Here is a 57,671-nt window from a genome sequence, read left to right as displayed (position 1 = left end):
CTCATCGTCTTTTATTACTGGTTTATCTGTCATGTATACTTGCCCGGAGTCCCAGTCATCTTTCTCTCCCAAATTTAACGGATTCTTCTCAGCGCCCATTGGTAAACGAAACCACTGGTATGCATTATTACTCCACACCAGTTCAACAGAAACTTTATCGGTTTTTCCAGCATCATACTTCCTGAGAAGGCCAAAAAACAAGTCCCCTCTCCGAAAAACGGTCATTCCATAAAAATCAGTTACATCTCCCTCTTCAGGAACCATCACCGTGCGTTCATGAGTCCAGTTCACTAGGTTATCACTTTCCTTAACGGCACTACGTCGTCGGTTTACATCCTTTAACCCTTCACCTGCATAGGCTCTTGGACGTACGAACATAAACCATCGATTACGAACTTCATCAAATACAAAATTATTTTGCGTATCACTATGGTACCATACCGCAGGGCTTTCAAAAGAGCAATTAAAATCTTTTCCATCCGCAGAATAAGAGACAAAAACACCGCCATTATCATTATGAATAGCAACAAATTTTTCTGCCGATGATTGCGGTGCTGGGTTTAACTCTACATCTATATTCTGAGTTTTATACCAACCTAATTTGATAATATTATTTTTTTTGCCAATTGTTCCTTCCAAGTCAAATAAATCGAGTATTGGCTTTTTCCACATAACTCCATCTTCTGATTCTGCATAAAGGATATTGTATGAAAAAGGGAGTTTGTTATAATAGGCATGAGAATTCCATATCGTATACCATATTTTAAATAAACTATCCTGTGTATCAAATAGTACTGTTCCACCCAATAGTGGTCCTGTACCTTCCCATGGCAAATCTTTCTCAATAACAGGATTATCCAAATACTTTTCAAATGGAACAACAAAGCGTTCAATCATCCAACGGTCTTCGATTATACGATCATCTATAACAAAGTACGGACCTTTTGCAGGAAGCATGCTAAGTTGCTTTTCTGAAATTGGCACTTCCCAAAGTTTCAAATGCTTCCAAGATTCTAATTTTTGTTCTTGACTATAGTTCTGACTAGGTATCAATAAAGAAAAAAATAATACTAGAACAGTTAATTTAGATACCTGAATATGAGGTGCTACGCCATCCTTTTTCATTTTAAACATACTTATTGTTTTTTTTTATAAATGATTCGACAAAACTCCTATAAGGATATCACTAAGGTTTTCAGAATTGAATTTTTAATGCCAAGATAAAGCCATCCCTTAATTCAAAATAACGGAATAAAATTTTAAACACCTTTTTATTCAATACTTTTTTCCTTCCAAAACTGCTCGATTTCCTCCAGACTTTTTCCTTTGGTCTCGGGTACATATCTGTAGAAGAAAATGGTCGCTATCAGACACATGAAGGCGAAGGTAAAAAAGCCGGCTCCCACACCTATCTTGTCAACATACCATGGAAACAGGAAGGCCGTCAGGAAATTGATGCCCCAGTTGGCGAAGGTGGCTATTGACATGGCACGCCCCCGGATACGGGTGGGAAATATCTCCCCTATCAGCACCCAGATTACCGCATTGATGGAAATGGCCAGGGAGGCCATATATACGCATAACATAATAACGATCCAAATGCCCGAGGTCTGTCCTGTAGAGAATAGGGCTGCTATAATTATTAAGGAAATGAAGACTGCAGACATGCCCCAAATCAATAATGGACGTCGTCCCCAGCTATCTATTTTCCATAAAGCGATGATGGTAAATATCAGGTTAATGATACCAATGGCTACTTGGAACTGTAATGCACTATCCAATTGGAACCCTGCATCTTCAAGGATGGTGGGCCCGTAATACACGATAATATTAACTCCGGTGAATTGCCCGAAGACCGAAAGCCCGACCCCTACGATCAAGGCCAATCGTAATCCCGGCTTTAGAAGTTCACTGATCTTTCCTTTTATATGCGTTACCGTCTTTGTTATTTCAGCCAATTCGTTCTTGGCCACAGTTGCACCACTAATCTTGGACAAGATGATATATCCTTTATCCGATTGTCCGTTTCTTATCAACCAACGGGGGCTTTCAGGGATAAAGAACAATAATAACAGAAACAATCCCGAGGGGATCATCTCGGAACCGAACATACCCCGCCACACCTCGGATACCATGGTCTTATGAAAAATTCCCGTTCCACCGTAGGCCTCGATATTTCCTTGTGAAAAGCCCAACAGGGACCAATTGGAAAAATAGGCCAGCAATATGCCAATGACAATAGAGAGTTGGTATAGGGCCACTAGCCTGCCCCTAATTTTGGGTGGGGCAACTTCGGAGATGTACAGCGGTGCCAGTACGGATGCCATACCGACCCCGACCCCCCCAATAAGCCTTGCTATAATCAAAAAAATAAAGTTCGGTGGTACCATTGACCCCAATGCCGAGACAAAGAACAACAATGAAGCCGCCATGAGGACCGGTTTTCTGCCATATTTATCACTTAAGACCCCAGAAATGGCGGCACCCCCTATGGCCCCAACCAATGCGGAACTGGCGAACCAGCCCACTTCCAATTTATCCAGGTTAAAAAATGTTTCCACAAATCCGAAGGTTCCTGAAATGACCGCCGTATCGAACCCGAAGAGAACACCCCCCAATGAGGCCACGAAACAGATCAACGCCAGATATCTTTTATTTCCCTTATTTATATTCAGTACCGTTGTATCCATAATTTTCTATCCGTTTTCCTTTTTTATTTCTTCCAATGTATTCCATCCAATGGATAAATTAAGAGGACCAAATAGATTAAAAATCTTAAAGACTGCTGAACTAGAAACATTTTCTATTTAACAGATTATTAAAATACTTTAAAAATATCGATTTTAACAAACCAAAATAAACTAGTTTCAATAATTAGGGCTGTGTCAACTTGGGAGATAACTTTTTTTGAGGCAATATCCCGCCCTCCTTCCATAATGAAGACCCCAATGTTTCGGTATTCAATTAGCAGGCCGGCTACCCTGTCTTGATTATATACACAGCCGCAGTGCCAAGCGCCTGGCCCGTTATGTTCGCCCTAGGCTGAATCCTAATTGACCCATGAACCCTGACATCGGATGAGTTACATCTTCCTGCCACCTATAGTTTGGACCATTTCCTAGGGACTAAAATCGATGATGGCCCTTTAAATTCCCAAAGGCTTGGGACATCCTTGTTAGGATACTTTTTCAGTATTAATCTTCATATTTTTTTAAAAGTGAAATAATCCTAGGATCTTTTACATTCTCATTTTTCAAAAAACGCGCTGTATTATTAGAAATGTAGTTGTTCTGCGACCCAAGCAATTGAGCAATTTTAATATACATTTCAACACTTAGTTGTTGTTTTGCCAATACCTCCAATGCTCTTTTAAAAACCTGACCATTAAAGACAGCTAAATTTTCCACCAATTCCATTGTAATAGCTTCCTTTAAAAGATTACAATCTTCAATTTTGTCAATGACAAGAATCTGTACATTATAATTTTCCTTTGTTAGGGCTTTCAGCAGTAACTGCTGAATTCGGTTGGAATCAAGCTGGCTTTTGTTTATGGCCTTTAGAGCTATCTCCGTAACTATATAATCATCTCCATTTATCAGTGCAAACAATTGATCGATCAGATCGGGAGTAAGTACAACATATCCGTCTATGTGTTCCAATGCCCATATTTTATCTACTTGATTGGGACTTTCCAATATTTTTATGATTAACTCGGTGGAGATTTCCTCAATAGTAAAATTTTGAACTTCCTTTTTTGTGGCACCGTGTATTATATGCCATAGACTATAGGTGGTATAAGCAGCTCCCTGAATTACGTATGGCGCCAAATTTTGTGGCGTTGCGGAAGAAATTGCGTCTATATCTCCTAGACCATGACTATTGGGTTCTATGGTTAATTGGTTATAATCCATATCGGCTAAAGGAGTACTTTCATTCGCCAATATTTGATTTAATTTTTCATACTCTTGAACTGTAAAAGGTTCGTGGTCCGTTTTACTTAAAAACTCCCCATCCAGAAGCTCGAAACCAAGATAGCGACCAGTTATATTCCAATATAGATTAATCTTTAATGGCCGACATTTATTATCAAAGCAAACGGATGAAAATATTTCTCTATAATATAAGATTGGGAAATCCTCTATTGATGTAACCTTATACAAAGAATTATTTTCGGGAATCGAATCGTTCAAATCCGCTTGAAATACACTTGTACTATGCGGTTTCAACGAAATAGTCTGTTGCTGAAAATACCTTATTCTCTCGCTATTTACTATTGTAAGCCCCAAAAATATAATAGCAATCTTTACCTTGTAGGGATTATGTGCAACCCTATTAAATAAGAATAAAACCATTCTTCTAATCTGATCGAACATATTTTTTAAGTCCTTAATGGTATAATTCCACCATGATTGCCAAGTAATTTCTTTAACTCCGCAATGGGTACGTCCTGAGGTGAAACCTTGAGGTTGTTTGCCAAAACAGCAGCAGCAGCAGCGGCCTGCCCCATACCCATAGATGAAGCTTGCACCCTAAGTGCGGAATTGGCCATCCTGTCACTGCTTACACAGCGACCTGCTACAAGAAAGTTCTTACTATTTTTAGGTATAAGTGCCCTTAACGGAATACTTGCAACGACATCTGGCTTTAAAAATTCTTGATAGATCGTTTTTCCATCTCTATGAAGATCAATAGGATAAAATGAATTCGAAATAGAGTCTTCAAAAACTTTTCCCTCTAGATAATCGTCTTTGGTAATTTTATATAGACCGTCAATCCTGTAAGTTTCCCGTATTGCTGTTTCCGTTTTTAAATCAAGGAGCCTAAGATCTTCACACCCTGGAAAAGTCCTTAATGTTCGTATTAATTTTAGTAATGTTGACCTACCTGTATTATTGGCCAAAGAATGAGATTCCGAAGTGGTAGAATCCGCCCCCTGAACATAGACATAACCATAGGGAACAAATGTATTCTCCGCACTAGTTGCTTTCTTACTAAACATCATGTTATTCCGAAGCACTCGATGGTATTGTTTTGGGATTTTCGTAAGGTCCAATGAATCGTAATCATAGCCTCCAATTTGAAAGATCAACGATCCCGGCTGAGTTTCTGTTTCCCTAAGCACATTAAAACCTGCCATAGAGGCAATTAACGCATTACCGGTACAATCAATAATCTGATTGCAGATTATTTGTGTAGAACTCCCTTTGCCAATAGTTCGCACAATCCATTGGTCATTTTTAAATTCTACACTGGTTGGGGTTTCATAATAGCGAATACCAACACCAGCATCAATACATTTTTCTTCGGCCAATAACGTATATAAAAACCCATTTACCGAAACCTGATGTTTCCAGTGGCTGCTGGGAGGAATTGAAAAATCTGGCAACTTATCGCCGTTAAGTTTTACACAGTCCGTGACAATTTCCCAGCCTATTCCTCCTACAATCTGTTTTCCCCATGCATGGAAAATACCTGGAAAGCTTACTCCACCAGTAGTGGTTGTTCCTCCAAGTTGGCTCCCGCTTTCTATTAATATTGTTTGTGCACCTGCTCTTCCGGCCTGAATTGCGGCAACGGTTCCGGCCGTACCTCCGCCAATTACTAGTATATCCGTTTTTATAGACTTCTCAGTGACCTTATAGGGTTCCTTTAGCGTTTCGGCTTTTAACATTGCAGGTGTCATGGCTCCAACCGAGGCAAGACCTAATGCTTTGAGAACTGATCTTCTTTCAACTTTTTCCATATTTTTAAATAAAAATAATTAATAATAGACTCCTCCTAATACATTCTTTTTTCGTTCAACTTGGAATGTTACTACTTCAATTCACAATTTTTAAAGGAGTCTAATAAGTCGAAATGAAATATAATTTGGCCTGTAATCTACGGAAATCTAGCCTAGTTTTAGTTCAATTTCAATAGAACGCTATGCAATTTATTAATATTCTGTTCATTCTGCCCCCATTTTTGATCAGGAAAACCAGTATATAAAAGTCCTCCATTTACTTCATACAATAGAATACCCCCTATTCTTTTGTCTTTCTCTATTTCATTAAAAAAATCGTAATTAACCCCATCCCCTTGGGTAAAATAATTATGGACCCACACACGCTTGTCCTGATCATTGGCGTACTTTTTAATACTATCTCCCATCAAAGGTCGGTAATCGCCATGATAATAATGTTTAAGGGTTACCTCATCAGCCAAATCAATTACTTTCTTCCAATCGAGCAATATCTTTGGCATAGCCCAGAACCCTAATTCATTAAAATCATCAGACAATACAGGTGCCTCATGGGCATGACGCAAATGAACCTGCATTTTTTTACCAGATGAGTGTACTACATCTGCTGCCTTTTCAAGAAACGACAAGAAATATTCCCCCCTTATTTCCATAATTTTCAATGGTTCCGCTTCTGCCTTTAGAATATCAACTCCATATTTTTCCTTGTAACGGTTTATAATCGGTTCATTGTATCCATAGTTTACGTAATCGGTTACCATTCCAGAATGATTTTGAAGTCGAAAATCAATTCCGTCAAACCCCATTTTTACAACACGTTGGACTTGATCTAACCAGTACTCCTGTACTTCAGGATAAGCTTCACATGGGGTTCCTCCCATATATTTTCGTTTTCCTTTTGCTATGCCATAAACCGGATTACTGACCCAACCGTCTCCCCAATGACCTGTTCCTTGAAATTCAAATTCAAAACCCCAATCCATGAACGACCTGGCCGCCTCTACACCTTTAACAGTGTGATTTTCCAATCCCCATTCTCTTTCTTTTAGAGATTTCCTTCCTTCCTCTTTACTTAATGGACTTCTCACATGTTGGCCTGTAGTAAGTGGTATCTCTCCGGAAGGAGTAAAAGCTCTTATCATTGAATAAGGTATAGTATATAAATCCTTATGCTGATCAAGGGTTATTGCCAAATATGGATGGTTTTCAGGTAAACTAAAATTTTTGATCGTTAATACCAGAAAACGCTTTGACGTATCTGCCAATAAAAATCCATTCGCATCTTTTACCTGACGATATTCAAATTTTGACTCTACTTCAATATTGCCTTCATATTTGTTATACTTACCATTATCCTGACTATACCAAAGCGTAATTTCAGGAATTTGAATTTCCGAATCTTTCAACCCCTTAAATTCAAAATATTTATCAGAAGAAGCCTTTTGTCTGAAAGAATCCATGCTAAAAGCAACTTCCAAAGTTTTTATAGGTTCGTTTAACCTTTTTAGTATAGCATCTTGTTCAGGCTTTCTTTTAACCCTTAATTCAGGATTGCTGGATATTAAATTATCAAAATTGATGTGTTGTCCTCCGATAGTCTCTATTTGTTTGCTGAGCGCAGCATTGGCGCCATGAGGAATTGTAAATCCTGTTCCTGACTCATATGGCTTTATAATTGCCCAGGCTTCCATACCTAACCTTTGGGCTTCATATAAATATACATAATTCGGATCTCCAAGTGCTAATATGGATTCCAAGGTATGATTTCCCGTGCCCTTACCAGGTGACATAACCGAGATAGTTGGGTCGGAGAAGGCAGAATAACCGGGTTGACACAAAATAAAGTAAACCCTTTTAAAGCCTAACTTTTTTAAAAAGACCATTTCTTCCCTAACCTCTTTGTAACCGTGAAAACCTCTTAGGTGCGGCATTATATCAACAACAGTCGCCATCATTTTACCGCCTTTTGTTGGCATTGATAGTTCCTTAATTGATGGTAGGGTGCCACTCTTGTCTATTGGGTCGTCGACTGTTTGAGCCATAACCGAACCGGTTACAATTAACAATAAGATTGTTAACGCTTTAGATATGTTCATAATCACTAAATATATTTAAAATGAAAGTAATATACTAGGACACAACTGCTCAAAGGCCATAATCAGTTTGCTACATTCTTTAATCTGATCAATAATAAGGTACTTATAAAATTGCCTTAAGCTAATGGAGAATGTTGAATAAATTTTCTTTGCCTAATAGTTTCCGGTCATTTGTAAAACTTGATATTAATATCAAAAATAAAATATCCACTCTGAAAATTTCAGAAAGCCTGAATTTAAAGAGCAGATATTTTAACTAAAAATATTTCAGATTACCTGTTCCAACCAGGATTCTGTTCCAATTTTACATCCTTATTTCTATCGATTGTACTTTGGGGTATTGGCCACAAATTGTAATCGAAAGTAAGTGTCAAAGCTACATGTGGATGCAATGCATATTCTTTGATACGATCGGTAGCAACTGTCCCACCCATTCTTAAAAGGGTATTCCATCTACTTTCCTCAACAAATAATTCTCTTGCTCTTTCATCCAAGATATAGTCGATATCAATATCGCCTGCAGTAGCCAGTACATCGCACTGGGCACGGGACCTGATAAGGTTAATGTCGTCCGCTGCATTTTGGTTTTCTCCTTTTCTATGATAAGCTTCAGCTCTAAGAAGAATAGTTTCCGGCAAACGAATTGCGTATTCATCCCGGAAAATATTGCTCCTATTTTCTCCCTGGTCCAAACCATCGTATTTATCGGTATTCAATTTATAGAAAATCGGAAAAATCCATCCACGACCTTCATTTGTAGCATCTATTACATCCTGTGGAACCTGGGTTCCAAAAAGAGGATCTGCAGGTTGGTTATAAAATATTTTACGACTAATGTTATGTTCTGCATTACGTTGGTCGCCTGCCGATATACTTTCGTCCCAGATTGCAAACTCTGTTAAAGGTGTTGGCGCATAAAACGCTACGCCCCTCCCACCTGCATCTTCTCCAACACCACCTCCTGGGTCTCCTTCACCACCAAATCCTTCAATGGCTCTGTATACCGGGGCAAAATATCTTGGATAATTTAAAACAGATTGACCATCTTCTTGAAGGAAAGCATCAAAATCTACCTGAAAAGTCCAGATGCTTTCCCTATTTCCATCGGAATAATTTATATTTCCCTTTCTAAACAAATCCCACCATACGTCGGCGCCACCAGTGACAGTGTTTTCTTCATCTATCCTCGAACCAAAACGTTCTGTCATCAATTCAAAAGTGCCTCCGTCAATTACATCAGAGGCATATTTAATGGCCTGATCATATGCCGTTGCATTCGATGACTCAATCCCTAAAGCGAGATAAAATTCAGATAAGTAATGTTGGGCAGCACCTCTGACCAGTCTACCGCCTTGTTCCGTTATTTCGGGTAGTTCATTTACAATGGCCTCCAATTCATCAATAGCGAACTGATACGTTTCTTCACGGGAACTCCTAGCATAATCAAAACGTGGTTCCTTCGCCACCTCAGTTACAATTGGCACGCCGCCAAAAAGCTCCGCCAACATTCCATGTGCGTAAGCCCGAAAAAACCGAGCTTGAGCGATTATGTACTCTTTTTTGGCCTCCGATTCAAAAGTAATATCCTCCTCATCTACTGCAAAGAGCGCTGTATTGGCGGTTGCAATTAAGTTGTAATAGAAATTATAAACATTTCTAAAATTTGAACTTTCCGCATTGATCCTACTGTAGTCACTAAAAGAATTTGAAACTCTAAACTCAGGTGCATCTAAAACATCTGTACCAATACCATGCATTTGATCATTGGTAAGTTTGAAATTTCGTAACCTGGAGTACATGGTCAAGATAACTTGGTCTAGCTGAGTCTCAGACGAAAAAATGTTATCTGTCGTATAAAACGTTTTAGGCTCTTCAGTTAAGAATTCTTCATCACTGCACCCTACAGAAGTTAATAACAACATCAATAGAGTGAAAAGTTGTATTTTTATGTTATTGATTTTCATTTGATCTATTTTTTATGTTTTAGAAACTTAGTTTTAATCCCATCGTGTAAGTTGTTGGAACAGGCGGTGTATTATCATCCGGCCTAATTCCCGCCTCGGGATCACCTCCTCCAAACCAATTGGTAAATGTAAATTGGTTATTTATACTAGTATAGAGTTCCAATGAATTTAATCCAATACTGCCTAATACCTCTCTCGGCAGTTTATAAGATAAGTTAATGTCCTGTATCTTTATAAAACCGCGAGACTGCAATCCTAAATAGCGGTTGCTATATGCATCTGCCCGTAAGTATTTCTCGCTTTTATTTTCGGGCGTCCACCAGTCATGGTCTATTTCATTGGTGGCATATCTATCCTTGAACGAATTAGACAATTCATTCTCTCTAAGATAAAAATTGTCTTTACCTCCACCAAATATTCCCGAAATCATAACATACAGGCTAAAATTTTTATACTCGAAGGTATTTGAAAGACCAAGTCTGAAATTCTCCTTCCGGTTACCTAATATTTCTCGGTCATAGTCAGCTGAGATGATACCATCGGGTACACCGTCTGGTCCACTAATATCCCTAAACATTGCGTCTCCAGGTTCAGCCCCTACATTCTCAATATATTCCGTGTCATCCTCCTGTACAACCCCTATATAATCGTAGCCGTAAATAGACTGTAGGGATTCTCCAATAAACAGGCTGTTGGCAATATCGTCATCTTCCTTTCCGTCACCATCAACATCATCACCATAGAGGCTAACAATTTTATTTCGGTTTTTCCAGTAAGTAAGGCCAGATGACCATTTAAAGTTTTCGCTTGATACATTGACGGTATTTAAGCTTATTTCGATACCCTTATTATCCACTTGTCCCAAACTTGACAAAATTGAACTAAATCCTGTCATGATCGGTATTTGACGCGAAAATATCTGATCGGATGTTTCTGAGAAATAAAAATCCAGATCAAAGAATACCCTATTATTAAACCATATGGACTGAAAACCTCCATTAAAGGCAGTGGTTGTTTCCCAACCAAGACTCGGACTTCCTAAATTGGTCTGATCAACACCATACAATATGGTTGATGGTGCATCACCAAATTCATAGCGAATGCCACCATCATTACCACTGGCCACTCGCGCCAGAGTTTGATATGGGTCGAGTCCTTGGTTACCATTTTTACCATAGGAAGCTTTAATCTTCAGGTAGTTCAATTTTTCCGATCCGCTAATAAAATCCTCTTCGGAAGCAGTCCAAGCAACCCCTAACGATTGAAAGTCGCCCCATTTTTGATCTTCTCCAAATACAGAAGCACCGTCTCTACGCATGGTCGCGGTTAAATGATATTTGTCTTTATAAGCATAACCCAGACGACCCACATAACCAACATTGGCTCTCTCCTCCACATCTAAATTTGATTTTTGAACAGCTGCTTTATGAATTCCGTCAATACCAAGTAAGGTATTCCCGTTTGAGGAATAGTCACTGCCATCTATACTTACCAGCTTGCTATATGAATAGTCCCGGGTCGCCACCAATGTTGCATCTAAATAGTGGTCTCCCAACACTTTCTTATAGTTCAAAATATGATCCATTACATAGGTATAACTGTTAGTTCGGTTGTTATACCCATTTGCCTGGGATAATCTTTTTGCCAATTCTCCCGGGGAATACCGGTCTAAATAGGGTGAAGATGTTGCTTCGCCTACATAATAATCCTCATAAACAAATCTATCTCTTATATTATTATTTGAATTAATTGAAAAATTAAACCGGTAGGTCAAACCATCAATCTGTGGAACCTTGATCAAGGCATAAGTACTTAATCTATAGAAGTTTCTATCGTCAACATCTTTTATTGACCCATCCGTTCCCCATAATGGATTTGGAATAGATTGTCCGGTAGGATATCTTTCCAATAATGTTCCGGTATTGGCTCCTGGATTAACTGGCATACCTTCATAACGGTACGGATATGCCCAGGGTTGCTGCTGATACACATTATTACCAAGTGTCGCCCTAACCCCCGAATAGTCGTTATTATTGTAAGTTCCGTCAATTCCAACTTTTAACCAATCGGTAACGTCGGCATCCAACTTTGTCCTTATGGAGACACGTTGGTAATCGTCACCGACAATGGCACCTTCATTATTGGTGTATCCACCGGAAAAATAATAGTTTATACGATTTGATTGACCAGAAACGGCAATTTGGTGATTTTGATTAAAACCATTGCGCGAAATAAGATCCATCCATTTGGTATCAACTTCCTTCTGCTCCCATAGTGTGGTTGCATAAGCGGCATCAAAAATAATTTGTTCTGGAGAATCTATAGAAGGGGTCTGTGCAATATATTTTTGTGTCCATCGCTCTCGATTCATCATGTCGAACTTATTTTGCCACGTATTTACACCAACCGATGTAGTATAGGTAATCATCGGTTTATCCGATTTTCCTTTTTTAGTGGTAATAACCACTACACCGTTGGCAGCTCGAGAACCATATACGGCCGCAGCAGACGCATCTTTTAAAACATCGATAGTTGAAATATCGTCAGTGTTAATATCCGTCATACTTCCCAGATAAATAATGCCGTCTAAAACGATTAACGGATCGTTATTTCCATTAATTGAATTCTGACCACGTACCAGAATTCCCGGTGTAGTCCCAGGTGAATTCTGCACTCCAACGTTAACACCCGAAACATTCCCCCTTAAAACCTGCAAGGCGTTAGTATTTGGTGAAAGGGCGATTGGGGAATCTTCCAACCTAACTGTACTAACAGCTCCTGAAATGTCCTTTCTCCTAGCGGTACCATACCCAACCACAACAACTTCGTCCAATTTGGCCGAATCTTCCTGTAGTACGATTTCCAATTGAGACCGCCCATTAATTACGACATCTTGAGTGGAAAATCCAATATAAGAAACAACCAATACCGCATTTTGATCCTTAACCGTTATGGAAAAATTACCATCAAAATCTGCTTGTGTTCCATTAGTGGTCCCTTTTTCAACAATACTGGCCCCTGGCAATGGATTTCCTTCGTTATCTAAAATTGTACCCGATATATTTACGGTTTGAGAAAGGTCTTCATAAACCTTCGTTTCAAATTCATAATTATCAACTGACGTTGCGTACGAGCCGGCAGAACATAGCATAAGAGCTAGTATGGACACCCTTAATGGCATCCCTTCTTTCAGGAAAATTGAAAGTAAACTAAATAATTTTTTAAATCCTGTTCTTTTCATAAAGTTGAGTTTAATTTTGTTTTTCCAAATACCATGTAAAAAAATAATTTAACATTTTTTATCATAAATTTTTCATAAAATTACCTTGATATTTTAATAACAGTATCCTGCACTGTCCTGCTTGACACCCATTACATCTTAATTTCAAATAATTAAATAATAGCCATATTCATATATTACTCTTCCTTAAAACCACAGTATCAACAGGTGCTATGTACGACGCTAGACTTTCCAAGCTTTCATGCCTGGATCTTCTGTCATTACTACAAGAAAATGAGTTTATACTTCAATACCCCATAGTTCAACATCAATAAAAGTTATCCAATATCACCTGGAGTTACCGTCTTAATATTTGCCCAAACTCCTTCTTCCAATTGTTCAATTCCTAGATTATCCAAGATATCTGTTATATAAGGTGAGCTGCCAAGATATGGGTATACATTTTTCAGCACTGATACAGGATACACTGCCGGAAGTCCTTGGTGACAAGGAATATTTTCTACACAAATGGTGTCTATTCTTGGAATAGCAAGCTTGTTGTGTGCCTTCAAAATCCTGACCGAAAAATTGGAATCAAAAAAGGAAGCCGTACTGTTTTATATAAAATGATTTTAGGATAACTTAATGTCTAAAGGAACTAGATGCAATGCCCCATTTGTTTTCTTTGTCAGGATACTACAAAGCCTCAACTAGCAATGAAAAATAGCTTGCCGACCCTGTTCAGTCATTAATTAAAATGCACCCTTATAAGAGAAAAACAAAATTAGAAAACTTCATTTTAATGCATCTTATAAGTACTTTTGAGAAAACTACATTTAAGAACCCATTATTACAATGAAAAATAGTATCCTATCGGCGCTGCTCCTACTTATTTGCCTAAGCTCCCATTCACAAGATAAAGAAGAAACTAAAAAAGACAGCTGGGATGTATCCAATCCCGCTCTATCATTTAAGAATGTCTCCATTACCTCTGACGAAGGTACTTGGATGAGTTTGGATGTAAGTCCTGATGGCACTCAAATTGTTTTTGATATGCTGGGTGACATTTACACCATGCCCATCACTGGTGGCACCGCTACTCTGATACGGGAGGGACATGCGTTTGAAGTACAACCAAGATATAGCCCTGATGGCAAGAATATAAGCTTTACCAGTGATGCTGGTGGGGGCGATAATATCTGGATTATGAATACAGATGGCACTGAAGCCAAACAAATAACCAAGGAAGATTTTAGGCTAGTCAACAATGCGGTATGGTCCGTTGATGGGAATTATATTTTTTGTAAAAAGCATTTCACCTCAACACGATCACTTGGAGCCGGTGAAATCTGGATGTACCACAAATCTGGTGGAAAGGGCATACAGCTCACCAAAAAGAAAAATGAACAACAAGATGTTGGAGAACCCTGGGCATCCCCAGATGGCAAGTTTGTATTCTATAGTGAAGATGTTTATCCAGGTGGCGCTTTTCAATATAACAAAGACCCGAACAGCCAGATATATGTCATTAATAAATATGGCCTAGAAGATGGCGAGACCGAAAGGATAACAGGTGGTCCTGGAGGTGCCATACGCCCAGTAATTTCACATGATGGCAAGGTTATGGCCTTTATAAAAAGGGTTAGAGAAAAAACTGTACTCTACCTTCATGATCTTAAATCAGGAAGGGAATGGCCTATTTACGATCAACTAAGTAAAGACCAACAAGAAACATGGGCAGTCTTTGGACCTTACACAGGATTCAATTTTACTCCTGATGATAAATTCATAATTATTTGGGCACAGGGTAAAATCAAAAAAATTGATATTAATTCTCTAAGCACTACTGACATTCCCTTTGAAGCAACCGCCAACCATAAAATAGTAAATGCCTTAAAATTTAAAAATAATGCAGCACCCGATACATTTAATGCAAAGGCAATACGCAACGCCGTAACTTCTCCCGATGGTAAAACTTTAATTTTCAATGCCACTGGTTATTTATGGAAAAGGGCACTTCCAAATGGCATGCCAGTCCGCCTTACTTCGGGAACGGATCTAGAATTTGAACCTTCTTTTTCCAAGGACGGCAAATACCTGGTTTATGTAACTTGGAACGATGAAAACATGGGTACTTTACAAAGGCTCGATTTAACTTCTCCCAAAAATAAACCAATACAGATAACCGAAGAAAAAGCCATTTATAGAGAACCTTCTTTTTCGCCTAAAGACATCAATCTGATTCTATATCGGGAAGAGGACGGAAATGGACATCAGGGCTATGTAAACACAAAAGAACCCGGGATTTATCTGCTGGATGTAAATTACACTAAAAAATCCGGAGTAAAGTCCAACAAGAAATTGGTCGTAAAAGAGGGTGAATTTCCTGCGTTCAATAAGGATGCGAGTAGGATTTACTACCAAACCGGAGGATATCTTTTTGGTGAATTGACCAAAACCCTAAAATCTGTAAATCTTGAAGGCAAAGAGCCCCGAGAATTGGTTACATCCAAATATGCCCAAAGAATTATTCCTAGTCCTGATGATAATTGGATAGCCTTTACCAATTTATACAAGGTTTATATTGCAACACTACCCATGACAGGGAACACCATTGAATTGGACGGAAAAGCCACCAATGTGCCCGTAGCTCAAGTTGCACGTGATGCCGGAATTAATTTGCATTGGTCTGCCAATAGCAAAAAACTCAATTGGACCTTAGGCGATGCCTATTTTAGTACTGCCATTAACCAAAGGTTTCTCTTTTTGGAGGGTGCACCGGATTCCATACCAAAGATGGATACCCTGGGTATAAAAATCAATCTAAGCCTTGAATCGGACAAACCAAAGGGAATTATTGCTTTTACAGGAGCTAGGATCATTACCATGAACGATGATGAAGTTTTGGAAAATGCTACCATTCTCATCAAGGATAATAAAATTACGGGCATTGGTTCCAAGAATACCGTTAGCATACCTCCCGATGCCAAAATTATTGACGTAAGCGGTAAAACAATTATGCCAGGAATAATAGATGTACATGCACATCTTGGCCATTTTAGATTTGGCCTTAGTCCACAAAAACATTGGCAATATTACACGAATCTGGCCTATGGGGTTACCACAACACATGATCCTTCTGCAAATACCGAGATGGTATTCTCGCAAGCGGAAATGGTGCGCGCTGGAAATATGGTGGGCCCTCGAATTTTTTCAACTGGGGCCATTTTATATGGAGCAGATGGGGATTTTAAAGCTACGATAAATAATTTGGAAGATGCCCGTTCGGCCATTCTTAGAACGAAAGCCTTTGGAGCTTTTTCCGTAAAAAGCTACAACCAACCCAGACGGGAGCAAAGGCAGCAGATTATCAAGGCTGCCCACGAAAATGAAATAGAGGTAGTACCCGAAGGTGGTTCCACTTTCTTCCATAATATGTCCATGATTCTGGACGGCCATACCGGAATAGAACACAATATACCAGTAGCAAATTTAAGTAAGGACGTTTTGCAATTATGGGCCGCTAGCCAGACCGGATATACCCCTACCCTGATCGTTAATTATGGCGGACTGAACGGGGAATATTACTGGTACCAAACCACCAACGTCTGGGAAGACAAAAAACTCTTAAAATATACCCCAAGAGGTATAATAGACTCCCGATCCAGGCACCGTGTTATGGCCCCCCTAGAAGAATATGAAAATGGTCATATCCTAGTTTCCAAAAATGCTAAAAAACTGGCCGACGCAGGCGTTAAAGTTAATTTGGGAGCCCATGGCCAGATCCAAGGCCTTGGGGCACATTGGGAGCTTTGGATGTTATCTCAAGGTGGCATGACCAATATGGAAGCCTTAAAAGCAGCAACTATAAATGGCGCCAATTATTTAGGGATGGATGATCAGATCGGCTCCCTAAAAGTAGGTATGCTGGCAGATTTAATTGTTTTGGACAAAAATCCACTTGAAAATATTCGAAATTCCAACACCGTTAGGTACACCATGATCAACGGTAGATTATACGATACAGAAACTATGGACGAGATTGGAAATTATAACCGACCAAGAAGCGCCTTTTATTGGGAAATGAACGACTATGCCCCTGCTTTCGACTGGCATGGGGAAACCCATACAGGATGCTCCTGTGAAATTGGCCATTAAGGTATAAAACCATTATAACACCTTGGCGATCAATAGCAATGATCACAATAATGACCAAAACCGAACAAACATAAATAAACGTCATCCTAATCGGCACTTATATATGGCTGAGAATATCCTATGCCATCCTCTGATTTATGAAAGAAATATTTCAAGCCTTTTTATCCTGACTTTCGGAAACAAAAAAGGACACCATAATTGTTAAAAAATAGAAATATGAATATTTCAAGACTAATACCTGTTCCCTTTATCTGTCTATTAATGAATAACTGTTCATACAAAGTTAAAAATTACAATGCGCAAATTGAAGCAGTCTTAAAGGATTCCATATTGGCAAGGGCAAATGAATTTTTGAAATTAACTCCCGTAACAATAACATCTTACACTTCTTCTAGAAGTTCCGGCGGAATCCATGACTTTTTTTCAGAAGGGGATTATTGGTGGCCAGATACACTAAATCTTGATGGACCTTATATACAAAGAGATGGACTTAGCAATCCCAATAATTTCACAGAACACCGCGAGGCCTTATTAGGTTTAAGCGAAATTGTTGGGAATCTTACCTCGGCTTATATTATAACAAAAGATACTATATACGGCAATGCAGCGATAAAACATTGCAAATCATGGTTTATAGTTGACAGTACCAAAATGAATCCACACTTTTTATATGCCCAAGCCATTAAAGGCAGACATACAGGAAGAGGCATTGGAATTATAGACGGAATACATTTTATGGAAGTGGTTCAATCTTTATCTGTTTTGGAGAAAGAGGGACTAATCGACGAAAACAGCAAGATCGAATTTAAAAAGTGGTTTTCAGATTTTGTTGTATGGTTAACAACCCACAAGTATGGTAAAGATGAAATGAAGCATCCCAATAACCATGGAACCTGTTGGAATATGCAGGTAGCTTTGTATGCCGATTATACAAATAATGATAGTATCCTCGCTTTCTGTAGGGATAATTTTAAAAATATCATTCTACCAAATCAAATGGCATTAGATGGTAGTTTTCCTCTCGAGCTTAAAAGAACAAAACCATACGGATATTCTCTTTTTAACCTTGATGCTATGGTAATGAATTGCTTAATCCTGTCTGACCAAGCGTCCAATTTATGGAAATATTCAACTCCCGATGGGAAATCTATATCCCTTGCTCTAGAATATATGGCGCCTTATATAGAAAATAAAAGTACATGGTTTAAAGAACCTGATGTAATGTATTGGGAAAATTGGCCGGTTGCCCATCCCTCTTCCTTATTTGGGGCTATCATTTTTGATCGACCTGACCTTTTTGAACTTTGGAAAATAAATGAACACACACCAGAAGTTTTTGAGGTGAAAAGAAATTTACCTGTTAGAAATCCCTTGATCTGGCTTAATCGGCTGGAAGCAGGGAAATAAGACCATGAACCAACACTTATTAAAAGCATGCAACAGTCCAATTTTCATGATTATAGTCTCCTCAAGATTTAGCGAGCGAAGCTGTGCAACTTTCCACATTCTCCCCCCGACAGTGTGTTGCAAGTATTAACTAGTTAATTTGAGAATGACTAAATACCGTTCGGAAGGCATTTATAAAAGGACAAGCCGCCCAGTGTAATTAGACTATAGTAAAAAAGTGTTGGGCCCATTTCTTAATAAAAGAGACCGTTTTTAAAATAAACAACTAACAACATACTAATAGGGTCAATTATTCCCGCCAAATATTTAGGCAGCAAATTGACCCAAAGTCCTGTATCCTAGCCTACATACCCGACTTAACAGGGGCAGTAGTGGTCGTCATATCCCGAACACACACATATTTTCCGTCGCGTTTCTCAAAATAAGACATATAATTTCCATTCTCCAATTGTTTACCAGAAGCATCAAATTCGATCCAACTACCAATCTCAACTGCATTATCTCCTTGCGCAAAAAGGTCAACAACTTTATAAACGTTATAATTTCCAGTTGTATCCTTCGCAATATTCTTGGCAATATTTTCCCTGATCGCCCGCTTGCCTGAAATAGGTTGCCTGTTACGACTGTAACTCATGGCATCGTCACTGTAATAAGCGGCCACACCATCGGCATCCTTTGCTTTTTCGGCGGCCGCATAGGCATCTTCCATAGCTTGAATTTCGACTTTAATTTGGTCCATATCAAGGCTTACTTTTTTTTCAGGGGTTGAACAAGCTGAAAAAATTAAAACGGTAAAGGCCATAAATCCCAATAATCCAATATTCTTTCGCATAATAATTATGTTTTGGTTTGTATATCAAGATACAACTAAACTAGGGGAATAAGGCTATTATTTGCCTTTACATCATTAATGGGCTTGAACCCAACCGAGAATACTTTTTATACAGCATTTACTATAGGATTAATTAAGCCTATTGATGCAAGCCAATATTGCCCATTTTACCAAAATTGTGGCATCATTTGTTTTGGAAAAGCATTTCATTATCTTAGAAGCTAAACTTGTTAGCATGCCAACCTACCACCTCAACATCAATGGCCTCCAAAAAAAGGTACAAACAGAAGCAGATACCCCTTTACTTTATGTTTTAAGGGATTATTTGGAACTGAACGGACCTAAGTTTGGGTGTGGTCTGTCGCAATGTGGGAGCTGTACAGTGCTAATAAATGGCAGCGCTGTAACCAGTTGTATGCTGGCAATATCGTCTATTGGAACTTCTAAAATCATCACTTTGGAGGGACTTGCAAGTGACTCCGGAAAACTGCATGCTGTTCAGGAAGCATTTGTAAAGGAGCAAGCTGCCCAATGTGGTTATTGTCTAAATGGAATGGTAATGGCCGCTGTTAGCCTGCTGAACAAAAACCCCAATCCAAATGAAATGGAAATCAAAAATACCCTGCAAGGTAACCTTTGCCGTTGCGGAAGCCATACTAGGATAATCCGTGCCATTAAAACCGCAGCCAATAGTCTCTAAACCAACACACCCTATGACCACATTGCCACTTCAATCCAGAAGAAAATTCATAAAGAATATGGGTTATATAAGTATAGGATTTTCACTTTTTGGAGCCTGCATTGGTGAGGAAGACCCTACCATAGCTTCCCGTGTTACTTATAACGGAAAACTTCCCGGCAGTATAGGACGTGCCAACGCCGTGAACGCCTGGTTGGAAATATTGGAAGATGGAAGTATTAGGGTTTTATCTGGAAAAGTAGAATTGGGACAGGGAATACGCACCGCCATCCAGCAAGTTGCCGCAGAAGAACTGGATATGGATTTGGACAAGGTTCATGTTCAACTTGCAGAGACCGGGCTCACCCCTAACGAAGGTTATACGGGCGCCAGTGCTTCCATTCAAAACAGTGCCATGTCCGTGCGTTATGCAGCCGCCACAGCAAGGCAGGAATTACTTAAACTGGCAAGCAAAAAACTGAATACTCCCGTTGATCAACTACTATTATTCAATGGTATAGTTAAATCGAAACAGGACAATAAATCCCTCACTTTTGCTGCAATCTTAGATGGTGAACAAATAGAGAAAGAAGTGAGCATTCCGGTCCCCATTAAAAATAAAACCGAACATCGTTATGTTGGAAAAGTTATACCTAGGGCCGATATAGCGGAAATGGTTCGCGGGAAAGCGGGATATATTCAGGATTTGCGTTTCCCCGATATGGTGCACGCCAGGGTCCTTCGCCCCAAGGGGTATGAATCCAAGCTTATCGCCTTAGATGAAACTGGTTTAAAATCGGAAGTACCAGGTATCATAAAAACAGTAGTAAAAGGAAGTTTTGTGGGGATAATTGCCGAAAGAGAACATCAGGCAATTAAAGCAGAACAATACCTTAAAAAGCATTCAGAATGGACAGCTTCCGTACCCTTTCCTGAGCCAGAAAATCTGTTTACGTATATCAAAGAGATTGCCGACGAATCCGAAACGGTAAGGAATGAAGGCAATATTGAGGAAGCTTTTAAAGGTGTGGAAACCATTAAGGCAAGTTATACCAAACCCTATTTAAAACACGCTTCTTTAGGTCCGGCATGTGGATTAGCCATGTTTGATGGGGAAGTATTGCACATCTGGTCCCATAGTCAGGGGATATATCCTTTGAGGGAAGCATTGGCGACCATGCTGACAATGGACGCTGATAAAATACACATCATGTCGGTTCCGGGAGCAGGTTGTTTTGGTCATAGTACAGCTGATGATGCTGCCGCAGATGCCGCACTTTTGGCATTGGAATATCCCAAAAAACACCTGCGCGTACAATGGTCCAGACAAGATGAACATTCTTGGGACCCTTATGGTCCTGCTATGATCACCGAATTGGAGGCGAGCCTTGATGAAAAAAATAAAATAAATTCATGGAAGGGCGAGGTGTGGACGGACTCCCATAGTACTCGCCCAAATAAGGATGCTGGGACGGTATTGGCAGCGCGATATTTGGAAACGCCCTTCGAAATGAAGTCGAGAGGGTATTTGGGAGGCGGACATAGAAACGCTGATCCTTACTACAACATTCCCAATATGAAGCTGAATGCCCATTACTACAAGGGACCCTTCCGAGTCTCCTCTTTACGTAGCTTGGGATCCTTTACCAATATCTTTGCCGTAGAATCTTTTATGGATATTTTGGCTGAGAAAGCGGGACAAGACCCCTTGGATTTCCGTCTAAATCATTTGGAGGACGAAAGGGCCATTGCAGTTATCCAGAAAGTGAAAGAAATAACCACTACTCAAAATACAGGAGATAATCAAGGTATTGGCTATGCCTTTATGAGGTACAAGAATACGGACGCCTATATCGCCGTTGCCGCTAAGGTTGCCGTGGACACTATTAACGGGGATATAAAGCTCATTAAAATGTGGGCGGCGGTAGATGTAGGCGAGGTAATTAATATGGATGGGATAACCAATCAAATTGAAGGAGGACTGATCCAGGCGGCCAGCTGGACACTGAAGGAGCAAGTAACTTTCAATCCTCGGGAAGTCACCAGCACAGATTGGCTGAAATACCCCATTCTACGTTTTTCAGAAATACCTGAAGTGGAGGTCGCCATTATCAATCGCCCGGAAGAGGATGCCAAGGGTGTGGGAGAAGTCCCTATACCTCCAACCGCTGCGGCAATTGCCAATGCCATCTATAAGGCTTGCGGAAAACGGGTGCATGATCTGCCGATTACACCAGAGAAGGTTTTGAATGCATAAACCTTAGATTCGTATATTCCCATAACACAATAAAAAAATAAGATACAGAGGTCAGATTGCGACCTAATATTATTCCAAAATACATAAATTGGAACGATGTTGAAATAATTTCCTTATCGGGAGAGAACTCCTTTTGAGCACAATAGCTAAGGGCTCCCCTCTTGGAACGAAGAGGGGAATGAATTGCCCTGCCCTTAGGTAGGGGAAAGAAAGGGGAGATTGAAATCCCGGGCTGCGTAAGAATCATTCCCCCTATGTTTCTTGGAATCTACCATCCCCAAGGCCTGCGCTTTCAATCCCTTCCGTCTCCTCCGTAATTGGCGGAGAATCCACCTTCCCTTATCCATGGGAAGGAGCTTTTATTTTTTACGTCTTAGGGAGGCTTTACATTTATTTTAAAATGTGCAAATCTGGTTGAGGTTGAAATAAATACGGCAATGGTAGATGTGAGAAATCACCTAGGCAGCAGCACCAAGCCTTTATGTGCGACTTTTCTCCCGAAAGCTTTCGGGACGTTGTAAAAAAACAACTCATTTCGAAGTGACCTCCTCAGTCATTTCGACCGGAGGGAGAAATCACACAAGTAGCGCAACCAAAACATGAATTGCGTACACAAATTCTCGAAACCCGAAAAGTAAATAGCCTTCGCCAAAACCCAACTTGTGCGACTTCTCTCCCGATAGGTATCGGGAGTCCCGAAAAAGGGACTCTGTCGAAGTGACTCCCACCTTTTATCTCTATTGAAAAATCAAAATAATAAACTTAGGATTCATTATCCTATACCAATTAAAAAATCTGATTGTTCTGGGTTTCCTCTTTAGGCTTATCAGAAGAAATAAAATACTTCTTCTTTTCCCTCGCCACCTTATAAAAATTTGACAAAAAAAGCGGGTATATACCCGCTTTTTTTTAACACCTCTTAATCAGATAGTTTAATACTTCTTGGATTGCTCAATGTACTTATCATCCAGTTCCTTGGAATCCTTATATTTTGTCCGCAGTTGGGTAAGTTTTTCCTTTAGCTCCTTAACGACCTCGGCATAGTCTGGATCATCATATACATTGTTCATTTCCTTGGGATCTTTTTTACGGTCATATAATTCCCATTCATCCACATCATAATAAAAATGGGCCAGTTTGTATTCCTTGGTAACAATCCCGTAGTGACGTTTTACCATATGCACACTGGGATATTCATAATAATGGTAATAAACGGCCTCCCTGTTCCATTTGTCATTTTGACCTTTTAACAATGGCATGAGACTTTCCCCTTGCATATCAGCAGGAGCCTCTATTTGTGCCGCCTCCAAAAACGTCTGGGCAAAATCAAGGTTCTGTACCATTTCCTCCTCAGTGGTTCCCGGCTTAATTTCATTGGGCCAACGGATCAACAATGGCGTTTTAAACGATTCATCATAAATAAAACGCTTGTCGAACCAACCATGTTCCCCTAAGTAAAACCCTTGGTCCGAAGTATAAACTACTATGGTATTTTCGGCCAGGCCGTTGTCATCCAAATAATCCAGCACCCGTCCTACATTGTCATCCACAGAAGAGATACTGCCCAAATAATCCTGCATATACCGCTGGTATTTCCAGATCATTTTTTCCTCGTCGGTCATGGAAGGCCATTTTTCCATAAAATCCTGGTTAATAGCATCAATAATAGGCTTGTATTCTTGACGTTGTTCTTCATTTCCACGATTGAATTCGTTGTAAACATCTGCCTGTGAACCTTTAACAAATGGCTCCACGCCCCCCATAGCTTCCAAGGTTTCTGGCCAAATCTTGCTATCATGGCTATACTGCATATGGTACAACAAATTCATCTCGGCCGTTTTGGCCGCAGTGCCCCTATTCTTATAATCGTCGAAAAGGGTCTCTGGCAAGGGAAAGGTTTTTTGGGTATACTCCTTAAATTTATCTGCTCTTGGCCACCAAGGTCTATGGGGCGCCTTATGCAGGTACATTAAAAGAAACGGTTTATTGGGGTCCCGTTTTTTATCCAACCATTCAAGGCTCATGTCCGTAATAATATCGGTAACATATCCAGTAATAGTGGTATCTCCTTTTTGGGTGATGAAATCCGGATTAATATAATGGCCCTGTCCTGGCAAGATCATAAATTCGTCCACTCCCTTGGGATTGTTTCCAAAATGCAACTTCCCGAACATGGCAGTTTGGTAACCCGCCTTTTGAAACAGTTGCGGAAAGGTAACTTGAGTAGTATCAAATGGATTGTGATTATCTATTTTTCCATTAATGTGGGTATGCTTCCCGGTAAGTATCGTTGCCCTGGACGGTGCACAGATAGAATTGGTAACACTAGCATTTCTAAACAGAATTCCCTCCTTTGCCAATCGATCTATGTTTGGGGTTTTGATCAAATGGTCACTATAGGCACTAATAGCCTGATAAGCATGATCATCGGACATGATGAAGAGGATGTTGGGTTTTTGGGGCTTCTTATCCTCTTTCTCAGCACAACTGTGCAATGACAAAAAGCTAAGTGTAACAAGGGAAAATAATTGTAGTACTTTCATATGGTTGGTTTGTATTGATAAAACTCTTCCTAAAGAGAATCACTAAATATAAATGGTTTAGGGACAAACATCAAATATTTTTGCCTTATGTTCTTCTTGATAATCTGAAAGGCAAAATATTTATACCATACCCCAAAATAGGAAAAGCCCTAATAAGCGAATGTTGCAATTGCATGAGTCCCTTAAGCAAGGGTATACAACAGCTTTATCATTCTTTTTTCGCTACCCATTTTATGCCTTCTATTAGATGTTGTCGTCCAAAATCCGTATCTAACGAGCGGATGTCATGACCCAATTCTGTATAGAAAAACCTTCCTCCTCCCCAAATCCTAGTCCACGCTATAGGATGGTCTTTCCCCATTGCTACGCCTCCTCTGGTCTTAAAATATTCTCTAACTGGTTCGTATGTCGATTCGTCCACCCTGAGTAAAACCTGTACACCCGGCAAACCAGTAACAACCTTGGTGTGGTTGGTCCAATCTGCCTCGTACCAAAACTCTTTACCCATTCCCTTAACGGCAGGATGATCCATGGCCTTGGAATCAACCACCAATTTGGCCTTAAGAAACTCAGAATCACTATTGAAATCACAACCTCCCAATTCCATTATCCAGGGCCAGTTTTCCTGATGCACCAACAATGCATGTAAACCAACAATGGCGCCCCCAGCTTTATACCATTCTTCAATGGCATTCCGCTGGTTTTCATTGAAAACTTTATCGAGTACATTTGCATTGTTGAACAGCAAGACATCATAATAACTCAATTTTTCCTTCGATATATCATCCCCAGTTTCACTTACATCTATCTGCATATTGTGTTCGGCACCTAGTCGCACAATCCATCCGTTTACAATGGGGATGTCTGGATGGCGGAACCAACCTGTACCGGAAAAGAGCAAAACCTTCAATGTAGCTCCATTCCCCATGGCATTGCGCTCATGCATTTTCTTTTGATGATCAACATCAAGATGCTCTTGCGCAATTAATGGCAAGGTTGATAAAAAGATTAACGATAAAAAGATGGTTACAACAATTTGGTTTTTTTCGCTTTTCATAATTGGTAATTCCTAATTCCTTCTAGTTAAGCATATTTACTTAACCTCTGTTTCAATAAAAATAAGGGTTTTAAGGCTATAATTAAGAGTCAAAACTTTCTAGATGTTAGCTCGACCTAAGAATTAGGTTTTTATAACCTGAAAAATACATAATACTTAACACCATAAAATGTTAATATCCAATATATTATGTTTAAATTTCTAAAGATAAAGGTACATCTTTCTAGGGCCATAAACATAATAAAATACCCATGGGATATAGAAGATTCGCTATATTGGGAACTTTAATAACACACATATTTCAAAAATAGCCTGCCATAAACCCTAAACTCCAATGTTTAAAAATAAACCTAGAAATATTTTTAATGTCATCGCAATCCTTATTTGCACCATTATTGTTATTAGTTGCCAAACTAAACAGAAAGTCGAGCTGCCCCCAAATATTGTTTGGATCACCTCCGAGGACAATTCCAAGCACTACCAAAAACTTTTTGATGACAATGGCATTCCTACCCCGAACATAGAATCACTAGCAACTGAAGGATTGATATTTAATCGCGCATTTTCCAATGCCCCCGTCTGCAGTGTTGCCCGGTCGGCCATAATATCTGGTTGCTACGGACCTCGTATCGGGGCCCAATTTCATAGAAAGATGGCTGCTGTTCCCATGCCCGATTCTCTCAAAATGTTTCCTACTTACTTAAGAGAGGCTGGTTATTACACCACCAACAATAGCAAAGAGGATTATAATATAATCAAAAGTGAAGGTGTTTGGGATGCATCTTCAAAAAAGGCAAGCTGGAAAAACAGGGCTGAAAATCAACCCTTTTTCCATGTTTTTAACATTGGGGTTTCCCATGAATCCAGCATGCACTTTACTGCACAGGGTATGGACACCACCGTTACTGAAACAGATATAAACTCCTTCGAAATTCAACCCAATCATCCCAACACAGACTTATTTAAATACACCAATGCCCTCTACCGTGATAAAATTAGGGAGATGGACCGTCAGGTGGGTGAAATCATTATTGAACTAAAGAATGATGGTCGCTTGGATGACACCTTCATTTTTTACTTCGGGGATCATGGTGGTGTATTGCCAGGGAGCAAAGGATATCTTTATGAAACCGGACTCCATGTGCCTATGGTGGTCCATATTCCAAAAAAATATAGACATCTGGTAAAAAATGAGATCGGTAGTACCATAAACGGTTTTGTAAGCTTTATAGATTTGGCACCAACAGTATTAAATCTTGCTGGCATTAGTATTCCCAAGGAAATAGACGGAACCGCTTTTTTAGGCAAGGATATAGAGCGTGAAGAATTAAATTCCCGTGATGAGACTTATAGTTATGCCGATAGATTTGATGAAAAATTTGATATGGTAAGGGCTGTCCGAAAAGGAAAGTACAAATACATTAGAAGCTATCAGCCCTTTAATTATGATGGATTAATGAACAACTATCGTTACAAGCAATTGGCCTACAAAGAGTGGCAGTCCTTATACGCCGATGGTAAACTCAACGAGCTACAATCCGCCTTTTTTAATAAACGGGCCCCGGAAATGCTTTTTGATGTTGATGCCGACCCCTATGAAACAAAGAACTTGGCAGATGACCCAGCGTATACTACTACCCTATTTAATATGCGAGAAAAACTCGTTACATGGGTAAAAGAAATGCCCGATCTATCTTTCTATCCCGAACACTTCCTGATCGAGAAAGCGTTCACAAATCCGGTGCATTTTGGGAATAATCACAAAGAGGACATTCAAAAATATATCGCTATTACCGATTTAAACCTATTGACTTTTGAGGATGCCAAGAAGTCCCTTACCACTGCCCTTAATTCTTCCGATACATGGGAACGATACTGGGCAATTATCGCCTGTAGTACTTTTGGGCAACAAGCCAGTGCAATGGAGTCTCAAATTAGGGAAATGGCCTCTCAGGACAAAGAGCTAATAAATAGGGTACGCGCAGCTGAATTTCTAGGAATTATAAAAACAACAGACCCTTCAGCAGTAATGACAAATTCCTTGTACGAGTCTGAAAAACCAAGTGAGGCTTTGCTCATTTTAAACTCGATCGTACTTATGGAGTCGGCCACCTACAATTATCAATTTGATATTCAGTTAGATAAAATATCTAAAACCGTAGTAGAAGATTCAGAAGTGAAGCTTAGATTGGAATACCTTAAAATATTATAAACACATGCATGCGGAACGGTATTCCCGCAATTCAATAATAAAAACTAACAACAAAATTCAGATTTTTCTAGTACCAACCTTGCATAAGGTCCTTCGAGATAAAAGGTAACCAGATGCAGGGGAAAATACGGGAACCATCAATTTATGCCTTCAATGATTTCCATTCTAGACCCAACCAAACTTACGTTTTAAACGAAGGAATACAATTGCCATAATTATACCATTGAATAAAGGGTTCAGATGGCACCTCCAAGATCAATTAAAACATTTGTACTATTACTGCTATCCTCTACCATCTGTTGGGTTACATTGGTTTTCCACAAATACAATCTTCTCAACGAATCAATATCCAATAACAATTTTAAACCCTTGCCGGAGATCTCCGTATCATAAAGATTAATCACTTCCAAATGCCTATATTTTTGTAATTGTTCGATGGCATTGTCAGTGATTGAATTTGAATGTAAATCAATTTTAGTCAAATTGTTTAATTCGGGTAACTTGCCCATCATTTCATCTGTTAATCCACAATTGGATAGGTTCAAAAATGTAATGTTATCGCCTATTTGCTTCAATAGACTAATTTGTTCCTCACCTATTGCCACCCCGTCGTAACTTACATCCAGCAAGAAATTATCTTCTCCCAACCTATTGACTGAAAATCCATTTTCGATCAACACATCTACTTTTTGTTGCTCAACATCCTCAACTACAATCGTTTCTATATAGGGCTTGGGATTAAAGTCCAAACTATAATCCCGGATCATTAGTTGCAATAATTCCGGTGTCATATTTACATGGTCGAACACCGCTAAACTATCTGCTCCAATATTTATCCAATATTCAAGAATTTTTATTTCACTATAGCTTAATGGCTTCCCCTTTGGAGGCATAAATTTTTTATTGTTCAAGGGTAAGCTAATGCGCTTAAATAGTTCACTTTCCTCTAAAACGCTTTGTACAATTGGATATCCACTTTCTGCCTTAGCGAATAAGTCTTTATACCCCATAAGATTAAGATCTCCTTTTTGTTTATCATTATTATGGCACGATGTACATTTTTGTTCCAACATAGGTTCAATAACATCCCTGTAAATTACAATCGAATCTTGATTCTTCTGTTGGATTCCTTTTTTTGAACTCTCTATTTCAAATCCGGCCATATTCTTTATGGCATCAGGGGCATAGGTAAGAAGGTATTCTTCCCCATGGGTAAGCACTCCGCCTTGATGCCCGGTAAGACCAACAAGAATTATAAATATTGAGGATACTATGATAGATTGTTTGCGATTATACTTCCGTATTTTTATTTTAAGGACTAAGATCAAAGCTGAAAATACGGCCACTCCTATCCCCAGCCACTTGTGTTGATTAAGTGTTTCTACATTGTATTCTCCTCCTTGGGACAGTAGCAGTCCTGTGGCAATAGTAATAAGACTGGACACAATAACTGCTATAAGAGCGTATTGAACAATACGGTTGTAGATTTGCTTATCATTCTTAAACAGACCAATACTTTCAATAATTACGGCCAATACAATAAACCCAATGGGCAAGTGTACCACTAAAGGGTGAAATCTCCCCAGAAATAATTCAATATCCATATGTACTACTGCTATGTTAAAATATCTTTGACCACGTGGCCACTTACATCTGTAAGTCTAAAATCTCTCCCTTGAAAATGATATGTAAGTCTTTCATGATCCAAACCTAATTGGTTAAGAATTGTTGCTTGTACGTCATGAACATGAACCTTACCTTTTATTGCCGAATAGCCTATCTCATCCGTTTCGCCAAAAGTAAATCCTTTTTTAATTCCTCCTCCGGCCATCCACATTGTAAAGGCCTCTCCATGATGGTCCCGCCCATAGAAACCTTTCCCTGATCTTGCCTCCATCATAGGAGTTCTGCCAAACTCTCCTCCCCAAACTATTAGGGTTTCCTCTAAAAGCCCTCTTTGTTTTAAATCGGTAATAAGTGCTGTCATACTCTGATCAATACGACTACATTTCGAATTTAAACCAACATCTACACCATTGCCAGCTCCAACCCCATGTGTATCCCAACCGTCATCATAAAGCTGAACAAAACGTACTCCATTTTCCACTAACCTTCTTGCCAAAAGACAATTATTCGCAAAGGAACCCTCTCCTGGCGTTACTCCATATAGCTTTTTAATATATTCCGGTTCATCATCTATACTCATAACACCCGGCACCGAAGTTTGCATTTTAAACGCTAACTCATATTGAGACATTCTCGTTAGAATTTCGGGATCATGGGATTCTTGATATTCCAATTCATTTATTCTATTTATGGCATCTACAGATTGCTTTCTCAAAACTCCATCTACGCCTTTCGGGTTTTGTAAATTCCTAACTGCAGGACCTTTGGATTGGCATTGGACTCCTTGGTAAACGGTAGGTAAAAATCCACTTCCCCAAAGGCGTTTTCCTCCGGAAACTACCCCTCCTGAAAGCAAAACAATAAAGCCCGGCAAGTTTTCATTGGACGAACCCAGCCCATAAGTTGCCCAACTTCCTAATGAAGGTCGCCCTTGCCTGGGTGATCCCGTTTGCATTAAGAACTGTGCGGGTGCGTGGTTAAATTCTTCCGTGGAAACTGCCTTCAGAAAACTAACTTCATCAACTACGCTGGCAAATTTTGGCAAATAATTGGATATCCAAGTGCGAGATTCTCCGTACTGTTTAAAACTGGCTTGCGAGCCCAACATTTTAGGAGTTCCCCTTATAAAGGCAAAGCGCTTGCCTTCCAATAAGGAAGGGGGACAATCTTGTCCATTCAAGGTATTCAGCACCGGTTTATAATCAAAAAGTTCTAATTGCGAAGGTCCACCTGCCATGTGCAAATAAATCACATGCTTAACTTTAGGCAAAAAATGTGGGATTCCCCCACCCGCGTTAAGTGCGGGCGAATTGTTGGCAAACAAATCCCCGCCTAACATAGAACCTAGTGTTAAGGCCCCCATACCCGAAATGCAATTCTTTATAAAATGCCTACGGGTATTATATTCACTTTCGCGATAATGTGCCTCGTTTAAAATATTCATGCTAAATTATATTATCCTTTTACAATAAATTCATCCAGATTTAGGAATACATTGGCCACCATAGTCAATGCCGCCATCTTAGGTTTATTTTTTCCTGAATACTCTAACGCTACCTCAGGAAACTCAGAACTATCCATATTGTTTACATAATGCAATAGGGCATTATCATAAAACTGTGTCAATTGCATCAATTTTTCCTCGTTAATGGTTTTGCCCATCACTTTAAAATAGCCAAATTTTATTTGATTCTCCAGCTGATTATCCGCTTCAAACATCTGTTTTGCCAATAATTGTGATGCTTCAAAGAAGGTTTTATCATTAAGCAAACTAAGGGCCTGTAAGGGTGTATTCGTCAACACCCTACTTGAAACACAACTAGACCTATCCGGGCTATCGAATACGATCATATTCATAGGTGGGTTCACCCGTTTCCAAAAGGTATACAACGAACGCCTATACATGGCATCATCTCCCTTAAGAACATAATCCGGAAGGGTATTCCACCCACCCGCAATTTCTACATCCGTGTTAATAACACTAGGGCCACCGATCGTTTTATTGAGCAAGCCGCTCACCATCAAAATTTCATCGCGAATCTGCTCAGCAGAAAGACGTGTACGGGACCCTCTGGAAAGCCATATATTATTGGGGTCCATTTCTATTATCTCGGTATTTGCAATCGAGGATTGTTGATAGGTCGCCGAAAGAACTAATTCCCGTAACAAAGGTTTTATCTTCCACTTGTATTCTTTCATTAATTTTACTGCCATCCAATCCAACAACTCCGGATGACTTGGGTTTTTCCCCTGTGAACCAAATTCCTCCATAGATTCCACTAAACCCCTTCCAAAGATTTGCTCCCAAAAACGATTTACCACCACCCGCGCGGAAAGCGGGTTTTTATCACTTACCATCCACTTGGCAAATTCCAACCTATTGCTCGGCTCCTTGTTATCACCCAAACTATAAATATCTGGAATTCCCATACGTACTTCTTCTCCTAAATTTAGCCAACTGCCGCGATCAAAAACAAAAGTCTTACGAGCTTTATCTTTTTGCAATTCTTGGATTATGGGAGTACTTGTAGTTGGGATTTGGGCAAGTTCCTCCAGTTTTTGCTTGAATTCCTTATCATGTTTCTCCATAAGAGGTTCTTTCTCATAATAGAAAATCTTATCCAAATAGAAAAGATGTGCCACATAACTCTCGCCTTTATGGAACTGCAGAAAAACATCGTGTTCACCCGTAATCTCCGGAATATTGACGCTAAACTCCTTTATTTTCAATCCGTTTTCTACACGTTTGGAATCTTCCGTACTGGAAATGCGTACTTGACCAATATTTCTTCCATTAAGTGAATCCAAATGAATGGAAATATCACCTGCATATTTCAGAGAAGCTGATACCAAAAAGCCCATTTTATTGACTTTTCTTAAATCAACATTATTATAGCTGGCCCATGAACTATCCTGAATCTGCCACAAAAAATTTAAACCTCCATCCAATTCTATAAACGGACTAGTTTGATCAAATGCTTCCGCCTCTATGAACCGATATCCCATATGCGCTAGCAACGTCTCTTTTTGATCGTACAAAAAACGAGATTTTGCCACCTGTCCATCACTAGGGACCAATTGACCATTAATATATTTCAAAAGGGCATCTACCTCTTTTTTATTCTCCTTTGAATAGGTGAAAAGTTTAGGTTTTTCAAAATAAGAATCGTCATCGGCTGCATTATTAAAGAAAGCCATAGATTCATAAAATTCCCTATGCCTAAAAGGGTCATATGGGTGACTATGGCATTGAACGCAAGCCATTGTAGTGCCTTGCCATACTTCGTAGGTCGTTGAGACCCTATCCACAACAGAGGCCACTCTAAATTCTTCATTATCCGTACCACCTTCATCATTGGCAAGGGTATTTCTGTGAAATGCCGTAGCAATCAATTGTTCCTCCGTTGGTTCTGGAAGCATATCCCCTGCCAATTGTTCAATTGAAAATTGATCAAAGGGCATATCGCTATTAAAGGCCGCAATTACCCAATCCCGAAATTTCCAAATTTCCCGATTGGTATCCTTTTCAAACCCTTTGGAATCAGCATATCTAGCCAAATCTAACCACATACTGGCCCATCTTTCCCCGAAATGGGGAGATCCCAATAATTTATCTACCAATTTTTCGTAAGCATCAGGAGAATTATCTTCTAAAAAGGCTTTAGCCTCTTCCATGGTCGGCGGAAGACCCGTCAGATCCAAATAAAGTCTTCTCAACAAGGTATTTCTATCTGCCCTTTTTGAAGGAGATAGTCCCTTTTTATTCAATTTGGAAAACACAAATTGATCTATTGAATTCTTGGCCCAGCCACTATCGATCACTACAGGTGGTACGATGCTTTCTTTAGGAGGAATATATGCCCAGTGTTTTTCCCATTTCGCCCCTTGATCGATCCACTTAGCTAAGATCTCTATTTCCTCCGGTGAGAGTTGTGGAGATTCAAATGGCATCCTAACCTCCGGGTCTTTGGACACCAATCTTCTATATAGTTCACTTTTTTCATGGTTCCCCCGCACAATGGCAGGTTTACCGGATTGTGTTTCACTAAAGGCATCCTCTTCAAATAACAAACTAAACTCTCCATTAGCCTTAACCCCTCCGTGACATCTTAAACATTTACTATTTAAGATTGGGCGAACATCGCGATTAAAGCTTATTTCATTATTTGATGAGTCAGCGCAAGACCCCATAAAAAGGATAGTCAAAATCCATGTAAGCCTATATATACTGCTTATGCAAACAGATTTTGCCATTTTTAAAATATATTTATATGTCAATTTCCTACTCTTTTACTGCCTCCCCGTTTATATTTAATTAAAATTCTGTTCAGCTCACAAGGAGTAAAACCCTAACCGCTGAGTTAATCCTTTAAGCTGTATTTCTTATTGTTTATAACCAAAACAATAAGAATCCACATTAATTTAATATTTACAAAATATTTATAAATATACATGAAAAAGTTAAAGGCATTAATTCTTTAAATATCATTGCCTTTTATGAAAAAATAATATGAATTTTCTTTAAAATAACAAACCACGGGGCATTAGAAGTTGGAAATCATTAGATTAAAAATCTGTACGCCAAAATCACTAAAAACCGTTTTACTACGGCTTGTATTACTTATTTTTAATATGCCCGAAACCGGATTCGATCAAATCTGCCTCAGCCAAGGCATAGTGTCGTACATTTAAAAATTGATGCTCAAGGTTTTCTAATAGTCCTGAATGCAGCCAAAGGGCAACTTAATGTGGTCATATACAACGGATTTTGTGTGTGCCCGGAAGGATGAATACATTCAAAAGGGGCCCCGTAGTCAATCCCTTTCCTAAAATCGTTCTGACGTAGATCCTCTATGAATTCCTTCGCCAATTTCTGGGCCAGGTTAAAATTGGTCTTGGCAATGGCATAGCACACCCATCCTGTTGGCGTTCCCCAATAGGCTCCATTCTGATAGGTATTTTTTTTGGCCAATGAGAATTCCCAGGCCGTGGATTCGTTAAAGTCGTCTGTAGTTAATATATGTCTAATATTCCCTTTGTACGCTAGGTAACCTTTTTCATAAGCAATGGACAAGAACCGACTTGTCCTTTCGGTATCCTCCTTGCTTAAAATATCGTAATAAATCGCTAAGGCCGTGGACCAAACGTCTGCCTGACCTCCTTTTCCGTTTGATGCTCTTAGCATGCCTCTTTCATCCATAAACAAGGTTGGTATTGCCACTTTAATCTTATCGGCAATTGACCTGTATTTATCCGCTTTGGTCTTAATTTTCAATTTTTCAAACAATTCAGCAAGCTCCAAAGCTGCCCTGAATTTTAATATGGATGGAAAACTAAGATCTCCCGTAATAGTCATTACATCCCTAAAACCGAAGTCGATACCTCTAAAATGGTCTGTAGTAGTTACGATATGATTATCCAACCTGGAAGGAGGCACGTTAAAAGCAATTTCTAGGCGGTCTATTAGCCTTGCTCCATTTATTTCCTGATTCAAAATGGATACTTCGGCCGTATTCTTTATATAATAATGGGCCATATGAACAAACAGGAACTGATCCCCATAGGGAGGCGTCCTACCAAATTGTGGAGTTCCCTGTTCCTCGAAGCTATAGGTCCCCGGAAAGTATATTGGGAGACTGTCATCCATACGAATGTGATCTGCTATAGCCCCAAAAGGGATTAGGGCTCCATTTTTGGTAATCCATGTTTTATCGGCCTGTGTTGAAGCCGTTAGTATTAACATGTTCCTTTGCTCGTCCGCGGTTATAAACCCAGATTCCAAAGACATGGCGTAATCACGTATCCAAAAAGCAGGATAACTCCCCCTCCCCCCTGGTTTTACCAATACCATGCCTGTATTGTTGGTACCCATTTTGTCCGCCACCTTTTGACCAGGGTAAATACGAGAGCTATCAATTATTGTTTCCGTAAGTGTTTGCAGGAATTGAAAATCCTTACCACTTAAAATAGGGCTCTCTTGAGTAGATGCAGATTGCCCATAACCAGATACCGCAATGGCAATAGAGAACAAGGTTAATATCGATTTCTTCATATAATTCATTATGGGTTTCAAATTAAGTATACTGCCTCTATGATATATAGAGGCACTTCTAAAATACAATTTTATATTTGACAAAGTCCCAAACCTAAAAGACTGGTTTAAATCACCAAACATAGGCCGATTAAAACTTAATACAGCTGTATAAGAATGAGTAGAATTGTTAATTTTAACCAAGTTCTTTTGACGGTCAAAAAATATTAGCGAGAAATTGCTGTAACTAATTCACAACTATAGCAACCAATAACAAAAGAAAGATCTAAAATATCCCCTTAATCAATAAAAGAAACAACTATGCAAACAATATTGGGCTCTGGTGGGGCATTTGGCATTGAACTGGCCAAGGCTTTAAAAGATTATACTACCGACATCAGATTGGTAAGTAGAAATCCGCAAAAGATAAATGATACGGACTCACTTCTTTCCGCTGATCTTTTGGATAGCACAAAGGTTTTTGAAGCAGTCCAAGGCTCGAGCATTGTTTATGTCTCTGTTGGATTTCCCTATAATCTTAAAGTTTGGCAGCATAACTGGCCAAAATTCATAAAAGATGTAATAGATGCCTGCATAGAATGTAAGTGCAAATTGGTGTTTTTTGACAATATATACATGTACGACCTCAATTGTTTAAATGAAATGAATGAGGAAACAACCATTAATCCCCCAAGCAAGAAAGGTGAAATTCGTTCGGAAGTAGCTGCCATGATTATGAACAAAATCAAAGAAGGGCAACTTGAAGCCTTGATCGCACGTTCTGCAGATTTTTATGGCCCAAATATTAGAAATTCGAGCATGTTGACAGAGATGGTTTTTAAACCTTTAAGTAACGGGAAAAAAGCAAATTGGCTATCCTCTGTAGATTTTAGGCATTCCTTCACCTATACACCAGATGCAGGCAGAGCAACCGCCTTGCTTGGTAATTCCGCAGAAGCGTACAATCAGGTATGGCATTTGCCAACAGCAAATAACCCCTTTACCGGTAAGGAATGGATTGGGGCCATTGCCAGAGAAATGGGTGTGAAACCTCGAATTCAGGTAGCCAATAAATTAATAGTGAAAATTATGGGCCTTTTTATTCCTATTATGAAGGAAATGCCCGAAATGATGTATCAATATGACAGGGATTATGTCTTCAATTCGGACAAATTCAATAATCATTTTGATTTTAAAACCACTCCCTATTTGGAAGGAATTAAAGCAATTGTAAAATCGGATTACAAAAAATAGTCTACTCCAAAAATTTTGAAATAGGCATTAGACCTAGCACTTTCCAGAAGATTTATGGCCATTTAAAGTTCTGGCAAGATTGCTGGTGGTACTATATTCTTAACCGGCTTTATACTCTTTAAATAACTGAAAATGGCTTTCAGGTCTTCCTCCGATAATTTGGCATATCCTTCCCAGGGCATAGGGGGCAATAACGGTCTACTATTGTCTAGACCTTTAAACTTTCCATTTTGTATGGCTTTCACAAACTGCTCCTCTGACCAAAATCCTATACCTGTATCATCAGGGGTTAAATTACCGGCAAAAGAAGTGCCCCATGGTCCTATTGCTGCGGTTCCGTTCATATTAAACAGCACGTAGCCCCCTACCGATTGGGGATCATAGTCAGGCAAAATTTCATTGGAATCATGGCCGGATAACAATCTATTGGGATCGGGCACCGGACCTCTTTCCGTCATAACTTTAGGGGAGTGACAATCGTTGCACCCTAGGGTCGCAACCAAAAATTCCCCTCGTTCTATACGGTCGTCGGAGCTTGACAGATCTTCTTTTGTTACTTCCTTTTGTTTTGGTGAGCCACATGCACTTATCATTAAACTGGTGACGGCAAGCGCGAAAAATGTTTTTTTCATAAACTTTTAATTTAGATTTTATTTTATGGATATGAGAATATTTAGTTTATAATCTGATGCCCATAAAGTCATGGGACAGAGATTAAAATATACTTGACAAAGGAAGACAGAAAGTGCGAAGACGACAATCACATAAGTATGTGAAAATTATAAGGTATAGACCACAAGGCAATTAAAAGTGTACCATCTTTTAACATATGGCCGAAGTATTGAAAGGCAAAAGCCCTAAAATTAATTTGTTATCTTTCAATACTAATCCAAAATCAATAACTATGAGCCCAAGAAAAACCTTCCTCCAAGGCAATTTCAACGGACTGCAGCACCTTGGACTACCTGTTTCCAACTTAAAGGCTTCTTTGAAATTTTACGAATCCCTAGGCTTTAAGAGAGTCTTGGATTCCCATGTAGATGTTCCTGAAGAAAACGATACCATACTCGTGGCTATGATGGAGCAAAAAGGCGTAATTATTGAACTATACCAGGTTACCAAAAACGACCTATTGGAATTAAAATCCCGTAAAGATGGCCATGTGGACCATATAGCCTTCGATGTGGCCGATGTTGAAAAAGCATTTAACGAACTTAAGGCAGCTGGTTTCACCATAATAGAGGAACAACCTATATTCTTGAATTTCTGGGAAAAGGGCTGTAAATATTTTGCCGTCAGGGGGCCAGATGGAGAAAAATTGGAATTTAACCAGATTCTCTGAAGCTGTTAAATTCTTGGTCTCTCACCAATGGTAAAAAGGTCCAGATAAAATATTTGTTAGATTATGAGTATTGACACAAATAAGAAGTTTGTCTAACCGATTTAACCTTAAAAGAAGTGTTGGCCCCAACTTTAAAGGAAGCACCTGCCTTGAAGGATTTCCATTCAGTTTCCCCGGGCAACAGCGCAATTAATTCCCCCTCTATAACATTCATGGTTTCCTTGGCAGTAGTCCCAAATTCATACTCACCAGGTTCCATTACCCCCAGGGTCGACTTCCCAGTTGCCGAGGTGTAACCAAGGGATTTTACGTTTCCATCAAAATATTCGTTACTCGAGATCATAAATTTTCTTTTATAGGATAGCTGGCAAATATAAAGAAAGGAAGTTCAAGATAACGAGCCCTATAACTATTTTACGTTCATGGAGATTATATATTCCTAAACAATAGCCTTAATATTATAAACTAGAAAGCTGTGGAATAAGGGTTCATTTATCTGCCCTTATTCCTGACGGTATACAAGGTAGCATAATAATAATTTGTGATCCTCCGCCTGCAATGGGTTTCATTAAAATATGACCTTGGTGCAAACCAACTATCTTTTTACAATAAGCCAGCCCTAAACCCCTACCACTTTCAACGTGAAATTTCTGTAACAATCCAAAAACTTTACCCTGGGCATTATTGGGAAATCCCTTAGAATTGTCCTTGATCCGAATCTGGATAAAGTCCGTATACCGGTAGGCATCTTCTACAGATTTATAATAATTATCCATAATCAGTTCCGATGAAATTTCAATGTACAACTGTTTATCCAGATTTCGGAACCGATATGCGTTGGCCAACAATTCCCTCATCACTCTAGTCAACCTAGGTATATCACCACGGACTTCTTGTACCCTCAATTGACTTAAATCTGGCAGAATTTCAGGGATACCTAGTCTTGCCAAGGCGGCTTTGATCATTTCCTCCAAGTTACCCACGGTGAAGTCATTCATCCTATTTTCCAAAGAATGAAAGCGTTGTAACCGCATCAATAAGTCCCGAGAATATTCCGATAAGTCTCGAAGTTTTTTGAGATAGGATGTAAACTCTACTCCTACACCCTCCTCCTTCTCTTTTTTACCTTCAAGAAGACCTGCAAACAAGTGTATTTTTCGCAAGGGTTCCTGCATGTCATGGGAAAGCACTTTATTAAATTCAACATGCTCCTGATTAATTCGTTTTAGTTCACGTAATTGGTGCTCCAATAATTGCTCATTTCTTTCCAAATCTGCCTTCATTTTCAACAGAAGTGCATTCTCTCCAAGTGCCTTTTCTGCCGCTTGCTTAGCCTCCAGAATTCCTTTTTCATACTTATTGCGCTTGGCCATTTGAAGTCCAACAGCCTGTACGGTAGATATTTCCGTTTTGCCGGAAAGGGACATATTCATGAGAACCGGATATTCCTTGCCAGATTTAGAACATAAGGATAAAAACATTTCATCTACTTTACCCTGCATCATTAACATAGGCAGGAAATGGGTCTTATAAAAAATCCGGCTTCCACCAGTTAGCAGGTCTTCAAACCGCAATCGGCCTATTACTTCCAAGTCTTCATATTCCAAATGACCCAGCATCAATTGGTTTATATCGGTAAGACAGCCGTCTACCGAAAAAGAAAACATATAACAGGGAGGATTAATATTCACTGATTCTTAGCTTCAAATGTTTAATTAGGTATGATTATCTTCAGTCTGTAAATATCGCTGAATGCATTTAATTGTTTCTTCCGGATGACTCATATGTGGACAATGTCCAGTAGCGTTCAAATGGTATATCACACTATTTCTTAATTCTTGGTGTACATATGTCCCTACTTTTTCATTGGCAATATCATCTTCCAAACATTGAAGAATGAGGCTTGGAACTTTTACCTTGGAAAGATCCTCTCTGTTGTCTGAAAAAAAAGTGACCCTAGCAAAATTACTTGTAATCTCCTTGTCCATGGAACAGAAACTTTCTTCAAGTTCATGCACAAGTTCTGGCCTTTCTGCGTTCTTCATGACCACCGGCGCCAGAAAGCTGGCCCAGCCAACATAATTATTTTCCATGACCTCCATAAGACTATATAGGTCCTTTTCTTCAAAGCCTCCAAAATAGCCCGGCTTATTAATATAACATGGGGATGGACATACTAGAATTAATGATCGGAATAATTCCCGTTGTTGAATGGAAGCTAGAATGCCTATCATTGAACTTACGGAATGCCCTACAAAAATTACGTTTTCGAGGTTTAGAGCATCACATATTTCAAGAACATCTTGGGCATAACCGTAAAGTGAACCGTAACGATCCTCACTATATTGCCCCGTAACAGATTTACCGCAGCCAACATAATCGAACAAAACCAATTTATAATTTGCAATAAAAGCCGGAGTAATAAATCTCCACATTACCTGGTCGCATCCAAAACCGTGCGCAAACATAATAACTTGGGTTCCGTCCCCAATTACATTTACATTATTCCTTTTTAAAACATCCATGCACAATCTTTTTCCTAAAGATAGAAGAAAAGAGCAATTTTGATTATTATAACCATTATAAAGAGTTCACATATGTAGAAAAATATGTCATACCTAAAGATATATTGCCAACACACATAAAATATTCGTCCTAGTTTAAAAAATTATAGTAGGTTAGATAGACTACAGGCATCGATAAAAGTAGCTGCTTTTTAGGCTGATGTCACATTTTTCCTTAGAACTGAAAGATAAAATTGCCCAAGAAAACTTTGTATGAAATGATGTAAATTTGATACAAGAATATATAACTCTATATCATCTTTACTTTTTCGTCACGAAAAATTTGTAGATGAATTTCTCCTTGCCAGGAGGCCTAGATACATGTCGTCATTTCGACAACAATTGATAAAAAACAAACGATAATGAGCAAAATATACTTTCCCTTATTACTATTGGCATTAATTTCATGGGAAGCAAGAACGCAAAATTTGATTGCCTCCCCTTCAGATTATTTACAGGATATCAAGATAGAACTTACCAAAAAATGGCCTAACAATAGAACAGTCAATTTAGTCTTTCATGGTCATTCTGTTCCTGCTGGTTATTTTAAGACCCCCGTCGTAAATACTTTGGACTCCTATCCATTTCAAGTACTTAAAAGAATAAAGGATCAATATCCCTTTGCAGTAGTCAACATTATTAATACTTCTATAGGCGGTGAGAATTCTGTTAGTGGCTCGGACCGGTTTGAATCGGAAGTATTAATCCATAAGCCAGATGTTCTCTTTATAGACTACGCATTGAACGATGTTGGAGTTGGACTTGAGAAGTCCTACGAGGCTTGGGGCAATATGATAGGAAAAGCTTTGGATAAGAATATTAAAATAATACTACTAACCCCTTCCCCCGACCAAAGAGTAAATATTTTGGAAGTGAACAATGTTTTAGAACAGCACAAAAATCAGATTCGACAATTAGCCAAAGAGAACGGTGTTGGACTGGTGGACAGCTACGCATTATTCAAGGAAAAAGTTATTAAGGGTGACAGCATTACAAAATTTATGTCCCAAGTGAATCATCCAAATGCGGAAGGACACAAACTTATCGCAGATGAAATCATTACTTATTTTCAATAGCCCAATAGGGATTCAGTGGAACCTTTTAAAGGAGTAAATAAAAAGAATTTATAAAATAGCGTCCTAAATAGAGTCTAAATAATTCTTCATTTACTAATAAGATTAAATTGACAAAATAATTAATTTATTAACGACATGACTGACAATCGAAACACATCCCTGGAAATAAACAAAGAACAGTTTAAGAATATCGGTTATCAGTTAGTGGATAGGATCGCGGAATTTCTGGACACCATGGATGATAAACCTGTTACCACAGGAGAATCGCCCCAAGAATTACAAAAATTATTAGGGGTCTCATCCCTACCGGACAATGGAATTCCGGCCGCTGATATAATCGCCAATGCCACTGAATTATTGATGAACCATTCCCTACTGAACGGTCACCCTAAATTTATGGGCTACATCACCTCATCACCAGCACCCATTGGAATGTTTGCCGATTTATTAGCGGCCTCGGTTAACTCCAACGTTGGCGCCAATATACTAAGCCCTGTAGCAACCGAAATTGAAAAGCAAACTGTAAAATGGTTGGCCGAATTTATCGGTGTCTCCCCTGAATATGGTGGTATATTGGTCAGTGGAGGTAATATGGCCAATTTTACTGCCTTTTTAGCCGCAAGAACTGCTAAAGCACCGAAGAATATCAAAGAAGATGGTCTAGCAAGCACTTCAAAAAAATTAATGGTCTATTGTTCAAAAACCACCCATACATGGGTTGAAAAAGCCGCTATTCTCTTTGGTCACGGTTCAAATTCTACCAGATGGATACCTACCGACAGCTTTAATAGAATGGACAACGACCTTCTGGAACAAGCCATAAAAAAGGATCTAAAAGATGGCCATCAACCGTTTATGATTGTTGGAACTGCGGGAGATGTGAGTACAGGAGTCGTAGATAACCTACAGGCTATTGCAGCCATATGCAAAACATACAATTTATGGTTCCATATAGATGGTGCATATGGTATCCCTGCCGCCTTAATTCCTGAATTAAAACAGATGTTCCAAGGAATTAAAGAGGCCGACTCCATTGCTCTTGATCCACATAAATGGTTATATAGTCCATTGGAAGCTGGCTGTACTTTAGTTAAGGACCCCAAACACCTTACTGACACCTATAGTTCGCATCCCGAATATTACAATTTCAGTAAAAACAACGACGGACTAGTTCATAATTTCTATGAATATGGGCTTCAAAATTCGCGTGGATTTAGAGCTCTTAAGGTTTGGATGGCCTTAAAGCAAATAGGAAAAAATGGTTATTTGAAAACGATAAGGGAAGATATAGAATTATCCAAATTACTTTTCCAATTAGCCGAAAATCATTCGGAATTGGAGGCTATAACCCAAAACTTGAGCATAACTACCTTAAGATATGTTCCAGAGGGTTACGGAGACAAATCGGGCAAGAATGAAGCGTATTTAAACACTTTAAATGAAGCTTTATTGGATGTATTGCAACAAGGCGGGGAGGTTTTCTTATCAAATGCTATAGTGCAACATAAATATTGTCTAAGGGGATGCATAGTTAACTTTAGGACCTCAAAAAAAGATATTGAGGAAATCATTGGGATATTGGTGAGGGAAGGAAAAAAAATGCATCAAAAGCTCGCTTCCAACTAAATAAATAAAGGGGTTCTATGGTTCGGTAGAAGCTTTGGGACAGCTATTGAAAATCAGGAACTTTGTTACAGGAAATTACAAGACTCCAAATAACTAATGAAGGCATTAAATAAACGATTGTAATCTATAGAAATGAATAACATAGACAACCACATTAACTATATTGAGTTCAAAGCTAAGGACCTCGAAAAAACTAAAAAATTCTATACCTCAGCCTTTAATTGGACCTTTACTAATTATGGCCCTACCTATATCGCTTTTTCCGGTAGTGGATTGGAAAAAGGTTAATAGTTAACGAAAAAATTCATTCTTCCATGGGTATTGCAGAACCAACGATAGGAACTAAGAAAAATAGTGGTGATTCACCTGGAGTAACGACTAAAAAATTACGATTTCAAGTACTTTGGACACGAATTATATTGACCCAACGTATTAACCTTTAGGTCACAATAAATTAAAATCTAACCTAAAATCATTTATGAAAACTTTTATTTGGCTCCCCTTAATATTACTGGCTATTCAATGCGCTGCGCAAACCAAGGTCATTCTGGATACGGACATCGATTCGGACGTAGATGATGTACAGGCTTTGGCGATGCTACATGCTTATCAAAAAATGGGCAAGGTAGACTTAATAGGAGTGATAGCGACCAGTTCAGATATTTTTTCATATCAATGTGTAGATGCCATCAACACCTTTTACGACAAATCGGATATCCCTATCGGGTTTTTAAAACAACAAAAAAATCTTGATAATTTCTCGAAATACACTAGGCAGGTAAGTGAAGAATTCCCTCATTCCATAACCACAATAGATCAAACAATCGAAGCCGCTCAACTTTACCGAAAACTCCTGTCCGAAAGTATGGACAATTCGGTTGTCATAGTAACTATTGGGCATTTGACCAGTCTCCAAAATTTGTTAAAATCTGAAGGCGATAAAATCTCATCCCTGACCGGAAAAGAATTGGTGAACAAAAAAGTAAAAAAATGGCTTTGTATGGGCGGAACATATCCTATGGGCTTAGAAGCCAATTTTTATCGTCCAGATCCTGAATCTACAGTTTACTGCCTTGCCAATTGGCAAAAAGAAGTTGTTTTTTGCGGTTGGGAACTCGGAAATCAAATTATTACCGGAGGTGAATATTTAAAGTCAAAATTAAACACTTCCAATCCCGTATACCGAAGTTATGAACTTTATAACAATTTTGCAGGTCGGCCTGCATGGGACCAAGCAGCTGTGATGCTTTTGGACAACGACACAGCTTCCCGGTTTTTTAACATCAACACCAATGGTTATGTATCCGTAAATAAAGATGGCAGTAACGAATGGCATTCAGGCAAAAGCCAAAAAGATAAAAAGCACGCCTATATTACCATCAAAAAAAATATTGCCCCCGAGTCCATCGCCAAAACAATGGATGAGCTCATTCTAGAACTGCATTCCAACTAAAAGACTATAGAAATGAGTAATATAGACAACCACATTAACTATGTAGAGTTCAAAGCAAAGGACCTCCAAAAAACTAAAAAATTTTATACCTCAGCCTTTAATTGGTCCTTTACTGATTATGGCCCTACCTATATCGCTTTTTCCGGTAGTGGATTGGAAGGGGGATTTGAAAAGACTGAAAATAATATTGTAAATGGAGCACTAGTGGTATTGTACCATAAACAACTTGATTTGATAAAAAATAAAATTGTAGAAAGTGGGGGTGAAATTTCTAAAGATATCTTTTCCTTTCCGGGCGGAAGCAGATTTCAATTTAAAGACCCTTCCGGCAATGAACTTGCTGTTTGGTCCGATCATTAAGAGTGTAGGAGCAGTAGGTATACAGACCATTTTGACTTTGGAAGTTAATGGTAAATATTGAAGTCCTAACAGAAAGAATTTTAAACTTAATATAAAGTGATATGGGTTTTTATCAGTTTAAGAAAAAACAAGAGATCAGTGCTTCGATTGAAGAGGTTTGGGCATTTATTTCCAATCCAAGCAATCTAAAAGCAATTACCCCCGATTACATGGGCTTCGATATTACCTCAAAGGACATTCCTTCAAAAATGTACGAGGGCATGATGATAAGCTACAAGGTTTCACCCATTTTCGGAATTAAAACTACCTGGGTCACTGAAATTACCCACTTAAAGGAAAATAGCTATTTTGTGGACGAACAAAGGGTTGGACCATACAAGATATGGCATCATCAACATAAGATAGAGCCGACTGAAAATGGGACATTAATGACCGATATTGTCAGCTACCAACCACCTTTGGGACTCTTGGGAAGTCTTGCCAATACTCTTATTATAAAGGGAAAGCTTAACGAAATATTCGATTATAGGACCAAGGCTTTGGATGAAATATTTTAAAGGCAAAAGATCGTAAAGACATTTGTTAACCACAGCCTATGAATAACAAATCAATCATTAAAATAAAAGATGGCAAAGTTGGAATGATCGGCTACGGAATGTTATCCTCTCTTGAAAGTGTTGAAGATGTCCTTGGAAGAAAATACCACGATGAAATATTTTGTGTGCATTTAAACGGTTTACAACGGGCCTGGAATTTTGTCGGCGCCAATAACGACCCCAATTTACCGTCCGAATATCTAAAATATGACTCCTTTTTCCTAAGAAATCAGGAAACTATCCCCTTTGAAAAATCCATATTTTTAAATATCGTGGAGAATAAAGAGGTTCAATTAAACTGTGCCTTGTATTTTGTAACCCTTGATGAATTGGAGATGTTTGATGAATTAGAGGTAGGATATAAAAGAATAGATGTCACTGATATTGTTAAAGAATACAACTTTGAAAACGGAAAAATATATGCCTACAAGGCGCTACCGGCATATGAGTTTAATCCCGAAATGGATAGTGACAAAAGTATCATCGACAAAGGTTATTTAGATCTGGTATTGGCATCCTATGATACCATGGGAAGTGAGCATAGAAAAGAATATGACCTTTCCACCATACCCCCTGACCCCTATTTAGTAGCTCCTGTAATACATAAGAAGGTTAGGGAGTAATTTGAATATCAATACTATTTGGCTTTACCAATCCTAGCTTGAACGTTCCGTATTTCTCTTTAAAAAATCAACAAATAAAAAGTGCACCGACATAATCAATAGAATTACAAATAAATATTCATTAAAAAAATTATCCTTAGAAGGAAAACTAGGAACATACAGCTTAAACGAAACCATATAAATTAATAGGCATAACCCCACTAAAACAAAGCTATACCGCCAATCCCTCAAGCAATCCAGGTACAGCCTGGGTTTCAGGAGAAGGGTCAAATCCTTTCCAAACAATTGTCCGGCCAAAGGCCATAGAAAAAAAAGGGGTAATGCAAATAACCTTGTTTCCCTAGCCAAAGTAGCTGCCATAACAATAGGGGTATTTATCACTAATGCAAGTAGAAAAGCCAAGATGTATTTTTTTTCCAAAATGGTATAGGCCTTAGGCTTTATAGACATATAAAGAAAATAAAGAGCGGGACCCAAAACCAAGAAAAAAGATACTATGGTTTCAACGGAACTGGCATAAGTTCCAAAGTTCTGAAAGTAACAACTAAGCCTATTGGCTACCACCTCGGAGGTCTCTTTCCAAATACCGGTCGCCCAAATAAATACCCCCAAATAAATACCGTATAAGGGAAGTGGCAAGAAAAGTAGCAACAATTTTTTTTTGACCATTGATGTCCACTTATTGTTGGTTTTCAAACTTAGACCAGAAAAGATAACAACCAACCCAGGCCATAGAAAAACAGTACTTTCCCTAGCTATGGTTGCCATTAAAAATAATGGAACATAATATTTCCACTTTCCCCTGATCAAAGCAAGAATACTGAGCAAAATCAAGCAATATTGAAGTGGCTCATCATAACTGAAAACTGGTGGAAAAAAAGCAAATAGTATGGAAAAGCTTAGAAAATAGGCCACAAGATTAAACATTGCCTGACCCTTTGATGCATTAAGTCTTAATGAGAGGGCATAAATCAATATTCCACTAATCCATAGCAATAATAAGTTCACAAGTACAAAAGACTCCCCCAAGGTTACCCCAAAAACACCGGACGTAGCCTCGATCAATAAAGATGTTAATGGGCGTCTGGCAAAGGGTGCAAATTCTTGGTGATATCTAATTTGGGAAGCCAGAAAAACATTGGATAGCTTTGTGTTGTTTTCATTCAACATACTATCCGATACGGGAAGCATATGAATCCCATAGATCAGTAGCACTATCAAAAAACTTATAAGATACTGCCAATAATTTTTCATATTTAACTCACCGATGGAATGCCTAAAAGTAAACAAAACATTAGTTGGTTGTTATTATCCCAAATAATTAATGCCTTATGGGAAAATTGCAATTATTTCCATAGTGTAGACTCCTTTTAAAATATAAACTTCTAAAACCTATATTTTCCTCCCATCCAAAAGATTAATTATACGTGAACCGTAGGTAGCGTTTTTTTCTGAGTGGGTAACTTGAATTATGGTGACCCCTTCATTATTCAATTGCCTAAAAAGTTCCATAATCTCCTCCCCTTGCTTAGAGTTTAGATTTCCAGTTGGTTCATCGGCCAAAATAAGTTTTGGAGAAGAAATTAACGCCCTTGCAACACCTACCAATTGTTGTTGTCCTCCACTTAACTGTGCAGGGAACAAATCTTTCTTTCCTACTATATTAAATCGGTCCAAGGTATCCGCCACAAGGGATTTACGTTCAGAGCTGCCCACTTTTTTATATAGCAAGGGCATTTCCAGATTTTCCTGAACGGTAAGGTCGTCCAACAAGTGGTAGGATTGAAAAACAAAGCCTATATATTGTTTGTACAAATTGGTACGGTGTTTTTCTTTTAGGGTATGAACAGGCTCATGCAAAAAGCTATATTCTCCCTCATCAAAATTATCCAACATGCCAATGACATTGAGCAGCGTAGATTTACCCGAACCTGATGGTCCCATAATGGAAATAAACTCCCCTTCTTCCACGCTAAGGTTAATATCCTTTAACAGGAAAACACGCTGTCCCCCTGAGTTTACCCATTTAAAAATGTTGTTAAGTTGTAGTAGCATATTGTATTCTATTTAATTCATTTATGTCCCCTAACCCTCCCGTCGAAATGCGCGGGACCGACTATCCCAAGGAGCACTAACGGATTCTTGGCAGCTTTAATTAAGAAAATCAATTTCTTCCTTTTCCATAGCCTCCATAACCGCAATCCTCAGACTGATCCCAACAACCGAACATTGATTATTCCTTTATGGTCATTCCGTCCTTAAACTTTTTAAAGGTTTGATCAATGCTGCCCCAATGGACTGATAACTAATGGTCGCCACAGCAATAATCAAAGCTATTCCGCCAGCGAAAAAGAATATTTCCCATCCAATATTAATCTTATAGGCAAAATCCTCCAACCATCGGTTCATCATATACCATCCTATGGGTATCGCTATAAGAATGGCCAAAAGAATCAACTTTAAAAAATCTAGTGTCAATAGTTTATAGATACTTTCAAAAGGAGCCCCCAAAACCAACCGAATACTAATTTCCTTTTTGCGTTGTTCCACCATAAAGGCAGAAAGGGCAAACAGTCCTAAACAAGCTACTAGAATGGCAAACAAGGCAAAACTGTTGAATATTTTCCCCATACGTTGCACATCCTCGTGCATTTGGGTGAATTTTTGATCTAAAAAGGAATATGCAAATGCTTGATTGGGAACATTTTCGTTCCAAATGGCTTCAAGGGAAGTCAAGGACTCCCTAATATTGTCTGTTTTAAGTTTTACCGAAATTGCACCCAGATCGTTGTTTGCAACCACTAGGGTAAGTGCTCCAATATCTTCCTTCAAGGATTTAAAGTGGAAGTCCTGTACCACCCCTACAATGGCCCAGTCCCTTCCATTGTTTATATGCTTTCCTACTGGATTGTCATAACCGAGATCTTGTGCCATTTTAGCATTGACAATCATCGAGTTAATGGTGTCGGAAGCAAATTCCCTGGAAAAATCCCTACCCTGCTTCACCTTTACCCCCAATGTTTTTATGTAATCATAATCCACTCGCCAAACTTGTGCAGGAATCCCACGATCTTCAATTCCTTCCCCCACCTTTTTAAAAGTATTGCCATTTCTTTTGGCACCATCTATCGGCAAATAATCACTTTTTGTTACATTTTGTACTTGAGGAAGTTCTAACAATTGTGCCTTAAAGCTTTCCGATTTATTTCCTAAGATATTGGCCCCTTCCAAAATCACTACCTGATCTTTGTCGTAACCCAGTTCTTTGTGTAGGATATAGTCCATTTGCTTGTAGATGATCAATGTCCCTATAATCAGGATTACCGATGCAGCAAATTGAAACACGACCAATCCACTCCTCAGCTTCCCGCTCTTACTGCCGACACTAAGGCTCCCCTTTAGCACATTTACGGGTCTAAAGGAAGAGAGGTAGAAGGCAGGGTACATTCCTGCCATAATTCCAATTAGCAGCGCAGAACCTACCATAAGCGGTACAAACCACCAAACCTCCCAGGGAAACAAAATCGACTTTGCCGCAATGGCATTAAAGGCAGGCAACAAGGCCCAGGCCAACAGGAGACCTAAAACAAAGGAGATAATACTGAAAAGCACGGATTCTGTAAGGAATTGCGCAACCAGATTACTTTTGAATGCCCCAACTGTTTTACGCAAACCAACTTCTTTGGCCCTATTGGCCGATTTGGCGGTAGAAAGGTTGATGAAATTGATACAAGCCAACAATAAAATAAACCCTGCAATGGCTCCAAAGAGCCATACAAACCGAATATCGCCATGCTTTAGACCATCCCCCATAGCAAGATCTGATCGTAAATGTATATCGGCGATTGGTTGCAACTTATATTCAATGGTTTTCAGTACTTGGATAAAGGCCGGGTCACGACCATAAGCCAATTGGGCAGGGATTATGTAGTTTTCCATAATGGAAAACATTTTTTTCTCCAATGCCGGAATACTAGCATTTTTATCCACAAGAACATAGGTGAAATAATTCTGATTTGTCCAGCTCATGTTGGTATCCTCTATGGGTAAAAGAAAATTAAACTGGAGATGGGAATTTTTAGGAAAATCTGGCATTACCCCCGTAATGGTATATGGTCTTGAAGTATTGTTATCCAACACAATGGTCTTACCCAATGCATCCCCATGAGGGAAGTATTTATCTGCCTTGGATTTGGAAATTACAATATTTCCCGGTTGTAATAAAGCTTCTTTGGAGTTTCCCTGTTCCAAGGAAATCTCAAGAATTTCGAGGATGTTCTGGTTGGCAAATACAAATCCATCCTCAAAATTGTTCTGGGATTCACCAGCCAATCGCAATCCTCGTTTCCCAGCGCCAAAGAGCTCGCTCATATTTATTTTCCCCGCCTTTACAATTTCTGGAAAATCAGTTTGTAGGGCATCCGCAAATGGCAATTGAAAATGAACGCTTTTTTTTAGCTCACCGTCCATTACACCTTGTAACACAACCCTATAAATACGATCCTTATTTTTGTATTTCTGGTCATAGCTGAGTTCATCGTTAATGAAAAGTGCAATCAACAGACAAGCAGCAATGCCCATGGCAAAGCCCCCAACCTTTATGAAAGTGAAGAGCTTTTCGCTTTTAATGCTTCGCCAAGCAATTTTAAGATAATTTTTATACATTACAGTCGATTTTGTCCTCCCCCTAACCCCCTCCTGGAGAGGGGGAATCGGTTCGGTTTTTGATTTATCTTTTCACGTTGTTTTCCTATGTAAGCGCTACCCTTTGTCGGAAATAGTATTGACTTTATTCGTTTCTCAATGATTCTGCTGGGTTAACCATTGCCGTTTTAAAAGATTGTGATAGGATGGACAATGCCGCAACCAGAAGGACTACCAATAGGGGTACTGCGAACATCCAAATACTAAGGTCAATTTTGAAGGCATATTTTTCCAACCATTTCTTGGTGACGAAATAGATGACCGGTAAGGCTATTGCCCCTGATAATAGGACTAGGCTCAGCAACTTTATTGGAATTATTGACAAGGCCTGTACCACTGTGGCACCCATAACTTTTCGCACACTTATCTCCTTGGTTTTTTGCATGGCCATATGCGATCCCAGACCGAACAGACCTAAGGCGGCAATAAAAATTGCCAACAATGAAAACACCAAACAAATGATTCCGAATTTCGATTCGGCCTGGTACTGCCGATTAAAGTAATCATCCATAAAAAAGGAGTTGTACAAATCGTTCGGGAAAAACTCTTTGAACTTGGACTCTATTTGACCCGTTGTTTCAGGAATATTACCACTTGCAATATTTACAGTGACAAACGAAACCCCGTAGCCCATAAGATTCATAAAAACAATAGGGTCGTACCCTTTTTGTAGTGATTGTTGATGATGGTCTTCTACCACTCCTATTATTTCGGCTGTTCTATCGATAGGACCATACTTGAATATCATCTTTTTGTTAATAGCCGCTCCAGGGTCCGAAAACCCTAATATTCTTGCTGCCGAACGATTGATCAAGACCCGATGGCCTGATGGAACCGGACCCTCTCTTGTATACAAAGAGGTAGCATCTTCCTTGACAAAATCTCTTCCTGCCAAGAGATCAATGTCGTAGGTTTTTATAAAATCTTGATCTATAATCACGAAATTTGCACTGACCCCTAACTCTATTGGTTTATGCGCCTGGCGTATGGTATTCCCTTGTATAATTGGTTTACCTGGTATTTCGTCGGACAAGGCAACACTATTGATCCTTGGGTTTTGAATCAGTTCCCGCTTAAAGGATTCTACTTTCCGCTGCGTGGTGGTATCAGCATATGTAGGTGCACCAAAAACAAGATTTTGTTCAGCATTAAAACCAAGGTCCTGGTTCTGCATGTAGGAGAATTGATTATAAACAATGTATGTTCCCGCAATAAGCGCAATTGAAATGGCAAATTGAGAAACAACCAAAGCCTTTTGAAGCGTATTCCCTTTGGTTGTTTTATGAAACTTTCCTCGAAGAACTTCAATAGGCACAAAACCTGACAATACAAAGGCTGGGTAAAGACCTGCTAAAACACCTCCTATTAAAAATATACCTAACATAGCTAACCAGACTTGCCATTCACCCCACATTCCAAAGTTTAACACCTCTATTCCTACCAATGAATTAAAGGAAGGAATCAAGAGATTGATCAATACAAATGCTATAATAACAGCAAAAAAATTAATGATAAGCGACTCAAATAGAAATTGATGTATAAGTACTGATCTAGGAGCACCAACTACTTTTTTAATCCCCACTTCTTTGGCGCGCTCCATAGATTTGGCGGTAGAGAGGTTGATAAAATTAATCATCGCAATTGCAATGATAAAACCGGCTACGATCAATAAAAAGTACAAAGTACCTTCACTGTTATTGGGAGAGATTTCTTTTAATAAGTGTGATTTTAAATGAATGTCCTTAACGGGTTGCAGTGCCATTTTTGCTTCAAATCCATGCTCGATCATTATATCCCCCAAATATTTTTTTACGAATCCCGGAAACTTAGCTTCTACGGTCTTCTGACTTGTTCCCGGCTTTAGTTTAATATAATTGTAAAATTCTGGCCATACCCAACTGTTGGCATGATCGCCATTTGGGCCGAAGATGTTATAGGAAACAATCATACCCATAGGTAAGTGCGTATTGTCCGGCCGTTCTTTAAAAACACCAGTTACCTTTAATTTAAAATTATCATTGACCTCTATCATTTTTTCAATAGGGTCTTCAGTCCCGAAAAAGCGATGGGCTATTTTCTCGCTCAGAATTACGGAGGTAGGTTCATTTAGTGCCGTTGCAACATCGCCTTGAATAAATTGTAAATCGAAAAGATTGATAATCGCATTATCAGCAAAATAAATATGATCATCATTGGCATCAGACTTTATTTCGTCACCAAGGGTATTGGTATATGAAATATTCATGGTGCCAGAAAATGCCATTGGCTTATCTGCGATACGGGTATAGCTTTCAACTTCCGGAAAATCTGATAGCATTGCGGGGCCCGTCATCGGATGATTTGTTGCTGAAGTAACAAAACCATTATCACCCAAGTTTGTAGTCAGGGTAACCCTATATAGGTTATCAACATCAGGAATAAAATTATCATAGCTTTTTTCGAAAGCAATGTATTGTGTCAACAGAATAAATGCCGTTATTCCTATGGAAAGGCCTAAGACGTTGATGCCCGTAAACAGTTTGTTCCTTAAAAAGAATCGTAAGGCAATTTTCAGATGATTTTTTAACATGATTCTCGTTTTTAGTCCTCCCCTTAGTCCCGCCTTGGGCGGGAGACCGGTTTGGTTTTTAATGTCTTTCGTATTCTTTGATCAAGAATAATTTTCACTGCTTATTGAAAATTGTCCAAGGCAAAACTGTTTACTTTTCATTGATTACTGCTCACTGTCCCAAGGTACCCCCTTCCGTCTTCTCCTGAAATGGGAAGGAACTGCTCTTTGGCAAACATTGGCACCTCCCTAACAATCAATACCAATTGCCAATTTTGTTCTTATTATTCACTGTCCACTGCTCCCAATTCATTGCTCATTGCTTATTGTTCACTGCTTACTGTTTACTACTCACTGCCAACTGTTTACTGTACACTTTTTCACTCTGTTCGTAAACTTTTGGCCGGATCTGTTCTGGCCGCCTTGATCGTCTCAAAACTTACTGTTGTAAGTGCCACCCCCAATAGCAGTATTCCTGCCAAAGCAAACAGCCACCAATTAATGGCTACATGAAAAGCAAAGCCTTGAATCCATTCGTTCATATAATACCAGGCAACAGGAACCGCAATTAAAAGGGCTAGGGCTACCAATTTTAAAAAATCTTTTGAGAGCAGATTGAACAACCCAAAAACACTTGCGCCCAATACCTTTCTTACTGCAATTTCCTTGACCCGCTGATTAGCCGTAAAAGCTGCCAGACCAAAAAGACCTAAGCAGGAAATAAAAATGGCCAAGGCTGCAAAGGTGCCGACCAACTGCTGTGTTTTTTGTTCTTCCTTATACCCATTTTCAATGGTTTCATCCAAAAAATGATAGGCAAATGGCAAGCTACTAAATTGGTGGTGTACCTTTTCCATATGGGCAATGGCCTCCTTAGTCCTCCCAGGCATGGTTTTTACATAAACAAGATCAGGTTCTGCGGGCCTGCAACGTATAATCATGGGTTGGATCGGGTTATGTAGGGAGGTAAAATGAAAATTTTTGACCACCCCAACAATTTGCCCACCTTCATCACCCCAAAAACTCAATGATTTCCCAATTACATCTTTCATCCCCATGGCCTTTACCGCTTCCTCATTGACCAAATAATTCAAAGTATCGCCAGCAAATTCAGGAGAAAAACTTCGGCCTTCCTTAATAGGAATGTTCAGCATTTCCATAAGTCCAAAGTCGGTTGTAAGTATGGTAAACCATTGTTCCCCATCATCAGGGCTCTGTCCTTCCCAAACGGGATCGGAGGTAGTACCCCAAGAATCTATAAAATTACTGCTAGCAGAACTCAGCTCCTTAATTCCTGAAAAATTTGCCAACTCGGCCTTAAAGGTCTTTGATTTCAAATACGTTTCGTGGTTCATCGGCATATAAACAATGTTCTCCTTATCCAAGCCCAGATTTCTATCCTGAATATATTGAAGTTGCAGGTAGACCACCATGGTTCCCGTAATCATAACCATGCAGAGAAAGAACTGAAATACGACCAAGCCCTTTCTTAAAAAGTTTTCGCCTCTATTGCCCTTTAATTGCTCGTTCAAAGCATGTACCCCCCCCTTGAACGATGAGAGTGAAAAAGCAGGATAAAGCCCTGAAAACAATATGGTGGCCAATGAAATAAGGGCCAAAATGCCATAGATTTGACCATCTAAAAAGTCGATCGTCAACTCCTTTTCAGTAATCGCATTGAACATAGGCATGGAAACTACCGCCAACAACACTGCGAACACTACGGAAATGCCCACTAGAACTGCCGATTCCATTAAAAACTGAACCAACAACGTTCCCCTACTTGCTCCAAGTATTTTTTTGACCCCTACTTCTTTGGAACGTTTAACCGCCAATGCCGTAGTGAGGTTTATAAAATTAAAACAGGCAATGAGTAAAGTGAAAATGGCAATAATGGCAAAGAGAATAATATCATCAATTCGACCGCCAATTACTTGACCGTTTTCAAATTTTGAATATAGGTATCTGTCATTAAAGGGTTGCAATGAAAGGGTACGCCATTTATCGTCTCCCATTTGTTCAGGAAGGTGTTGCAACTTTTGGCCCAATAGATTAAGGTTTGCCCCTTCTTCATGCAGCACGAAGGTTTTTACCCAAGTATTACCCCAGCTTTTATTGTTCATAGGCAAAAAATTGTCCACCGGTACAACTGCATCGAATTTTAAAGTGGATTGCCTTGGAATTTTTTTGAATACCCCTGTAACCAGATAGGGCTCGGAAGTTTCGGAAAGCATAAGATCTATCGTTTTTCCCAGAACTGCCCCATCAGGAAAATATATGGTGGCCATTTCTTCTGATAGCACGATACTTTTTATGTCGTTCAAGCAGGTTTTGGGTTCTCCTTCTTTCAAGGGAAAACTAAATAGTTCAAAAAATCCAGCATCGCTTCCTAATAGCTGCATTTCAATTGACTTCTCCCCAATTTTTAAGAGTCCTCCTCTTGGCCCCGTTCTTCGCACCGCTGTCTCAATCTCGGGTAGTTGTTCCATCAAAGCCTCTGCGACCGGATATCCGGTGCCGTCCCATGTGTTGATCGATCCGTCATCAGAACCAATGTTGGTCATTACCTGACTAATTTGGTTCCCCTTCGTGTGAAATGCGTCTTTATCCAATTCGTCTGAAATCCATAGGGCAATTAATAAAGTACACCAGAGCCCAATGGAAAGTCCCACAATATTGATCAGTGCAAAGGCCTTCCTTTTTGCTAGACTTCTAAACGCAATTTTGATATGGTTTACAAACATGGTTCTTGTTTATTGTTCGCACCTTAGTCCCGCCTCGGGCGGGAAACAGGTTCGATTTTTTGATTTAAATGCCTTTCGTATTCAATGCACATTGATACTTATTCTTTGTTCTACGATAATGTTCACTACTTACTACCAATTGTTTACTGTTTACAGCTCCAAATTCATTTCTAATTGCTTACTGTCAACAGTTCACTTTTTACTCCATTCTTAAACTTTTTACTGGGTTGGCTCCTGCCGCTTTATAACTTCGCAGGCTTACCGTAATCAGTGCAATTCCAAGTGTAAAGATTCCCGCCAGACCAAAGGTCCACCAACTGAGCTTGATTCTATAAGCGAAATTTTCCAACCAATTATCCATAAGGAAATAACCTATTGGACTGGCTATCAACAATGCCAATATTACCCATTGCACAAAGCTTTTGTTCAACATGACCAAAATTTCAGCTATAGAAGCCCCATTTACCTTTCGAATAGCAATTTCTTTTACCCTTCTTTGGGTGTCATATATCGCTATGGCAAACAGACCAATGGCAGATATGATCAAGGCTATTAATGAAAATAGCACCACATTGATCCCCAATTGTTTTTCTTTTTGATACATTACCGCTACCTCATCGCTTAAAAAAGAATAATCGAAAGTTTCTTTGGGATTATTTTCCTTAAACAATCCTACCAAAAAGGCCAAACCACTTTTGGCTGCACCTTCTTCAAATTCAATTAAATAAGCATCATTATTATCCTCGAAATAAAGCATCATTAATGGCTTGGTTACGGTGGACAAGTGTTCATAATTAAAATCCTTGACAACTCCTATAATTTCATAACCCTCTTCATCATTCCAGTATTTGTTCAACATTCTGGACATAGAGATATCCTGAATGTTCCAGTATTTTTTTGCGGCTTCATTTATAACTACCCTAACTCCTCTTGAACTGTCCAGTTCCCTGTCAAAAAAT

Annotated in this window: 40 protein-coding genes (2 of these 40 cut by a window edge); 14 read left to right on the top strand and 26 right to left on the bottom strand. The window is 39.1% G+C overall.

The genetic code is table 11. The annotated features are described in order from the left end of the window. The 9 genes from CWD90_RS12555 to CWD90_RS12520 form a co-directional block, all read right to left on the bottom strand. Positions 1-1,134: the 5' portion of a hypothetical protein gene (locus CWD90_RS12555; protein WP_103476417.1), read on the bottom strand. 339 nt of this gene lie to the left of the window's left edge; only the first 1,134 of its 1,473 coding nucleotides appear in the window; the start codon lies at positions 1,132-1,134; its stop codon lies off the left edge, out of view. A 137-nt stretch (positions 1,135-1,271) separates the two neighbouring features. Further along, positions 1,272-2,690 carry a sugar porter family MFS transporter gene (locus tag CWD90_RS12550; RefSeq protein WP_103476416.1) on the bottom strand — a complete coding sequence of 473 codons (1,419 nt, stop codon included), beginning with the start codon at positions 2,688-2,690 and terminating at the stop codon, positions 1,272-1,274. Between the two features lie 286 nt (positions 2,691-2,976). Then, the gene (locus CWD90_RS23710; protein WP_157941212.1) at positions 2,977-3,099 is read right to left on the bottom strand and encodes an FAD-dependent oxidoreductase; all 123 of its coding nucleotides are present in this window, start codon (positions 3,097-3,099) and stop codon (positions 2,977-2,979) included. A gap of 95 nt (positions 3,100-3,194) precedes the next feature. Next, positions 3,195-4,373, bottom strand: a complete 1,179-nt coding sequence (locus CWD90_RS12545) for a hypothetical protein (protein WP_103476415.1) — start codon at positions 4,371-4,373, stop codon at positions 3,195-3,197. Between the two features lie 5 nt (positions 4,374-4,378). Further along, positions 4,379-5,743, bottom strand: coding sequence for an FAD-dependent oxidoreductase (locus CWD90_RS12540; RefSeq protein ID WP_103476414.1), 1,365 nt, complete (start codon positions 5,741-5,743; stop codon positions 4,379-4,381). Between the two features lie 158 nt (positions 5,744-5,901). Then, positions 5,902-7,836 (bottom strand): hypothetical protein, encoded by a 1,935-nt coding sequence (locus CWD90_RS12535; protein ID WP_103476413.1) that lies wholly within the window; start codon positions 7,834-7,836, stop codon positions 5,902-5,904. A 272-nt stretch (positions 7,837-8,108) separates the two neighbouring features. Continuing rightward, the gene (locus CWD90_RS12530) at positions 8,109-9,800 is read right to left on the bottom strand and encodes a RagB/SusD family nutrient uptake outer membrane protein (RefSeq protein ID WP_192878021.1); all 1,692 of its coding nucleotides are present in this window, start codon (positions 9,798-9,800) and stop codon (positions 8,109-8,111) included. Between the two features lie 19 nt (positions 9,801-9,819). Continuing rightward, positions 9,820-13,041 carry a SusC/RagA family TonB-linked outer membrane protein gene (locus CWD90_RS12525; protein WP_103476411.1) on the bottom strand — a complete coding sequence of 1,074 codons (3,222 nt, stop codon included), beginning with the start codon at positions 13,039-13,041 and terminating at the stop codon, positions 9,820-9,822. Positions 13,042-13,358: 317 nt separating this feature from the next. Beyond that, the gene (locus CWD90_RS12520) at positions 13,359-13,592 is read right to left on the bottom strand and encodes a hypothetical protein (RefSeq protein WP_103476410.1); all 234 of its coding nucleotides are present in this window, start codon (positions 13,590-13,592) and stop codon (positions 13,359-13,361) included. Positions 13,593-13,875: 283 nt separating this feature from the next. On the opposite strand from CWD90_RS12520, the gene CWD90_RS12515 reads away from it, so the two are divergent. After that, a complete protein-coding gene (locus CWD90_RS12515; RefSeq protein WP_103476409.1) occupies positions 13,876-17,178 on the top strand; it encodes an amidohydrolase family protein in 3,303 nt (1,100 codons plus the stop codon). A 216-nt stretch (positions 17,179-17,394) separates the two neighbouring features. Continuing rightward, positions 17,395-18,585: an alginate lyase family protein gene (locus CWD90_RS12510; RefSeq protein ID WP_103476408.1), complete on the top strand. Its 1,191-nt coding sequence runs from the start codon at positions 17,395-17,397 to the stop codon at positions 18,583-18,585. 343 nt (positions 18,586-18,928) lie between these two features. Here CWD90_RS12510 and CWD90_RS12505 read toward each other — a convergent pair whose 3' ends face one another. Further along, positions 18,929-19,417 carry a YybH family protein gene (locus CWD90_RS12505; protein ID WP_103476407.1) on the bottom strand — a complete coding sequence of 163 codons (489 nt, stop codon included), beginning with the start codon at positions 19,415-19,417 and terminating at the stop codon, positions 18,929-18,931. Between the two features lie 145 nt (positions 19,418-19,562). On the opposite strand from CWD90_RS12505, the gene CWD90_RS12500 reads away from it, so the two are divergent. Both CWD90_RS12500 and CWD90_RS12495 read left to right on the top strand, forming a co-directional pair. Further along, positions 19,563-20,117 carry a (2Fe-2S)-binding protein gene (locus CWD90_RS12500; protein WP_317045728.1) on the top strand — a complete coding sequence of 185 codons (555 nt, stop codon included), beginning with the start codon at positions 19,563-19,565 and terminating at the stop codon, positions 20,115-20,117. Between the two features lie 13 nt (positions 20,118-20,130). Next, positions 20,131-22,353: a xanthine dehydrogenase family protein molybdopterin-binding subunit gene (locus CWD90_RS12495; RefSeq protein WP_103476406.1), complete on the top strand. Its 2,223-nt coding sequence runs from the start codon at positions 20,131-20,133 to the stop codon at positions 22,351-22,353. Positions 22,354-23,285: 932 nt separating this feature from the next. Here CWD90_RS12495 and CWD90_RS12490 read toward each other — a convergent pair. Further along, positions 23,286-24,896, bottom strand: a complete 1,611-nt coding sequence (locus tag CWD90_RS12490; protein WP_103476405.1) for a sulfatase/phosphatase domain-containing protein — start codon at positions 24,894-24,896, stop codon at positions 23,286-23,288. Positions 24,897-25,104: 208 nt separating this feature from the next. After that, a complete protein-coding gene (locus CWD90_RS12485) occupies positions 25,105-25,953 on the bottom strand; it encodes a ThuA domain-containing protein (RefSeq protein ID WP_103476404.1) in 849 nt (282 codons plus the stop codon). Between the two features lie 334 nt (positions 25,954-26,287). On the opposite strand from CWD90_RS12485, the gene CWD90_RS12480 reads away from it, so the two are divergent. Beyond that, entirely contained in the window at positions 26,288-28,165 is a 1,878-nt protein-coding gene (locus CWD90_RS12480) for a sulfatase family protein (RefSeq protein ID WP_103476403.1), read from the top strand. 236 nt (positions 28,166-28,401) lie between these two features. Here the strand turns inward: CWD90_RS12480 and CWD90_RS12475 are convergent, their stop codons facing one another. The 4 genes from CWD90_RS12475 to CWD90_RS12460 form a co-directional block, all read right to left on the bottom strand. Then, positions 28,402-29,769, bottom strand: a complete 1,368-nt coding sequence (locus CWD90_RS12475) for a DUF2231 domain-containing protein (protein WP_103476402.1) — start codon at positions 29,767-29,769, stop codon at positions 28,402-28,404. An 11-nt stretch (positions 29,770-29,780) separates the two neighbouring features. Beyond that, the gene (locus CWD90_RS12470) at positions 29,781-31,235 is read right to left on the bottom strand and encodes a DUF1501 domain-containing protein (RefSeq protein ID WP_103476401.1); all 1,455 of its coding nucleotides are present in this window, start codon (positions 31,233-31,235) and stop codon (positions 29,781-29,783) included. A gap of 11 nt (positions 31,236-31,246) precedes the next feature. Continuing rightward, positions 31,247-34,045: a DUF1553 domain-containing protein gene (locus tag CWD90_RS12465; protein ID WP_157941211.1), complete on the bottom strand. Its 2,799-nt coding sequence runs from the start codon at positions 34,043-34,045 to the stop codon at positions 31,247-31,249. Positions 34,046-34,493: 448 nt separating this feature from the next. Next, positions 34,494-35,843, bottom strand: a complete 1,350-nt coding sequence (locus CWD90_RS12460) for a glucosidase family protein (RefSeq protein ID WP_157941210.1) — start codon at positions 35,841-35,843, stop codon at positions 34,494-34,496. Positions 35,844-36,143: 300 nt separating this feature from the next. On the opposite strand from CWD90_RS12460, the gene CWD90_RS12455 reads away from it, so the two are divergent. Then, on the top strand, positions 36,144-37,076 hold the full coding sequence (locus tag CWD90_RS12455; RefSeq protein ID WP_103476398.1) for an NAD-dependent epimerase/dehydratase family protein: 933 nt from the start codon (positions 36,144-36,146) through the stop codon (positions 37,074-37,076). Between the two features lie 62 nt (positions 37,077-37,138). On the opposite strand, the gene CWD90_RS12450 is transcribed toward CWD90_RS12455, so the two are convergent. Next, entirely contained in the window at positions 37,139-37,708 is a 570-nt protein-coding gene (locus CWD90_RS12450; protein ID WP_103476397.1) for a c-type cytochrome, read from the bottom strand. A gap of 272 nt (positions 37,709-37,980) precedes the next feature. Here CWD90_RS12450 and CWD90_RS12445 point away from each other — a divergent pair, with 272 nt between their 5' ends. Then, entirely contained in the window at positions 37,981-38,418 is a 438-nt protein-coding gene (locus CWD90_RS12445; protein ID WP_157941209.1) for a VOC family protein, read from the top strand. Between the two features lie 61 nt (positions 38,419-38,479). On the opposite strand, the gene ppnP is transcribed toward CWD90_RS12445, so the two are convergent. From ppnP to CWD90_RS12430, 3 genes are all read right to left on the bottom strand, one after another. Beyond that, positions 38,480-38,761, bottom strand: a complete 282-nt coding sequence (ppnP, locus tag CWD90_RS12440; protein WP_103476395.1) for a pyrimidine/purine nucleoside phosphorylase — start codon at positions 38,759-38,761, stop codon at positions 38,480-38,482. A gap of 145 nt (positions 38,762-38,906) precedes the next feature. Continuing rightward, positions 38,907-40,085 carry a sensor histidine kinase gene (locus CWD90_RS12435; protein WP_103476394.1) on the bottom strand — a complete coding sequence of 393 codons (1,179 nt, stop codon included), beginning with the start codon at positions 40,083-40,085 and terminating at the stop codon, positions 38,907-38,909. Positions 40,086-40,133: 48 nt separating this feature from the next. Beyond that, complete coding sequence (locus CWD90_RS12430) at positions 40,134-40,943, bottom strand: alpha/beta fold hydrolase (protein ID WP_285901348.1); 810 nt, start codon at positions 40,941-40,943, stop codon at positions 40,134-40,136. Between the two features lie 401 nt (positions 40,944-41,344). Between CWD90_RS12430 and CWD90_RS12425 the strand changes: the two genes are divergently transcribed. From CWD90_RS12425 to CWD90_RS12400, 7 genes are all read left to right on the top strand, one after another. After that, the gene (locus CWD90_RS12425) at positions 41,345-42,058 is read left to right on the top strand and encodes an SGNH/GDSL hydrolase family protein (RefSeq protein ID WP_103476392.1); all 714 of its coding nucleotides are present in this window, start codon (positions 41,345-41,347) and stop codon (positions 42,056-42,058) included. Positions 42,059-42,193: 135 nt separating this feature from the next. Beyond that, positions 42,194-43,684, top strand: coding sequence for a pyridoxal phosphate-dependent decarboxylase family protein (locus CWD90_RS12420; protein WP_103476391.1), 1,491 nt, complete (start codon positions 42,194-42,196; stop codon positions 43,682-43,684). A gap of 132 nt (positions 43,685-43,816) precedes the next feature. After that, complete coding sequence (locus tag CWD90_RS23025; protein WP_157941208.1) at positions 43,817-43,972, top strand: VOC family protein; 156 nt, start codon at positions 43,817-43,819, stop codon at positions 43,970-43,972. A 190-nt stretch (positions 43,973-44,162) separates the two neighbouring features. After that, positions 44,163-45,137: a nucleoside hydrolase gene (locus CWD90_RS12415; RefSeq protein ID WP_103476390.1), complete on the top strand. Its 975-nt coding sequence runs from the start codon at positions 44,163-44,165 to the stop codon at positions 45,135-45,137. A gap of 12 nt (positions 45,138-45,149) precedes the next feature. Further along, entirely contained in the window at positions 45,150-45,497 is a 348-nt protein-coding gene (locus tag CWD90_RS12410) for a VOC family protein (protein ID WP_192878020.1), read from the top strand. A gap of 101 nt (positions 45,498-45,598) precedes the next feature. Further along, on the top strand, positions 45,599-46,054 hold the full coding sequence (locus CWD90_RS12405; protein ID WP_103476389.1) for an SRPBCC family protein: 456 nt from the start codon (positions 45,599-45,601) through the stop codon (positions 46,052-46,054). 38 nt (positions 46,055-46,092) lie between these two features. After that, positions 46,093-46,716 (top strand): hypothetical protein, encoded by a 624-nt coding sequence (locus tag CWD90_RS12400; RefSeq protein WP_103476388.1) that lies wholly within the window; start codon positions 46,093-46,095, stop codon positions 46,714-46,716. Between the two features lie 33 nt (positions 46,717-46,749). On the opposite strand, the gene CWD90_RS12395 is transcribed toward CWD90_RS12400, so the two are convergent. From CWD90_RS12395 to CWD90_RS12370, 6 genes are all read right to left on the bottom strand, one after another. After that, the gene (locus CWD90_RS12395) at positions 46,750-47,970 is read right to left on the bottom strand and encodes a hypothetical protein (protein WP_103476387.1); all 1,221 of its coding nucleotides are present in this window, start codon (positions 47,968-47,970) and stop codon (positions 46,750-46,752) included. 138 nt (positions 47,971-48,108) lie between these two features. Further along, complete coding sequence (locus CWD90_RS12390) at positions 48,109-48,771, bottom strand: ABC transporter ATP-binding protein (protein WP_103476386.1); 663 nt, start codon at positions 48,769-48,771, stop codon at positions 48,109-48,111. Between the two features lie 192 nt (positions 48,772-48,963). Then, entirely contained in the window at positions 48,964-51,381 is a 2,418-nt protein-coding gene (locus tag CWD90_RS12385; protein ID WP_103476385.1) for an ABC transporter permease, read from the bottom strand. A 124-nt stretch (positions 51,382-51,505) separates the two neighbouring features. Then, a complete protein-coding gene (locus tag CWD90_RS12380) occupies positions 51,506-53,989 on the bottom strand; it encodes an ABC transporter permease (protein WP_103476384.1) in 2,484 nt (827 codons plus the stop codon). Between the two features lie 359 nt (positions 53,990-54,348). Beyond that, positions 54,349-56,712, bottom strand: coding sequence for an ABC transporter permease (locus tag CWD90_RS12375; RefSeq protein WP_103476383.1), 2,364 nt, complete (start codon positions 56,710-56,712; stop codon positions 54,349-54,351). 199 nt (positions 56,713-56,911) lie between these two features. Then, a protein-coding gene (locus CWD90_RS12370; protein WP_103476382.1) for an ABC transporter permease crosses the window boundary here: on the bottom strand, positions 56,912-57,671 show its 3' portion. 1,619 nt of this gene lie beyond the right edge of the window; the window shows 760 of its 2,379 coding nt (coding positions 1,620-2,379); the start codon falls outside the window, past its right edge — the gene reads right to left on this strand; its stop codon occupies positions 56,912-56,914.

Source organism: Arenibacter catalasegens (genome assembly GCF_002909235.1).
Lineage (GTDB): Bacteria > Bacteroidota > Bacteroidia > Flavobacteriales > Flavobacteriaceae > Arenibacter > Arenibacter catalasegens.
This window is presented reverse-complemented; position numbering and strand designations above follow the sequence as displayed.

What these genes read in the sequence shown, in the direction of transcription:
- CWD90_RS12470 (WP_103476401.1), bottom strand. Translation starts at nt 31,235, where the DNA reads ATGAATATTTTAAACGAGGCACATTATCGCGAAAGTGAATATAATACC.
- CWD90_RS12535 (WP_103476413.1), bottom strand. Translation starts at nt 7,836, where the DNA reads ATGAACATATCTAAAGCGTTAACAATCTTATTGTTAATTGTAACCGGT.
- CWD90_RS12435 (WP_103476394.1), bottom strand. Translation starts at nt 40,085, where the DNA reads ATGTTTTCTTTTTCGGTAGACGGCTGTCTTACCGATATAAACCAATTG.
- CWD90_RS12475 (WP_103476402.1), bottom strand. Translation starts at nt 29,769, where the DNA reads ATGGATATTGAATTATTTCTGGGGAGATTTCACCCTTTAGTGGTACAC.
- CWD90_RS12465 (WP_157941211.1), bottom strand. Translation starts at nt 34,045, where the DNA reads ATGGCAAAATCTGTTTGCATAAGCAGTATATATAGGCTTACATGGATT.
- CWD90_RS12460 (WP_157941210.1), bottom strand. Translation starts at nt 35,843, where the DNA reads ATGAAGAAATCGATATTAACCTTGTTCTCTATTGCCATTGCGGTATCT.
- CWD90_RS12545 (WP_103476415.1), bottom strand. Translation starts at nt 4,373, where the DNA reads ATGTTCGATCAGATTAGAAGAATGGTTTTATTCTTATTTAATAGGGTT.
- CWD90_RS12395 (WP_103476387.1), bottom strand. Translation starts at nt 47,970, where the DNA reads ATGAAAAATTATTGGCAGTATCTTATAAGTTTTTTGATAGTGCTACTG.
- CWD90_RS12445 (WP_157941209.1), top strand. Translation starts at nt 37,981, where the DNA reads ATGAGCCCAAGAAAAACCTTCCTCCAAGGCAATTTCAACGGACTGCAG.
- CWD90_RS12415 (WP_103476390.1), top strand. Translation starts at nt 44,163, where the DNA reads ATGAAAACTTTTATTTGGCTCCCCTTAATATTACTGGCTATTCAATGC.
- CWD90_RS12410 (WP_192878020.1), top strand. Translation starts at nt 45,150, where the DNA reads ATGAGTAATATAGACAACCACATTAACTATGTAGAGTTCAAAGCAAAG.
- CWD90_RS12540 (WP_103476414.1), bottom strand. Translation starts at nt 5,743, where the DNA reads ATGGAAAAAGTTGAAAGAAGATCAGTTCTCAAAGCATTAGGTCTTGCC.
- CWD90_RS12390 (WP_103476386.1), bottom strand. Translation starts at nt 48,771, where the DNA reads ATGCTACTACAACTTAACAACATTTTTAAATGGGTAAACTCAGGGGGA.
- CWD90_RS12495 (WP_103476406.1), top strand. Translation starts at nt 20,131, where the DNA reads ATGACCACATTGCCACTTCAATCCAGAAGAAAATTCATAAAGAATATG.
- CWD90_RS12385 (WP_103476385.1), bottom strand. Translation starts at nt 51,381, where the DNA reads ATGTATAAAAATTATCTTAAAATTGCTTGGCGAAGCATTAAAAGCGAA.
- CWD90_RS12420 (WP_103476391.1), top strand. Translation starts at nt 42,194, where the DNA reads ATGACTGACAATCGAAACACATCCCTGGAAATAAACAAAGAACAGTTT.
- CWD90_RS12480 (WP_103476403.1), top strand. Translation starts at nt 26,288, where the DNA reads ATGTTTAAAAATAAACCTAGAAATATTTTTAATGTCATCGCAATCCTT.
- CWD90_RS12510 (WP_103476408.1), top strand. Translation starts at nt 17,395, where the DNA reads ATGAATATTTCAAGACTAATACCTGTTCCCTTTATCTGTCTATTAATG.
- CWD90_RS23025 (WP_157941208.1), top strand. Translation starts at nt 43,817, where the DNA reads ATGAATAACATAGACAACCACATTAACTATATTGAGTTCAAAGCTAAG.
- CWD90_RS12550 (WP_103476416.1), bottom strand. Translation starts at nt 2,690, where the DNA reads ATGGATACAACGGTACTGAATATAAATAAGGGAAATAAAAGATATCTG.
- ppnP (WP_103476395.1), bottom strand. Translation starts at nt 38,761, where the DNA reads ATGATCTCGAGTAACGAATATTTTGATGGAAACGTAAAATCCCTTGGT.
- CWD90_RS12485 (WP_103476404.1), bottom strand. Translation starts at nt 25,953, where the DNA reads ATGAAAAGCGAAAAAAACCAAATTGTTGTAACCATCTTTTTATCGTTA.
- CWD90_RS12500 (WP_317045728.1), top strand. Translation starts at nt 19,563, where the DNA reads ATGCAAGCCAATATTGCCCATTTTACCAAAATTGTGGCATCATTTGTT.
- CWD90_RS12530 (WP_192878021.1), bottom strand. Translation starts at nt 9,800, where the DNA reads ATGAAAATCAATAACATAAAAATACAACTTTTCACTCTATTGATGTTG.
- CWD90_RS12525 (WP_103476411.1), bottom strand. Translation starts at nt 13,041, where the DNA reads ATGAAAAGAACAGGATTTAAAAAATTATTTAGTTTACTTTCAATTTTC.
- CWD90_RS12455 (WP_103476398.1), top strand. Translation starts at nt 36,144, where the DNA reads ATGCAAACAATATTGGGCTCTGGTGGGGCATTTGGCATTGAACTGGCC.
- CWD90_RS12490 (WP_103476405.1), bottom strand. Translation starts at nt 24,896, where the DNA reads ATGAAAGTACTACAATTATTTTCCCTTGTTACACTTAGCTTTTTGTCA.
- CWD90_RS12450 (WP_103476397.1), bottom strand. Translation starts at nt 37,708, where the DNA reads ATGAAAAAAACATTTTTCGCGCTTGCCGTCACCAGTTTAATGATAAGT.
- CWD90_RS12425 (WP_103476392.1), top strand. Translation starts at nt 41,345, where the DNA reads ATGAGCAAAATATACTTTCCCTTATTACTATTGGCATTAATTTCATGG.
- CWD90_RS12430 (WP_285901348.1), bottom strand. Translation starts at nt 40,943, where the DNA reads ATGGATGTTTTAAAAAGGAATAATGTAAATGTAATTGGGGACGGAACC.
- CWD90_RS12515 (WP_103476409.1), top strand. Translation starts at nt 13,876, where the DNA reads ATGAAAAATAGTATCCTATCGGCGCTGCTCCTACTTATTTGCCTAAGC.
- CWD90_RS12505 (WP_103476407.1), bottom strand. Translation starts at nt 19,417, where the DNA reads ATGCGAAAGAATATTGGATTATTGGGATTTATGGCCTTTACCGTTTTA.
- CWD90_RS12405 (WP_103476389.1), top strand. Translation starts at nt 45,599, where the DNA reads ATGGGTTTTTATCAGTTTAAGAAAAAACAAGAGATCAGTGCTTCGATT.
- CWD90_RS12380 (WP_103476384.1), bottom strand. Translation starts at nt 53,989, where the DNA reads ATGTTAAAAAATCATCTGAAAATTGCCTTACGATTCTTTTTAAGGAAC.
- CWD90_RS12400 (WP_103476388.1), top strand. Translation starts at nt 46,093, where the DNA reads ATGAATAACAAATCAATCATTAAAATAAAAGATGGCAAAGTTGGAATG.
- CWD90_RS12375 (WP_103476383.1), bottom strand. Translation starts at nt 56,712, where the DNA reads ATGTTTGTAAACCATATCAAAATTGCGTTTAGAAGTCTAGCAAAAAGG.